The 57671-nt window shown below is 46.2% G+C and carries 46 protein-coding genes and 8 pseudogenes (2 of these 54 cut by a window edge); 21 read left to right on the top strand and 33 right to left on the bottom strand.

The window, feature by feature from the left end; genetic code table 11:
- From tssC to D908_RS11515, 4 genes are all read right to left on the bottom strand, one after another.
- Positions 1-1287, bottom strand: partial view of a type VI secretion system contractile sheath large subunit gene (tssC, locus tag D908_RS11500; protein ID WP_000072257.1) — the 5' portion only. 189 nt of this gene lie to the left of the window's left edge; only the first 1287 of its 1476 coding nucleotides appear in the window; it begins with the start codon at positions 1285-1287; its stop codon lies beyond the left edge, outside the window.
- 42 nt (positions 1288-1329) lie between these two features.
- A complete protein-coding gene (gene tssB, locus D908_RS11505; protein ID WP_000031395.1) occupies positions 1330-1836 on the bottom strand; it encodes a type VI secretion system contractile sheath small subunit in 507 nt (168 codons plus the stop codon).
- Positions 1837-2264: 428 nt separating this feature from the next.
- Positions 2265-3185: an SEL1-like repeat protein gene (locus D908_RS11510; protein ID WP_032467586.1), complete on the bottom strand. Its 921-nt coding sequence runs from the start codon at positions 3183-3185 to the stop codon at positions 2265-2267.
- Positions 3186-3252: 67 nt separating this feature from the next.
- Positions 3253-3537: a type VI secretion system PAAR protein gene (locus D908_RS11515; protein ID WP_000526401.1), complete on the bottom strand. Its 285-nt coding sequence runs from the start codon at positions 3535-3537 to the stop codon at positions 3253-3255.
- A gap of 625 nt (positions 3538-4162) precedes the next feature.
- On the opposite strand from D908_RS11515, the gene D908_RS11520 reads away from it, so the two are divergent.
- A complete protein-coding gene (locus D908_RS11520) occupies positions 4163-5842 on the top strand; it encodes an RluA family pseudouridine synthase (protein ID WP_005524019.1) in 1680 nt (559 codons plus the stop codon).
- A 56-nt stretch (positions 5843-5898) separates the two neighbouring features.
- Here the strand turns inward: D908_RS11520 and D908_RS11525 are convergent, their stop codons facing one another.
- Positions 5899-7677 carry a SulP family inorganic anion transporter gene (locus tag D908_RS11525; RefSeq protein WP_005517762.1) on the bottom strand — a complete coding sequence of 593 codons (1779 nt, stop codon included), beginning with the start codon at positions 7675-7677 and terminating at the stop codon, positions 5899-5901.
- A gap of 173 nt (positions 7678-7850) precedes the next feature.
- Between D908_RS11525 and D908_RS11530 the strand changes: the two genes are divergently transcribed.
- From D908_RS11530 to D908_RS11540, 3 genes are all read left to right on the top strand, one after another.
- Positions 7851-8489 carry an HAD family hydrolase gene (locus D908_RS11530; RefSeq protein ID WP_000395666.1) on the top strand — a complete coding sequence of 213 codons (639 nt, stop codon included), beginning with the start codon at positions 7851-7853 and terminating at the stop codon, positions 8487-8489.
- A gap of 152 nt (positions 8490-8641) precedes the next feature.
- Complete coding sequence (locus tag D908_RS11535; protein ID WP_005524016.1) at positions 8642-10258, top strand: EAL domain-containing protein; 1617 nt, start codon at positions 8642-8644, stop codon at positions 10256-10258.
- A 67-nt stretch (positions 10259-10325) separates the two neighbouring features.
- Positions 10326-10679: a rhodanese-like domain-containing protein gene (locus D908_RS11540; RefSeq protein WP_001171565.1), complete on the top strand. Its 354-nt coding sequence runs from the start codon at positions 10326-10328 to the stop codon at positions 10677-10679.
- A gap of 37 nt (positions 10680-10716) precedes the next feature.
- On the opposite strand, the pseudogene D908_RS11545 reads toward D908_RS11540, so the two are convergent.
- Positions 10717-11759: pseudogene (locus tag D908_RS11545) on the bottom strand (oxidoreductase).
- A 30-nt stretch (positions 11760-11789) separates the two neighbouring features.
- Positions 11790-13097 (bottom strand): nicotinate phosphoribosyltransferase, encoded by a 1308-nt coding sequence (gene pncB / locus D908_RS11550; protein WP_001088540.1) that lies wholly within the window; start codon positions 13095-13097, stop codon positions 11790-11792.
- Positions 13098-13380: 283 nt separating this feature from the next.
- Between pncB and D908_RS11555 the strand changes: the two genes are divergently transcribed.
- Positions 13381-14097 carry an NUDIX hydrolase gene (locus D908_RS11555; protein ID WP_000637380.1) on the top strand — a complete coding sequence of 239 codons (717 nt, stop codon included), beginning with the start codon at positions 13381-13383 and terminating at the stop codon, positions 14095-14097.
- 13 nt (positions 14098-14110) lie between these two features.
- On the opposite strand, the gene D908_RS11560 is transcribed toward D908_RS11555, so the two are convergent.
- The 3 genes and pseudogenes from D908_RS11560 to D908_RS22515 form a co-directional block, all read right to left on the bottom strand.
- A complete protein-coding gene (locus D908_RS11560) occupies positions 14111-15349 on the bottom strand; it encodes a zinc-dependent metalloprotease family protein (RefSeq protein WP_005524011.1) in 1239 nt (412 codons plus the stop codon).
- Between the two features lie 42 nt (positions 15350-15391).
- Positions 15392-16065: pseudogene (locus D908_RS11565) on the bottom strand (hypothetical protein).
- A 288-nt stretch (positions 16066-16353) separates the two neighbouring features.
- Positions 16354-16689, bottom strand: coding sequence for a winged helix-turn-helix transcriptional regulator (locus D908_RS22515; RefSeq protein WP_000382992.1), 336 nt, complete (start codon positions 16687-16689; stop codon positions 16354-16356).
- Between the two features lie 370 nt (positions 16690-17059).
- Here D908_RS22515 and D908_RS11570 point away from each other — a divergent pair, with 370 nt between their 5' ends.
- Entirely contained in the window at positions 17060-17689 is a 630-nt protein-coding gene (locus D908_RS11570; RefSeq protein WP_000706549.1) for an esterase/lipase family protein, read from the top strand.
- 168 nt (positions 17690-17857) lie between these two features.
- Here D908_RS11570 and D908_RS11575 read toward each other — a convergent pair whose 3' ends face one another.
- On the bottom strand, positions 17858-18154 hold the full coding sequence (locus D908_RS11575; protein WP_005520522.1) for a DUF134 domain-containing protein: 297 nt from the start codon (positions 18152-18154) through the stop codon (positions 17858-17860).
- Positions 18155-18280: 126 nt separating this feature from the next.
- Positions 18281-19371, bottom strand: a pseudogene (locus tag D908_RS0119230) (ElyC/SanA/YdcF family protein).
- 302 nt (positions 19372-19673) lie between these two features.
- On the opposite strand from D908_RS0119230, the gene D908_RS11580 reads away from it, so the two are divergent.
- Together D908_RS11580 and D908_RS11585 are read left to right on the top strand one after the other, a co-directional pair.
- On the top strand, positions 19674-20567 hold the full coding sequence (locus D908_RS11580) for a DMT family transporter (protein WP_005524008.1): 894 nt from the start codon (positions 19674-19676) through the stop codon (positions 20565-20567).
- Positions 20568-20831: 264 nt separating this feature from the next.
- Positions 20832-22133 carry a dicarboxylate/amino acid:cation symporter gene (locus D908_RS11585; RefSeq protein WP_005524007.1) on the top strand — a complete coding sequence of 434 codons (1302 nt, stop codon included), beginning with the start codon at positions 20832-20834 and terminating at the stop codon, positions 22131-22133.
- Positions 22134-22261: 128 nt separating this feature from the next.
- Here D908_RS11585 and D908_RS11590 read toward each other — a convergent pair whose 3' ends face one another.
- On the bottom strand, positions 22262-22729 hold the full coding sequence (locus tag D908_RS11590) for a YjiG family protein (RefSeq protein ID WP_000005594.1): 468 nt from the start codon (positions 22727-22729) through the stop codon (positions 22262-22264).
- A pseudogene (locus D908_RS11595) lies at positions 22726-23455 on the bottom strand (nucleoside recognition domain-containing protein). Before D908_RS11595 ends, D908_RS11590 begins: the two are co-directional and overlap by 4 nt.
- 392 nt (positions 23456-23847) lie before the next feature.
- Between D908_RS11595 and nhaD the strand changes: the two are divergent.
- Complete coding sequence (gene nhaD, locus D908_RS11600) at positions 23848-25281, top strand: sodium:proton antiporter NhaD (RefSeq protein WP_005524005.1); 1434 nt, start codon at positions 23848-23850, stop codon at positions 25279-25281.
- Here the strand turns inward: nhaD and D908_RS11605 are convergent.
- Both D908_RS11605 and D908_RS11610 read right to left on the bottom strand, forming a co-directional pair.
- Positions 25278-25955 carry a response regulator gene (locus D908_RS11605; RefSeq protein WP_005524003.1) on the bottom strand — a complete coding sequence of 226 codons (678 nt, stop codon included), beginning with the start codon at positions 25953-25955 and terminating at the stop codon, positions 25278-25280. The genes nhaD and D908_RS11605 overlap by 4 nt on opposite strands.
- A 2-nt stretch (positions 25956-25957) precedes the next feature.
- Positions 25958-27520, bottom strand: coding sequence for an ATP-binding protein (locus tag D908_RS11610; RefSeq protein ID WP_005524001.1), 1563 nt, complete (start codon positions 27518-27520; stop codon positions 25958-25960).
- 269 nt (positions 27521-27789) lie between these two features.
- Here D908_RS11610 and D908_RS0119225 point away from each other — a divergent pair.
- Positions 27790-29195: pseudogene (locus D908_RS0119225) on the top strand (DASS family sodium-coupled anion symporter).
- Positions 29196-29316: 121 nt separating this feature from the next.
- On the opposite strand, the gene D908_RS11615 reads toward D908_RS0119225, so the two are convergent.
- The 3 genes and pseudogenes from D908_RS11615 to D908_RS0119220 form a co-directional block, all read right to left on the bottom strand.
- Positions 29317-29718 carry a hypothetical protein gene (locus D908_RS11615; RefSeq protein WP_000384123.1) on the bottom strand — a complete coding sequence of 134 codons (402 nt, stop codon included), beginning with the start codon at positions 29716-29718 and terminating at the stop codon, positions 29317-29319.
- Between the two features lie 10 nt (positions 29719-29728).
- A complete protein-coding gene (locus D908_RS11620; RefSeq protein ID WP_005523998.1) occupies positions 29729-30202 on the bottom strand; it encodes a methylated-DNA--[protein]-cysteine S-methyltransferase in 474 nt (157 codons plus the stop codon).
- A pseudogene (locus D908_RS0119220) lies at positions 30203-31560 on the bottom strand (DNA-3-methyladenine glycosylase 2 family protein).
- 269 nt (positions 31561-31829) lie between these two features.
- Here D908_RS0119220 and D908_RS11625 point away from each other — a divergent pair.
- A complete protein-coding gene (locus D908_RS11625; protein WP_005523997.1) occupies positions 31830-32273 on the top strand; it encodes a DoxX family protein in 444 nt (147 codons plus the stop codon).
- Between the two features lie 77 nt (positions 32274-32350).
- Here D908_RS11625 and D908_RS11630 read toward each other — a convergent pair whose 3' ends face one another.
- The gene (locus D908_RS11630; RefSeq protein ID WP_000382706.1) at positions 32351-33256 is read right to left on the bottom strand and encodes a LysR family transcriptional regulator; all 906 of its coding nucleotides are present in this window, start codon (positions 33254-33256) and stop codon (positions 32351-32353) included.
- A gap of 150 nt (positions 33257-33406) precedes the next feature.
- Here D908_RS11630 and D908_RS11635 point away from each other — a divergent pair, with 150 nt between their 5' ends.
- The gene (locus tag D908_RS11635) at positions 33407-33766 is read left to right on the top strand and encodes a MaoP family protein (protein ID WP_000004730.1); all 360 of its coding nucleotides are present in this window, start codon (positions 33407-33409) and stop codon (positions 33764-33766) included.
- Positions 33767-33847: 81 nt separating this feature from the next.
- Positions 33848-35839: a flavohemoglobin expression-modulating QEGLA motif protein gene (locus D908_RS11640; protein WP_001133577.1), complete on the top strand. Its 1992-nt coding sequence runs from the start codon at positions 33848-33850 to the stop codon at positions 35837-35839.
- A gap of 73 nt (positions 35840-35912) precedes the next feature.
- On the opposite strand, the gene D908_RS11645 is transcribed toward D908_RS11640, so the two are convergent.
- Positions 35913-36164 carry a DUF3081 domain-containing protein gene (locus D908_RS11645; RefSeq protein ID WP_000787140.1) on the bottom strand — a complete coding sequence of 84 codons (252 nt, stop codon included), beginning with the start codon at positions 36162-36164 and terminating at the stop codon, positions 35913-35915.
- Positions 36165-36540: 376 nt separating this feature from the next.
- Here D908_RS11645 and nagB point away from each other — a divergent pair, with 376 nt between their 5' ends.
- Positions 36541-37341 carry a glucosamine-6-phosphate deaminase gene (gene nagB / locus D908_RS11650; protein ID WP_001237052.1) on the top strand — a complete coding sequence of 267 codons (801 nt, stop codon included), beginning with the start codon at positions 36541-36543 and terminating at the stop codon, positions 37339-37341.
- Positions 37342-37437: 96 nt separating this feature from the next.
- Here nagB and D908_RS11655 read toward each other — a convergent pair whose 3' ends face one another.
- From D908_RS11655 to lamB, 3 genes and pseudogenes are all read right to left on the bottom strand, one after another.
- Entirely contained in the window at positions 37438-38592 is a 1155-nt protein-coding gene (locus D908_RS11655) for a tetratricopeptide repeat protein (protein WP_005523993.1), read from the bottom strand.
- A gap of 152 nt (positions 38593-38744) precedes the next feature.
- A pseudogene (locus D908_RS0119215) lies at positions 38745-39580 on the bottom strand (MalM family protein).
- 195 nt (positions 39581-39775) lie between these two features.
- Positions 39776-40960 (bottom strand): maltoporin LamB, encoded by a 1185-nt coding sequence (gene lamB / locus D908_RS11660; RefSeq protein ID WP_000757920.1) that lies wholly within the window; start codon positions 40958-40960, stop codon positions 39776-39778.
- A 432-nt stretch (positions 40961-41392) separates the two neighbouring features.
- Between lamB and glgX the strand changes: the two genes are divergently transcribed.
- The 4 genes and pseudogenes from glgX (at position 41393) to D908_RS0119210 (ending at position 47223) form a co-directional block, all read left to right on the top strand.
- Positions 41393-43363: a glycogen debranching protein GlgX gene (gene glgX, locus D908_RS11665; RefSeq protein ID WP_005523991.1), complete on the top strand. Its 1971-nt coding sequence runs from the start codon at positions 41393-41395 to the stop codon at positions 43361-43363.
- A gap of 359 nt (positions 43364-43722) precedes the next feature.
- Positions 43723-44937, top strand: coding sequence for an NRAMP family divalent metal transporter (locus D908_RS11670; RefSeq protein WP_005523989.1), 1215 nt, complete (start codon positions 43723-43725; stop codon positions 44935-44937).
- A 74-nt stretch (positions 44938-45011) separates the two neighbouring features.
- Positions 45012-45263, top strand: a complete 252-nt coding sequence (locus D908_RS11675; protein ID WP_001068177.1) for a DUF2999 family protein — start codon at positions 45012-45014, stop codon at positions 45261-45263.
- Positions 45264-45589: 326 nt separating this feature from the next.
- Positions 45590-47223, top strand: a pseudogene (locus tag D908_RS0119210) (methyl-accepting chemotaxis protein).
- An 84-nt stretch (positions 47224-47307) separates the two neighbouring features.
- On the opposite strand, the gene D908_RS11680 reads toward D908_RS0119210, so the two are convergent.
- Both D908_RS11680 and D908_RS11685 read right to left on the bottom strand, forming a co-directional pair.
- On the bottom strand, positions 47308-48690 hold the full coding sequence (locus D908_RS11680) for an ABC transporter substrate-binding protein (RefSeq protein WP_005523987.1): 1383 nt from the start codon (positions 48688-48690) through the stop codon (positions 47308-47310).
- 8 nt (positions 48691-48698) lie between these two features.
- Positions 48699-50678: a HAMP domain-containing methyl-accepting chemotaxis protein gene (locus D908_RS11685; protein WP_005523985.1), complete on the bottom strand. Its 1980-nt coding sequence runs from the start codon at positions 50676-50678 to the stop codon at positions 48699-48701.
- A gap of 261 nt (positions 50679-50939) precedes the next feature.
- On the opposite strand from D908_RS11685, the gene D908_RS11690 reads away from it, so the two are divergent.
- Positions 50940-51188, top strand: coding sequence for a DUF3297 family protein (locus D908_RS11690; RefSeq protein ID WP_001000493.1), 249 nt, complete (start codon positions 50940-50942; stop codon positions 51186-51188).
- A gap of 112 nt (positions 51189-51300) precedes the next feature.
- Here the strand turns inward: D908_RS11690 and D908_RS11695 are convergent, their stop codons facing one another.
- Both D908_RS11695 and grxC read right to left on the bottom strand, forming a co-directional pair.
- Positions 51301-51783 carry a YkgB family protein gene (locus tag D908_RS11695; RefSeq protein WP_005523983.1) on the bottom strand — a complete coding sequence of 161 codons (483 nt, stop codon included), beginning with the start codon at positions 51781-51783 and terminating at the stop codon, positions 51301-51303.
- Positions 51784-51830: 47 nt separating this feature from the next.
- Positions 51831-52085 (bottom strand): glutaredoxin 3, encoded by a 255-nt coding sequence (gene grxC / locus D908_RS11700; protein WP_001124146.1) that lies wholly within the window; start codon positions 52083-52085, stop codon positions 51831-51833.
- Positions 52086-52200: 115 nt separating this feature from the next.
- Between grxC and D908_RS11705 the strand changes: the two genes are divergently transcribed.
- Both D908_RS11705 and D908_RS11710 read left to right on the top strand, forming a co-directional pair.
- The gene (locus tag D908_RS11705) at positions 52201-53052 is read left to right on the top strand and encodes an AraC family transcriptional regulator (RefSeq protein ID WP_005523980.1); all 852 of its coding nucleotides are present in this window, start codon (positions 52201-52203) and stop codon (positions 53050-53052) included.
- A gap of 142 nt (positions 53053-53194) precedes the next feature.
- Positions 53195-53932 carry a hypothetical protein gene (locus D908_RS11710; RefSeq protein ID WP_005523978.1) on the top strand — a complete coding sequence of 246 codons (738 nt, stop codon included), beginning with the start codon at positions 53195-53197 and terminating at the stop codon, positions 53930-53932.
- Here D908_RS11710 and D908_RS11715 read toward each other — a convergent pair.
- From D908_RS11715 to D908_RS0119200, 5 genes are all read right to left on the bottom strand, one after another.
- Positions 53925-55100, bottom strand: coding sequence for an ATP-grasp domain-containing protein (locus tag D908_RS11715; protein ID WP_235047348.1), 1176 nt, complete (start codon positions 55098-55100; stop codon positions 53925-53927). The two genes, D908_RS11710 and D908_RS11715, sit on opposite strands and share 8 nt — an antisense overlap.
- Before the next feature lie 75 nt (positions 55101-55175).
- Positions 55176-56033, bottom strand: coding sequence for a DMT family transporter (locus tag D908_RS11720; RefSeq protein WP_000922390.1), 858 nt, complete (start codon positions 56031-56033; stop codon positions 55176-55178).
- Positions 56026-56205 carry a hypothetical protein gene (locus D908_RS22510; RefSeq protein ID WP_032467572.1) on the bottom strand — a complete coding sequence of 60 codons (180 nt, stop codon included), beginning with the start codon at positions 56203-56205 and terminating at the stop codon, positions 56026-56028. Before D908_RS22510 ends, D908_RS11720 begins: the two co-directional genes overlap by 8 nt.
- Positions 56202-57425, bottom strand: coding sequence for an FAD/NAD(P)-binding protein (locus tag D908_RS11725; protein WP_005523974.1), 1224 nt, complete (start codon positions 57423-57425; stop codon positions 56202-56204). Before D908_RS11725 ends, D908_RS22510 begins: the two co-directional genes overlap by 4 nt.
- Positions 57426-57502: 77 nt before the next feature.
- Positions 57503-57671 carry the final stretch of a LysE family translocator gene (locus tag D908_RS0119200; protein ID WP_235047347.1) on the bottom strand. 320 nt of this gene lie beyond the right edge of the window, so 169 of the gene's 489 nt are visible here — the last part of the coding sequence; its start codon lies beyond the right edge, outside the window; its stop codon occupies positions 57503-57505.

Here is a 57671-nt window from a genome sequence, read left to right as displayed (position 1 = left end):
GTATTGTTTGATCCATGAGTTCAATTCACGCTCGAGATCTTGACGCTCTTTCCAGGCACCAATCTGTTCGCGTTGCAGTACTTTTACGTAATGCGCCAAGCGGTTGATGATCATCATGTACGGAAGTTGAGTACCTAACTTGAAGTTGGTTTCCGCTTCTTTGCCTTCTTTGGTATTAGGGAATACTTTCGGCTTTTGAATCGAGTTGGCAGAGAAAAATGCTGCATTATCAGTGCCTTTACGCATGGTCAGTGCAATAAAGCCTTCTTCAGCTAATTCAAACTCTTTACGATCGGTGATGAGAACTTCTGTTGGGATCTTACTTTGTAATGCGCCCATGGACTCAAATACATGCACAGGCAGATCATCGACTGCACCACCGCTTTGTGGCCCGATGATATTTGGACACCAACGATATTTAGCAAAGCTGTCCGTCAGACGTGTGGCGAAAGCAAACGCGGTATTCCCCCACAGGTAGTGTTCATGTGACGCACTAACGTTTTCTGCATAGTTAAATGAACGAACCGGATTTTCGATTGGGTCATAAGGCACTCGCAACAAGAAGCGAGGTGCGGTTAAACCGATATAACGTGCATCTTCTGACTCACGTAGAGCACGCCATTTGGTGTATTTAGGGCTTTCAAAGGTCGCTTTGAGATCTTTAATATTTGGTAGCTCTTCAAAAGAGTCAATACCAAAAAACTCAGGCCCCACACCAGAAATGAATGGTGCATGAGCCATTGCGCCTAACGCGCCCATGTACTGAAGTAACTTCATATCCGCATTGGAAGGTGTAAAGGCATAGTTACCAATAATGGCACCTACAGGTTCCCCACCAAATTGGCCGTAACCAGCTGAATATACATGTTTGTAAAGGCCGGATTGTGCAGTTTCTGGTGCAAACTCGAAATCTTCCAATAGCTCGTCTTTGGTAACATGAAGGATTTCGACTTTGTTGTTTTCACGAAAATCAGTGCGATCCACAAACAGTTTCAGACTGCGCCATGACGACTCCATTTGTTGGAACTGCGAATGGTGAAGAATTTCATCCATTTGGGCACTGATTTTTTTGTCTAGTTCAACCAGCATCTGGTCAACTAAAGATTTGTTAACTGGCTCTGCGGAATTTTGGGAACCAATCAAATTTTCGATAAATGCGGCGACACCTTTCTTCGCGATGTCATAACCCTCTTCGCTTGGTGCGATTCGAGTTTGAGCCATGATTTCATCGAGTAGGCTGCCTTGGGCAAGCTGTGGTCTTTCCAAGACCTTTTCAGTATTAGACATCATTAAGTTCCTAATGAGTGATTAATTGATATAGAGATCTGCTTACGCTTGTGGCTCTTCTTGCTCACTGAGCAGATTCAATTCTGCCAACAGCTTTTCTCTCGACTCTTCCGAGTTGAGCAGAGACTGCAAACGCTCACGAAATGCTGGGATGTTACCTAGTGGCCCTTTCAGAGCGACTAACGCTTCACGCAGCTCAATCAATTTTTTCAGTTCAGGAACCTGTGATGCCACAGCATCAGGTGCGAAATCCGCTAAAGATTTGAAATTCAATTCAACAGGAAGCTCCGCATTTTCTTCATCACTCAACCTGTTTTTCACAGTTGCGGTGATTTTTAGCTCACTTTCACGCATCACTGCTTCAAAGTTGTTCTTATCTACCGTTACAGTCGAGCGCTCTTCCAATGGGGTTTGCTCTGCATGCCCTTTGAAATCACCTACGACCAGAGTTTTGAGCGGTAGCTCAACCTCAGCCTGTGAATCTCCCGCTACCGGAATATACTTAATATTAATCCGCTCTTTGGGAGCTACACTTCCTTCTTTAGACATATTACGTCTCCAATACCTATGCCAAACGTTGTCAATGAAACAGCTGTCTGAATTAGGCTTCAAACAACCAAGAATCTTGAACTTTATCCTTTAAGACAGCTAAAGCTGCTCACCTCAAATATGAAATGGGTCAATAACCGCCGTGAAACTGTAAGATGTAATATCCCACACTAAGCCATGTGTTCACGGGGTATTTTTGGTGTATTCGTTAATTATGGATTCTTATACAAACGGGTCGTTAACAGTTTTTTACTGCTAAATGTCAGTTATCTGATCTCAATATCGTTTGCGTTAATTAAATATCCTATAAATTATGAGATGGCATTCTATTCATGTAGACGAAAAAGGTAATATAGAAAAACCTCAAAGCGTGATCTGTTCCCAGAAAATATATTCTGTAGCCATACTTAAATAATATTGCTCTCGAGTTAATTATCCCAGTAAGAATCATGATTGAAAAAAGGTTTATATTTTTCGAGTTGCATCTCGATTTCTGAAGCTATTTCTTTTTCATGCTCATTTAATTTTACTGAAATATCAAGCAGTTGCTTCTGACTATTTTGGTAAACATTTCCAAGGCGATCACTGCCTGCAATCTCTAAATACAGGCCAAAATAAGCTTTCGCTTGCTTAAGATCGGGGGTAACAAATCGATAAAGTTCGCTATTTCCACTCAAGATATTGCCCATTGCCACTAAGGCTGTCAGATCACCATGTTGCACAGCTTGTTGACGCCAGTAATACGCATCTTTATATTTTCCTTTATTTTCAAGAAATTGAATAAAGTTGCGTATTGCGGGGATATAACCCGTTTCAGCCGCTTTGAGGTAGGTTTCACGTATTTCAGTTGATCGGCTTCCCGGCATTGGGTAGCTGCCTTTACCCTGGCTGATCTGTTCAGCCCACAACATCAACCCCGCAGGGTGCTGAAAATCAACTGCAATATTGAGATAGAATTGAGAAAGCTTAGGATCACTTTCTTGGTAGTACAGTGCCAATTCGTATGCAGCCTGACTTGGCTCGCTAGCACCTAATTCAATGACTGCATTAAAGTAACGCTGCTGCCATAAGTCACGTTCTACCGCTCTTAACCAGGCACCATCTTGGTATAGCACACGCATAGCTTGGCGGCTCCCACCTTGTGCCGCGAGTAACAAATAGTATTGGCTTTCCGGTGGTGTACGGATTGTTGTCCTGTAATTAGCGACTTCCATCGCATACAGATAAGCGGCATTAGGCTCACCAAGGTCCGCAGCGTATTTCAAGTACTGACGAGCCGTTAGGTTTTTAAATTGAGCACGCAACAAACGTCCATTTTCAAAGGCTTGCTGAGCAGTTAACTGTTGCATGTCGTAGGAGATTTCATTGCTAAAACTACTAAAAACCGACAGCAAACCTGCTGCACAAATCAGCACTTTACCCGATATTGACACTGCTCGCTCCCTGTAACACTCCACCACAATCCACTGCATCACCCGCTCTCGCAGCGGGCTTACCATCAATCATTACGGTCCCAGAACCAGCAGCAATAGCTCGGCCATGTGGGGGGTGCTTGGGTTTATCATGAGGCGCTAAAGGGTCACCAACTCGGGCGGCCGGAATACCATCATAACGAACAGTACCTGAGCCAGATGTCACAGGTGTAGGAGGAAACCCATCATGATCTGTTCCTATATGCCCAACTACGATTCCATTACCCATATTCTTTCCTCAACTTAAACTTATAAGACTTAAAGCAAAAAATATTCCACCTTTTGTTCGACAAATTGTCTCTACACTCGCAACTATCAGGCAACTTTTTGCCCGATAGTTAACAATACATACCCACTGAGCAATTTTTTGCCTGCTGATAAAGATGTCATGAAAATGTCAATTAAACACAATTTAATATCATCATGCGATATCAATTCCCTTTATATTACTTTTAATAATTAAAAGAATTAATATAGAAATGATATGATGTCTCCAATTTGAGATTTTGGATATTTTTTATTTAAACAATCAACTCTATCTCGAAATTTTCATCGAAAATAAAATTAAATTCAGCCTGTATATTTATTATTTCAAGAATTATTTTCTTAATTAGATTTTAATGTTATTCATAGTAAAAATATTTCAATGAATTCAATTGAATATATCAAGGGTTTCTTCCAGTACAAAATCCGACCAGTATCTGTGAATAAATAAAAATAGTTTTTGTGCTACAAATGCCGCGATTTTTCTGCAACCATTGCAAACAGTAAGTGTTAACGAGCAAAACATCACCTGACAAGAGCTAAGCGAGCGAGTAAGATGCGCGCTTGCTTTACCGACTCTGTTAAATGCTATGTCTGCTCTACCCAACTGCTTTACTCATTTCATATCACCAATCCGTGATATCACATTACCCAAACGTTTTACTTATCCGTTTTGTTATCAACCACACCCATTATGTGAAATCGCGGCGAGTGAACTGCAACAGCATCTGCTCACACAAACCCATTGGTATCATCCTTTTGGTTTGACCGACACTGACCCACAAGCACATGGCAAAATGTTTGGCGTACTGGTGGTGCAACATGCTTCAGGCGAGTTGGGGTATCTATCCGCCTTTTCTGGCCAACTGGCTGAACAAAACGAATTACCTAGGTTTGTTCCCCCTGTTTTTGATCGTTTTGCAGATAAAAGTTTTTTCAGGATCGATGGCGATGAGATTGCTTCAATTAATCAGCAAGTTCGTGAACAAGAAGCAGATCCCGAATTGGTTCGGCTAACGGCCACTATAACCAAGTATCAATCGCAGGCGGAGCAAGCATTAGAGCAACAACGTGTACTGATGGCAGAGCAGCGCCAAAATCGAAAACAGCAAAGAGAGCAAGCTGAGCTCCTGTCCGAACAGGAAAGAGCCGGGCTTTTCGCTACTCTTGCCGAAGAGAGCGTATTTCAGAAACGTCAGTTGCAGTTCATTAAGCAAGAATGGGAACAGCGGATTGCCACTGAAGAGAGCCTATTGAATGCGAAATTGGCAATCATTGAACAGCTTAAGCAAGAACGTAAACAGCGCTCTGCGGCTTTACAGAAAAAGCTTTTTACAGGTTATCGTTTTGCCAATATTGCCGGGGTTGAGAAAAATTTAGTCGAATTGTTTTCGGTGACTAAAAATCCACTACCACCTGCGGGTTCTGGGGAGTGTGCAGCGCCTAAGCTTCTGCACTATGCGTTTCAGCATCAGCTCAAACCTATCGCGTTGGCGGAGTTCTGGTGGGGGCGTTCACCTAAGTCAGAAATCCGGCAACATAAGAAGTTTTATCCCGCTTGCCAAAGCAAATGCCAGCCTATTCTGGCGCATATGCTGCAAGGAATGGAACTAGACGATAACCCATTACTAAACAACCCGGCTGCCGACAAAGAGATATCGATCGTGTATCAAGATGAAGCTATCGTCGTGGTCAATAAACCAGCCGAGTTTCTCTCTGTGCCCGGCGTGCATGTTCATGATTCGGTACTGACACGCTTACAAGCACAATTTAGTGAAGCAGAGGGTGTGTTTGCACTGCATCGGTTGGATATGTCCACCTCGGGACTTTTAGTGTTTGCACTCACGCGACGTGCCAACAAACATCTGCAAAAGCAGTTTATTACCCGTGCTGTGCAAAAACGTTATGTCGCTATGATCGAAGGTACACTTACTGATGCACAAGGTGAAATAGAGTTGCCTTTGTGTGGCGATCTGGATGACAGACCAAGACAAAAGGTGTGTTGGCAACAAGGCAAACCAGCCCTCACTCATTGGGAAACCGTCGCCGTTGAGCAAGGCCGCACGAGAGTTTATCTTTACCCACATACGGGTCGGACTCATCAACTTCGGGTGCATTGTGCTCATCATTTGGGACTTAATTGCCCAATAGTGGGCGATGATTTGTATGGCACACAAGATCAGCGTTTACATTTGCATGCTGAGAAACTCAGCTTCTCTCATCCTTATACGAAGCAGCCGATGACTTTTGAAGTTGCGGCAGATTTTTAAGCGGGAAATTCAGCCGTAAACAGAAAGGGCTCATTAATGAGCCCTTTCGTCAAACGTTAAGCGACTTCCGTCGTTGTGGGTTTTAACAATACACTGATGTCTGGCTCTTTTTGCACAACAGGAACTTGGCCTTCTTCCATCGCACTCAAGTAACAGCCACTGAGTTTAATGGCTAAGTACATGTCCGCACGAAGCACAATCCCACCTTCTGAGGTATTAATCCCCGTTAAATCACACCAGTGGCGCAGGCTACGTTTTCTCCCCGCCAGTATTAAACGGATCCCACGCTTTTTAAGTATGGTATGCAAATCCGCCAGCATCGCCATCACGCTAAGATCCAAGTGGGTGAAGCTAGACACTGCATCAATAATCACACAACCGACTTGGGTACCTTCACGTTCTGTCTGATCTAAGATCCGCCGCTTGAAATACGGTGCATTAAAATAGGTGAGCGGTGAGTTGAAACGGAAAATCACCATACCGGGGATAGGTTTCGCTTTTTCAGAACCATCTAAAGTACGCAGTGTGCCTTCATCATCCAACCCCATCATCTGATCGGTAGGACGCATGACCAATTTGAGGAACTGGAATAGGCCGAGCAAAACTGCCAGTGTGATGCCGGGGATAACGCCAATCACTAAGACAGCGATAAAGGTAATCAATGCGAGATAAAACGCATCTTTGTCGCGCTTTCTTAGGTTCCAGATCCCTTTAAAATCCAATAACGACAAAGAGGCAATCACCAAAACTACTCCCAATGCTGCCACAGGAATGAATTGCAAAGGCTGATAGACAAAGACCGCGACTAAAGCGATGAGCAGAGCTGCGATTACCGACACCAATTGTGATTTACCACCATTCGCATCATTCACCGCCGTGCGCGAATCGGCGCCACTGATAGCAAAACCTTGCGAGAATGCCGCAGCCACGTTTGCGACCCCCAAGGCTCGAAATTCTTTATCGGCATCAATATCGTAACCATTTTTCGCCGCAAAACTGCGTGCAGTCAACATCATGCTCACGAAGCTAACCATAGCCAAGTTCAACGCAGGCATAACCAACTCACGGCTGATCCCTAAATCAAAAGCAGGTGCTTGGAAATCAGGTAATCCACCTTGGATCACACCGACTACTTGTACTCCAACGCTTTCTAAATTCAGTCCCCATACCAACAGTGCTGCAACCATGATGGCAAACATCGCCGCGGGCCACCTTGGTTGAAAACGTTTAACAACGAGATACGTGCCTAAAGTCAGTACGCTCAGTCCCAATGTCTGCCAATGTAGGGAATACAACAACTCAGGCGCTTCCAAAATACGCTCAAGCAAATAGCGTTTTTCATACTTCAAACCCAACACTTTCGCGAACTGGCCCACGATGATGGTCAGTGCAACACCGTTCAAAAGGCCAAGTAAAATCGGACGTGAAAGAAAATCGGCAAAGATACCCAATTTGAGTCGGCTAGCGAGTAAGCACCATAACCCTGTCATTGCGGTCATGGTCATGACGAGTTGCCAATGTTTGGTGGGGTCCCCCGCCGCAAGTGGCGTAACCACAGCCGCAATCACGGCACAAGTTGCGGCATCTGGCCCCACAATCAGTTGGCGAGATGTTCCCATTACGGCGTACACCAACATAGGCAAAACGCAAGAATAGAGCCCGACAATCGCGGGAACCCCGGTCAGTTGCGCATAAGCAATCGCCACTGGTAGTGCTACTGCCACCACAGAAAATGCGGCACGCACATCATCCGTAAACCATCCCCGTTCATAATTTTTAAATTGGTAGAGTCCGGGGAACCACTGCCTTATCCACGCTGATTTCACTTCATTCACCTGTTAGGCAAAAAATTGTCATTGTTTTGCAACACAGTTTAGCGGAAATTGCAGCAACTCTCCCGCTAATTTACTGATTTAAAATGCTCCTGTGCGATACCCACTTTGGGGTTCTCACTCATCCGTAAAGTGTGTGACAATAGCCGCTCATTTTTTTGACGTAGGTAGGAATGATGGAATTTCAAGCTGCCATTTTTGATATGGATGGTCTGCTACTCGATACGGAGCGAGTCTGTATGCGCGTATTTCAAGAAGCATGCGCGGCTTGTGAGGTGCCTTTCTATGAAGAGGTGTACTTATCTGTAATTGGCTGTAATGCCAAAACCATTAATGGCATCTTAAGCCAAGCTTATGGTGATGATTTACCGAGATTACATAACGAGTGGCGCCAACGTTATAACGCCGTTGTGATGCATGAAGCCATTCCTCATAAAGAAGGAGTGGTTGCTTTACTTGAATGGTTAAAAGCACGCTCCATTCCGCTGGCAGTCGCGACCTCAACTCAACAAGAGGTCGCCTTAGTCAAGTTGCAACTGGCGGGTTTAGATACCTATTTCGATATCATCACTACGGGTTGTGAAGTTACCCAAGGCAAACCTCATCCTGAAATTTATCTGCTCGCCGCACAACGTTTGGGGGTTGAACCTGAACTATGCCTTGCGTTTGAAGATTCGAATAACGGCATTAAAGCGGCCATGGCGGCCAAGATGCAAGCCTTCCAGATCCCGGATTTGGTCAAGCCAAGCTCAGAAGTGATAGCGCTGGGGCACCCGATTTGTCGCAGCTTAAATGAAGTGATTGACCTGCTTTAACGCTGGCGAAGTTGCGAACATGTGGCGTGTTATGTGAGGGTTAGCGATATCAACAACAATCTCTTCTATTTCCGACAACACAACGTAATGCATTGCCTTGCATTACGTTGTGTTACATAGTTCAGTCATGTCTGCCACGCTGAATCATCATAATGGCTAAGGAAAAGGCTGTGATCTCAAAAATCCCGACAAGAATTGCGCTAGCGATTTTCTTTGCACCGTTGGCTGTCTTTTTTCTAACCTTGCAACTTTGGGTACCACAAGTTGCTCAATATCTGCTGAATCAGAAATTCGAGCAAATCAATCTGTATCTTGAGCAGCGTAGCCTTGCTTTGGATAGCATGATTACACAGCAAGTACAGGCTCTCTCTTTTACCTGTAACGCTGACGATATACGTCTGATCAATGATCCTCAGTATTACAACCGATTTGTTCGCTTGATCGGCGTTGAAACCGCACAAGGTGAAGGCTGTACAACCATAGGTTATCCCGTTCACTTCCCAAAGCATTCATCCGTTGATGAAAACAAAGCGCCTGATCAAAACATAGCGACAGAAGAAGCTGTGTTGCCTGAAACCATTCAGCCCAACCGATTCCACCTATCCGCCACCCCCAAAAATCAAAACGCAGCAAGCGAATTGTTGATTCAGTACACTGAACCCAGAGGGCATGTGTTTTGGATTATCGATGGGAGCTGGGGGCAAGAGCTGCTTCGCGAACCCTGTACAGATTGCTTTTATCTCCAGTTTCGCTTTCTTGACCCCATGCTCAGTGAGCTTGCTATTCAGCGCGGCAATTCCGATTTAATAGAACAGACCAATCGGTTATCCGTTCATCGCATTACCGGTTCTGCTCCTTTTCATAGTGAGCAAACGTTGCTTGCTGGAGAAACCTTACACAACTTTGCGCGTCAACAAGTCTTCATTTGGGGAATCCCTATCGCTTTACTACTTGGGCTTGTTTTGTCCATCGGTTATCTGATCCTACGTAACTATCGCAATTCGATAGAAGGTTTGATCGAAAAAGGGCTACGTGATGAGGAATTTATCCCTTATTACCAACCGATCGTTGATTTAAGAACGCAAGAAATTGTGGGTTATGAGGTACTGTTACGTTGGCAAAAAGGCCATCAGTTAGTACCTCCCGGCCTGTTTATCTCCGCCGCAGAAAGTTCAGGTTTGGTCGTCAAAATCACCCATCAGCTCATGCAGCAAGTCTATCGGGATCTTACTCATATCCCCGAATCACGTTGGGTCAGTATCAACGTAGTGGCGGATCATCTTGAACAACATCACCTCAGTCGTTTTCTTGAAAAACTACAGTGGCCTTACAGCGAACGCCTCAAATTTGAGCTTACTGAGCGAGTTCCGATCAAAGCGATGACTCAAGCTCAAGAAGAAGTGTTTTACCTATTAAAAAAGGGTTACCAATTTAAAATCGATGATTTCGGCACTGGCTATGGCGGGTTCGCCTACTTGCAAAATCTGCAAATCGCCAGCATCAAAATCGACAAAATGTTTGTCGACACCATAGAGACGAGCGACGTCAAAATCAGTGTGTTGGATTCCATCATCGCGTCAGCCAAACAAGGCAATATTGAGGTGATCGCGGAAGGGGTTGAGCGCCAGAACCAAGTTGATTACTTGGCAGAACGTGGTGTTTATTGGATCCAAGGCTATTTTTACGCCAAGCCAATGCCGTTAGAGCAAGCCTTGGCGTTTGATATTTCACCAGCAGCACCCGCCAATTTGGCTGCCGAAGAACAATAAATCACTTGCTTGATGAGACGATCTCAGAGCAAATTATGAATTGAATATCATAAAGGGAGTTTGAAACATGCAAAAAAACTGGCCTAAAGCGATTCTAGCGCTGCTTACCGCTTGGTTTAGTACCGGAGCGGTAGCGTCTGAACGAGCTGAGATTGCTTGGCAGATGGTGAACGATGGCGCACTGCTAATTGATGTGCGAACAGCTGAAGAGTATGCCCAAGGTCATCTGGACGATGCACTTAATTGGCCATTAAGTGAGGTAGAAACGGCTTTTCAATCCGTAGAGAAAGATAGCCCGATTGTGGTGTATTGCCGCAGTGGTAACCGTTCTGGCATCGCGCAAAAATACCTGGTCGAGCAAGGCTATACCCAAGTGCATAACGGCGGCGGGTACGAAGAAATGCGTCAAGCGGCCAAGTGATGTAGATCTGCTTGTACCGCTGACATGATTGAATCGACTATTGGCGGGGAATAACTATTCGCTGCCCTTTTTCGCTGCTTTCTAAAGCCAATTCAATCAGTTGGATAGAGTGCAGCGCCGATTCAGCAGTAACTGGGTTTGGGGCCCATTTTGAATGGCCTCAACGACTTGTTGGAAGTAGTGCTGATAACCACCCAGCTCAGTTTCTATGCGTTGCTCGCTCTCTTGCTGATACAAAGAACCATACAAATCCGGTGACTCTTGTGCCCATTCTGGCTTATTCGGCAGCATTCCCACTTTCAAGCGATCTTCCTGCGGATCTAACCCATATTTCACGTATTTACCCTGAGTGCCGAGCACTTGGTAACGCACATTAGGCTCAGGGCTATACAAATTCGCGTGCAGGCGCACCACATGCTGTGGGTAATACAATTGCAGATCAAAATAATCTATGGTGGTGGCTTCTGGCCGCATCATACGACAATCCGCCGATAACGACTGCGGAAGACCAAACAAAGCCAAAGCTTGATCAAGTAAGTGCGGCGCTAAATCAAACAAAATGCCGCCCCCTTCCTGCGCCTGTTCACGCCAGCGCTGGCGAACCACAGGGCGATAACGATCAAAATGCGATTCGAACAACTTCACCTCACCGAGTTGCCCTTGCTCAATGAGTTTTTTTACAGTCAGGAAATCACCATCCCAGCGGCGATTATGAAACACGCTCAACACCAGCCCTTTCTGCTTCGCTAGCTCAATAAGCGTTTTGCCTTGTTCGATACGAGTCACAAACGGCTTTTCCACAATCACATGCTTGCCCTGTTCCAAGGCCAGTTTCGCCAGAGAAAAGTGCACATCATTGGGCGCTGTAATGATCACCAAATCCACATCACTTTCACAGATCAGCTGCGGCGCTGTTTCAAAATAAGACACCTGCGGATAATCATCTTGCACTGTTTGCTGCTGACTAGAGCTGATGGCGCCAAGCGTGAGCGAATCTAACGCCTCAATAAACGGTAAATGAAAGGTTTTGGCGGAATATCCGTAACCAATAACGCCAACTTTGAGCGGTGTATTCTGCATAGCAAGCAACCTCTGGTGAATCAGCGGCGATTAGGCCGCTGATATGTAATGGCGTGGTGAACGCTTTTGTTGACGAAGCTCTTGGATCAACGCATCAACATCAAGCTCAATATTAAAACGACGTTTGAGATTAGCGAGGAAGATCGGGTCTTCACACATCGCTTTCTCTGGTTGGTCACTGATCTTCGCCACAGGGCGGCCTTGGCACTCCGCCAATTTAATCACAACGGATAACGGACGATATTCAACACCCGCTGAATTACGCCACTGCCCTAGATCATTGGTTAAAAATGTACCAATACCAAAAGAGATCTTCACTCGTCCGGCAAAATATTCGCACAAATCCAGCGCCTGCTCAAAATTCAGACCATCAGAGAAAATGAACAGTTTACTGGTTGGATCGATGCCAAGCTGTTGATAGTGAGCGATCATCTTGTCACCCCAACGGAACGGGCAACCCGAATCGTGCCGCACACCATCATAAGCGTTCGCCAAATGACGGTTGAAATCATTTAAAAAGGCATCAATGGTTAAGGTATCTGTCGGAGCAATGGCGAGCATACCATCAAAAGCCGCGAGCCAACGCTCCAAAGCGACTTGTTGCGAATCGCGTTCATTCACCAGAGCTTGGTGCCCCATAAACCATTCATGAGCAATGGTGCCGATCGGCTTTAAATCGAATTCACGGGCAAAATGGTAGTTGCTGGTCCCCAGCATCCATTCAGGGATTTCTTGTTTTAAACACGCCAACACATCACGCTGCACTTGGCTAGAGAAACGACGACGCGTCCCCATTTCGGTCAGTGAAAAATTGTTGATCCCACGACGAGCAATCTCCGCTTTTAGTTTGCTTAGCTTCGTTTTTAGCACCTTGAGCGGCAATTCTTCAGGCACATCTGCCCAGCGCTGGCGGCTACGAATTTCAGAAACAATCGCCATCACTAAGGTTTCGTACAAAATGGTATCGCGCCAGCTACCGCGAATACCAATACGCAGCTGCTGTTTGCCCGCATGTTTAATGATCCCCATTTCCACTTGCTCTTGTGGAGCAAAACGGAAATAGCGCAGAGACTGCAAAAAGGTCGGCTTCAGATGTGGTGCATGTTGCATCAGATAGTGAATATCCGCATCCGAAAAACGCAGAGAGCCAAGATGGGCAATCTCTTGGCGAATCTCATCCAGCAATGTACTGACATCTTCATCACTGCGCACAATCAACTCATAGCGCACCGATACATCCGGATAGAAATGGTGTATCGCCTGCATCATATTGATTTTGTAGGCATCGAGGTCGAGCAGACTACGAATGATGTGGGGAGAAAACAGGCGTGAGTTCATGATTGCCTTCCTTCAGTTCACTTCAGACGTTAGTAACATTTTGTTGCTAACTTTTGCAGGCACGATAATCGAGCCACCCACGTTTGTCAACTTTTGTGACAAACCCACAATAAACAGAAGGACTCACCGGTGAATGTTAAATCCCAATACTTTCAGCACTCTATTTCATTCCAGTATCGCGTTATATACACCACCAATTTAAGTTAATCACATTTTGTTATTTACATTTGACCCTTACCTTTCAGTTACCTAGAATAGCCGCATCCCACTTTAGGAAAGTTGTATGATTGTCACCATTGATATGATCTGTCTGCGCCTAGCCCCTACGGGCATTGAGACCTTATTGGTCAAACGCAGCAATCCCAACCGTCCTGACTACGGTCTTTGGGCAATTCCAGGAGGGTGGGTTTTCGATGAGGATATGAGCGCGCAAGGTGGCGAGCCCGCAGATAAAGATTTTGACTCAGCGCGTCGACGCATCTGTCGTCAAAAGATCCATACCTATCCGAATTTCATCAGTGACCCTTTGGTGGACGGCAACCCTAAGCGTGATCCTAGCGGTTGGAGCATCAGTATTTCTCACTATGCTTTGCTTAACCATTCCAACGTCAAGCAAATTGAAGATGCAGGTATGGATCAAAGCCGCGTTGATTGGTTTGCACTTGAAACGATACTGCAAGGGCAGCAACTCTTGGCTTTTGACCATGTGGCACAAATTCAACACGCTTGGAAAAAGCTACGCGCTGCGGTGGAGTACACCTCAGTGGTGTTGTTTTCACTTGAGCAGGAATTTTTGGTTGCTGACATCATTGACGCTTACGCCAAATTTGGGGTGGAAGTGAATCGGATGACGGTGAAACGCCGGCTGATTGATACTGGCGTGATTGTCAGTACAAATAGAATTGCCGCCTCTAGCAAAGGTAAAGGCGGCAAACCTGCGACAGTCTATCGTTTAGCCAGCAATGAAGTGATCTATTTTCAAACTTGTTTGCGTGGCTAGATAGCTCACAAGATTAAGGGAAAGAGAGACGGAAACTATTCAAAGTACCTACTTTCCCTGTTTTATGGTCTTGAATTACTAATCGCCATTCACCTTCAGTCGCCACTGGATCGACGTCATTCAAAGTAAACTTGACCTGATAAGTCTGTCTACGATCATAGTTATTCGCTTTTTTCAGCATCCAATACCCATTGTCTGGTGCATACAGCATGATACTGATGTCACCACGGAACTGATGCGTAATATCGATGTCCACCTCAGCACTTGTCGCCTGCTGAGAAGAAACTTTGATAGGTAAAGTTAGCGTTTGCTTATCCGGCAGAGCCACAGGCCCCTCAACGGTGAAGACTTTATCAGTAGTCGGTGTTGGTTCCGTACTACCCGTGTCACCGCCATCGATAGGCGCAGATACACTATCGTAAATTTGCGAAATTTTTGGCGTAGTTAAGCCAATTGCACGTACCGCATTGGCATAATCTTTCACACCACAAGGCGAACCTTCACACACCAGATCTGGGCTAGAGAACTTGTAGCTACGGCCTACACCAAACAGATGCGGATAAGCCATGATAGTGGCGAATTGGTTTTGTACCCCGTAACCATAAGCATCCACTTCTGTTTTATTTATTAAATGTGGAAGATAGAGCGAACCGTTTCTCTTGTACTGCTCATGGGCATGGTTAAGACCAAAATTGTGCCCTAATTCATGAATAAAGGTCTCTGCACCACATTCATTCAAGTAGCTGTGGCTGTACATTCTCTTCTTCGCTTCCTGAGGAAAATTCCACGTTGATGGAGCCACGATCCATGCCAAGCCGCAGCTGATCGAATAACCATTTGGCCGACGTTCGTAGTCAGGTGAATTATTCACATCAAGGTAACGGAAAACCGCGACCATATCCGCACCAACCTGTTTGCGGTAATTTTCCACATCGGCAAACGCAGGATCGAGTGATTTAAACGGTGAAGCTGCATCCAGCACTTCATCTTGCGATTTTTTCAATCCCTCCTGCGTGTCGTACTGCACTTCTTTGGTTGCCACCAGATTTACATTGATATCCAGTCCACTGTCTTTAAGCACTTTATTCGCCACATTCACGCTGTGTTGCATTTGCGCGATATGCTCTTGCTTGAATCCAGTCGCAGTATCCGGGGTGTATAAGCCTAGAACATCAATTTGAGTCGTAGCCGCCCAAATTGCGGGTGAGCAAAGCCCGACACTCACGGCTAGTGCCAATGACGCCTTTTTCATAGTAACTCCTAGTTTTTGTGTAAATGCGCAATATGCGCGAGGTTAATGAGCACGATCGTGTGATTGAGGATCATGCCCAAAGCCATGGCTCTCTGGGACGCGATAAAGCCAAGCTTGCTCCCACTTCCTTCTATTTTGATTGAGCCTTGGGGATGGCCGATAAAACCCATGATTGAGTTCTGGCCAAAGGTAAAGGTGGCAGGGAAAGTCGCGCCTTGGGTCTCAAAATTTCCAGACCACGTCAGCACGCCTTGATCCTGAATGTGTGATTCTTCGATTGAAACTTGAATGTTCTCGCCATTAGGGAGAAGAAATGTTGCCGTATCTCCCTCCATCAAAGCTCGGAATTGATCGATGTTCTCAAACTCTATGGCTTGGATTTCGGTCACCGCTTGGCTCTTAGGTTTGAGTTCCGCTAACTCGGGAGTCGGATTGATCTGCAGCCAGACTTGCTCAATGTTTTGAGTGCCCGTAATGCGATCATCTTCAACGACCGCTTCCTCGGCTTCGGTATGTTCCGTTTTTTCTACCGCAGCAGGAGGTGGCTCATTGATCGATAGCTCGACGTTTGGTGCAGGTTTAGGTGTGGTGACTCGTACCTGTTTTTCGTCCGGTAAATCGTCCTGTGGTTGCTGGGGCGATGTTGAATAGCGCAATAAAACACCAACACAAAATAGAACAAGAACAGATAAAAATATCAACTTTGAAAGTTTCATTTAATACACCAAGATTATGAATTGCGTATTGGTGTTATAAATAAAAAAGCGGTTGTATAACAATTCCTTTCATGTGATCTTATGCCAAGAATAAAAACTCTATTCTCGATGAATAATAAATCATTGAATGGCGATCAAATTTTATCAATCCATAATCTTTATCTCAATTTTACGATATTTTATCCATGACATAATTTTAATCATTCTCTGACACTATTACTGATGTGTTTTAAGAAAAATAAAAGCCTGCAGATTAAATTGCAGGCTTTATTTAGTCACTTAAAGTTATTATCTTTCATGTTCGACTATTTGGCATATCCATCTATATAATGCGCTCGCGGCCACTTTGCCGGTCTCAGTCAAACCATAGTAAACCGTAACCGGTATGGTTGGTTTCTGTTCACGCCAAACCCATCCGGCCTCTTCTAACATCTTAAGTCTTTGACTCAGCATCTTACCTGATATGCCAGTTAATGCTGATTGTAGTTCACCAAAACGCACTTGCTCATACGATTCAAGGTGCCAAAGTATATGTGCCACCCATTTTGTTGAAATTCTGTCTAGCTGTTCTAAAGCGATCAAGTCATTAAGGGGTATTCTTTGCGGCTTTATATTTACGTCCACGAATATTCTCTATTTGTTGTTGTGTTTGTTCAGCCATCATAACATTTGAATAGATTCATTCAACGTATTAGCTCATAAATAATATGCTTACTAATTGTAAGTAAGTTTATTATTTTATCGTTTTTATTCGATCTGTAATTTAGAAAATATGGCTTAAAAGTTCAGCTCTCTTACTGCTTTCCATCACGCAGAAAAATGAAACAAGTTTGCAACAAAAAGCACTTTTAAAACGCATTTTCAGCTAGAAACTTGTTCTATTTTTTCGAAAAACAAAATCCAGATAATCTTATGCTTCTTTTTCTGGCCTTTTTATTCCTTACAAAGCATGGTTAGATAATAAGCATCTTTGTCGTTGAGGAAGTCATTACTCATGAAGATCGTTATTCTGCATGGTCTATACATGCATGGCTTAGTCATGCAGCCTCTCGCCCAGCGGCTGAATAAGCTTGGATATCAAACACAAGTCATCAGCTACAACACGGTAGCGATTGATGATGAGAAGGTGTTCCAAGCCATTGACCAAGCGCTTAGTCCCCGTCAAGTTAACGTATTGGTTGGTCATAGCTTAGGTGGCTTGATGATCAAACGCTATTTACGCTCTCGCCGCCCTCCTCTGAGTTTAATTTCTCATGTCGTGGCCTTGGGATCACCACTCAAAGGGGCTTCGATTGTGGGCAAAATTCAACAAATGGGATTTGGCGCTATTTTAGGTAACGCACCTCTGTATGGATTGGAACTGCACCAAGATACGTGGGAACTTCCACAATTACTCGGCAGCATAGCCGGAACCTTGCCGTTAGGATTTCGGCCAATTTTACTCGGTGGATCGCGACTGTGTGATGGAACCGTGACTGTAGCGGAAACTCAAATTTCCGGTATGGCCGATCATCTCCAACTTCGCCAGAGCCACACAGGTTTGGTGTACAGCCACAAAGTGGCTCATCAAATTGATCATTTCATTCGCCACGGTAAGTTTCACCATAAAAAAATCCCCGAATGAAATGATAAGTTTCAGTCGGGGTAGCCAGGTGAATAAGAGCTTGGCAAAAGAACCACTCTCAACGCATGGATAGAAGAAGAAAGTGGTTGGTCACAGCGGTTCTGTAACACGTAAGTTACCATTCACCTTGCGGGTATGCAGGTTGCTTGTCTCGATTAGTTTAATAGCCTAATCCGATGAAATTTTTTCCTGCGCTTGAATATGGAGTGCTTTCTGATTCAGTAAGCAGTCCACCACTTTAAATCGTGCGGCTTTGACCAAATTGGCCAATGTTTGCCGAGAAACTTGCATTTGCAGAGCCGCTTGCTGCTGCTGTAGCCCAAGCTGATCAACCAATCTCAATGCTTCGAGTTCATCAGGTGCTAGCTCAACACTGTCGAGTTGACTCATGGGAACACCATTGGGTTTAAAACAAGATGCGGGGGGATGACAGCCAATTCGGCGCGGAATTTTAGGACGAGCCACGAGAAAGATTCCTTATGCAATTCACCTCGGTATTGAAAAGCAAATACCCTTGGAATTCAACCAACAAAACGCTACACAAACAAAGAGGCCGCTTAGCGCGGCCTCAGATTTATCTCATTAGCAAAACTAGCGAGATTCTAATGGGTAAGAGCGGTAGCTCCACATACCGTAAGTACGCAGCGCGTCACGGTAGATGCCTAACAACTCACCGCTGGATGCTTTTTCAAGTTCATTTAGTGGCTTGTCAGGATACGAAACCGTATCGAATGTGATGCCTTTCGGGCCAGTTTGCCAGCTCGCCACTTCAAATAAAGTTTGTCCACGGCGAACATGACTTGCCGAACTAATGATGGTCGCGTGCTTGATACCATGGCGAGCCAAAGCGTAACTGCTAAATAACGCGTTATCGACCGTGCTGGTAGCGTAGTTTTCTTCAATAATACGTGTTGCGCTAACACCACGTTCAATCAGCCAATCCGCCATCAATTTCCCTTCGGTTTTATGATTTTGCGGCACACCACCGGTCAAAATAATCATGGCTTCTGGGTTAGCTTTTGCCATCGCAAGAGTGGTTTCTAAACGCTTAACCAAAATTTCGTGCATTGAGCCATCAGGATTCAGCGCGTAGCCCAATGTCACAATCGCTCCATCTTGCCCTAATTTTTGGGTTGCTTCGGCTTTCAAAGGTGTTGCCACAATGCGATCTACCGTTTCAAGAATACGTTGCAGATCCACAGCTCGACCAGCATTTAAGGACTTCACTGCTTTAAAGTGTTTCTGGTAAGCCGCATCATTCCCTTTAAATTTTTGCCACACCGCTAAATAGGTATGCACATCAACGTCATCAGGAGCAACACTGAGTGCTTGGTTAAACAGCTCAATCGCTTGGTCAACATTCTTGTTGTAGATCTGTGCATTCGCAGCGGAAATTAACAAATCGGTTCGATAAGGCTCCAGTTGATAAGCCTCGAGCAGGCGCTGAGTAACAATTTCCATATTGCTAGGCATTTTGGCCGTAAACCCAGCATGTGAAACTCGTGCTGGAGACTTAAATGCGGTTAATGCATCTTCCAGAAGTTGATCCACAACTTGGCGTTGAGTAACAAACTGGCTGTATTCAACGCTAGGCTTAGCCGCATTCTCTTTCGCAACGACCGAGTAAGGCAGCTTAATGCCATAACACCACTGATGGCAAGGGTGAGGAGTGTTTTTTTCATTATGATAGTTCCTTATTTAGAGCAGCAAAAAAATTAATCTATGAATAAATGGACGATCAAACCGTGACTTATTTCGCATAGTAAAAATTCCTTACTGATAAACGAGCCCAATAGTGGCGCGCCTCTCATTTTCTTGTTGAATTAACGACACTGTGCCCCAGCTTTGAACACGTGACAGACGCGACTGAACAATTTTCACCATTAGACTCATGGCCATTTCCGGAACTCTAATCAATTTCTCGATTGCATAATTTCTCTTTGTGGTTGAGATTAAGCGCTCTGGATAAGAAGAAGGGATACTTATGTCGCTGGTGCATCTACTGCAACTTTTATGTTTGGCTGCTATTTGGGGTGGCTCCTTTCTGTTTATGCGAATAGCCGCGCACAGTTTTGGCCCTGCCTATTTGATTGAGGCTCGCGTTGCATTTGCGGCCTTAAGTCTTTTACTCATTGCTCAATTACTGAAAAAATCCCTTCTGATTCGCCGGCATTGGCGTCATTTCTTGATCTTGGGATTAATCAATACAGCCGTTCCTTTTCTCCTTTTCGCTTACGCCGCCTTAACTCTCAATGTATCGACGCTTTCCATACTGAACTCAACCGCGCCCATCTGGGGAGCCGTGATCGGTTTTTTCTGGCATGGCACGCCACTCACTCGCAAAGCACTCGCTGGGCTTTTACTGGGAGTAACAGGTGTTGCAGTGATTGTTGGATGGGATGTCGCAGCCATCGGCCCAGAGGCTTCACTGCCAATTATTTGTGCGGCCTTGGCGGCAGGAAGCTACGGCTTAGCCACCAATTACACTAAGCAAGCTCCACAAGTCAGTGCATTTGAGAATGCCCACGGCAGCATGTGGGCGGCGTGCATATGGGTTGCTCCACTTATGTTGTTTGTTCCATTACGCCAATGGCCTTCCAGCATAGAATGGAGTGCCGTTATTGCTCTTGGTGTCATTTGTACTGGGTTGGCTTATTTAATTTATTTCCGTTTAGTCAAAGAGATCGGGGCGGCTTCTACGCTTTCTGTCACCTTCTTGATCCCTGTGTTTGGCATTCTTTGGGGATATTGGATTTTGGATGAGCCCGTTGGTCTGAATACCTTAATCGGCACAGTATTGGTGTTGACGGGAACTATGTTGGTCACTGGGTTCTCATTACGTCGAATTCTGCCTTCAGGATTTTCGCCAACGCAGTGAAACCAAATCCATAGACCATTTTCATACAGTAAGAATCGCTATTTTTGTTGCATATGCAAAGTTATATGTTGTAATTGATATCAAAGGCAAAATTTAAAGCTAAAAACTTGTTAACAAATGCGACATTTTTGAGTCATTTAAGTGATGAAGATCACAATGAAATGGTGAATTTTGCATTTTGTTTTCGGATTTCAGAACACGCCTGCTAACCTCCCGCTCGCTTTGGAATGATGTCAAAGCGAATAACTATAAGGAGTGTTCTGGATGAATACCAAAAAACCGTTATCGCTAACCGCTAAGGTCATCCTTGGTATGGTAGCCGGTATTTTGACTGGATTTGCGATTCGCGCCCTGTTTGCAGGAAATGGATTTGTAGACGCATATATCGTTAATGGATTGTTTGACGTTGGCGGAAAGATATTTATCGCCAGCTTGAAAATGTTGGTAGTGCCGCTGGTGTTTGTTTCACTGGTGTGTGGTACCAGTTCACTGAAAGATCTCTCAACACTTGGACGAATGGGCAGTAAAACCTTAGGTTTTTATCTCGCCACAACGGCCATTGCCATTACCCTCGCCCTCACCATGGGTAGCCTGTTTAAACCGGGCGCAGGCGCAGATTTAACTGCCGCCAGCAACTTTACCTCTGCTGAAGCACCTTCACTGGGCAAAGTGATCGTGGATATGTTCCCGACTAACCCAATCAGTGCGATGGCGCAAGGCAATACCTTGCAGATCATTATCTTTGCTGTGTTGTTTGGCGTTGCCATCAGTGCCGCTGGAAAACCGGGTGAACGGATTGCTCAGGTATTCAGCGATCTTAACGAAGTGATCATGAAGCTGGTCGCGATGTTGATGAACTTAGCCCCATACGGCGTATTTTTCCTGATGGCGAAACTGTTCACAGGGCTTGGCCTTGGCGCGATTTTGAATTTGGCAGAATACTTTGTCGTGCTGGCAGGTACTTTGTTGCTGCATGCCTTTATCACCTATGGTTTGATGCTGAAAACCTTTGCTGGCCTAAACCCACTGGTGTTCTTCCGTAAAATGGAGGATGCCATCATGTTTGCGTTTTCGACCGCGTCATCCAACGCCACGATTCCAGTGACGATGGAAACGGTGAAAAACCGCCTAGGTGTGGATAACAAAGTTGCCTCTTTCACTGTGCCGCTGGGCGCAACCGTGAACATGGATGGCACTGCCATCATGCAAGGTGTAGCGACCGCGTTTATCGCACAAGCTTTTAATATTGATCTCACTATGACCGATTACCTAATGGTGATCCTAACAGCCACACTGGCTTCAGTGGGTACTGCCGGGGTTCCGGGGGTGGGCTTAGTCATGCTGGCGATGGTACTCAACCAAGTAGGCCTGCCAGTGGAAGGCATTGCGCTGATTATGGGTGTCGATCGTTTATTGGATATGATCCGCACGGCGGTCAATATCACGGGTGATGCGTGTGTGTCATGCATCGTCGCGAAATCAGAAAACGCTTTTGATGCAACACGTTTTGCCGATCCGAAAGCCGGTGAAAAAGAAGAAGCGGTACACTTATCGCAAGCTCTGTAAGCTCATCAACTTCTTTTGATGTCACATAGTAAAAAGGCCTCTCACAATGCGAGGCCTTTTCTATTTTTAGCGATAATATTTATACCCAAACTACTTAGTGTTGCAGCTTCAAGTAAGAAAAGGATCGATTATAGAAACAGGTTCATCACCCACATAGCACCAAAGGCATTCAATACTGAGATACCAATCATCACTGGGATGTAACGGCCTTCAGTACCAATTGGGCCAAGGATTCGGCCGATGTACTGCACTTGTGAACCCATCAAATAGATCGCAGGAGCCAAAATCGCAATGTGTGTACCGTTCAAAATACCTTGGTCGAACAGCGTGATCACCACACCCACTGCGCCACCCATCGACATCCACGCACCGATCAGTACCGCTGCCGCTTCACCCGGCAATCCAAAAATCGCCATCACAGGTGAAAATACTGTACCCATCAGCTCCAAAGCACCCGTAATTTGCAGTGCTTTGATGATCACAAACGCCATCAACACATTCGGTACGGTTGAAGTCGTGGCAATCACCCAACCTTTCTTCGCACCTTCGACGAAGATATCGGTCACCATTGGCTTTTTCGCTTTTACTTCACTCATTTTGCCGCTTCCTCTTGTTGTGCTTCTGGGTTCGATGATTCTTTACCTTCGGTCAGGTTCAAGTAGATGCGGAAAAGGTTGGCACCCACGATTTTGAAGATAAACATCACCGCGACCGCAAGGCCGATAGAAGACGTCACTGCGGAAGAGCCATCGGCCAATGTGAGGGTAAACAGCACCGCGCCAGAAGAGAAAAAGTTTACGATGGTCGCCCCCGCTGAGAATTGGAACATGGTGAAGACGTCAGCTTCACGCTTTGTCATGTGCCCTTCGTCTTTGAGCTGACGAGTCATCGCCGCGCCGGCATCCGTACTTTGCAAAGAAGCAATCAACGCCAAACCTGTGTTACCCGGAATACCCATGATAGGACGCAGTAACGGGGTCAAAAGTTTACGTGCAGCATCAAGCGCACCATAGTGCTCAAGCACATTGATCATCCCCAGTGCAAACATCACGGTTGGGATCAGAGTAAGAGCAAACAAAAAACCATCACGCGCACCGCTACCACCTTGGCCGCGTAAAGAAGTGGTCGCCACTTGCAGACCATCCGCGGTTTCGCTCACATTGTAAGCGACCTTACCAAAGGCACCGTTTAGGGTGGTGAAATCAAACACCCCATACCATTGGTTAGACTGTAGTAAACCAGAGAAAAAGACCACGGCGAATGCTAACGCGACATAGCACCCCCCAAGTCACTTTTCGCTCCAGCGTTGTCGGTTGACTCATAATTACCTCTATGAAATTGGAAACAGGTTGAGGCGATGGTGAACTTATTTCGTGCTAGAGGTGATGATCGAAGTCAATGAGAGGATGAAACTAATCTCACGATGAAAAATAAAATATTATTTTGTGAAATGGCGCATGAAAAGCATAGTTGATTAATTCATATCGCGAAGAAACACCTAAAAACCGCTTCACCCTGTCAATTGAACACAACAATTTTGTAGCGTGATAAGTATCACATTCACAGAAGATGTGATTAATAAACAACCATTTCGAAGCTAGGTCACAACTTCAGATTCAGCATGGAGGTAATCTTTTCAAGAACTTTCCCCCATCACCACCCAAAAATTGGAAGCATCAGCTTCAAAAAAGTGGGTATCAAAAGGAGCTTTGTTATGACGGGTCGGATAGCGCTACTTAGTCTTTTTCTTTTTTCGCCACTCAGTTTAGCTTCAACATCAACCGAACAGCTTTTAGATTTGACCCACTCCAATATTGGCTATGCCGCGCTGATCATTTTTGCGATCGCCTATACCTTGGTGATGCTTGAAGAGTATCTCCAACTACGTAAGTCCAAACCCGTTTTGCTTGCCGCAGGGGTGATTTGGGCGATGATAGGTTACGTTTATCAGCAAACCGGCTCGACAGAAATTGCTCGGCAGGCACTGGAACATAACTTACTCGAGTACGCCGAATTGTTACTGTTCTTATTAGTGGCGATGACGTACATCAGTGCGATGGAAGAGCGGCGTTTATTTGATGCGCTCAAAGCGTGGATGATTAACAAAGGCTTCAATTTTCACACTCTGTTTTGGATCACAGGCTGGCTCGCCTTCTTTATTTCACCGATTGCCGACAACCTAACCACGGCTTTATTGATGTGTGCGGTGGTATTGAAAGTCGGTGGAGATAACCAGCGTTTCGTCAGCTTAGCCTGTATCAATATCGTCATTGCTGCTAATGCGGGTGGTGCATTCAGCCCGTTTGGTGACATCACCACATTAATGGTTTGGCAGGCAGGACATGTCAGTTTCCTTGAGTTTATGGACCTGTTTATCCCTTCATTGGCGAACTATCTGGTTCCCGCGTTTATCATGTCGCTGTTTATTCCCAACCAAACCCCCACCAGCTTACAAGAAGAAGTGGAACTCAAACGCGGAGCAAAACGTATTGTATTGCTGTTTATATTCACCATTATTTCGGCAGTCAGCTTCCATGCCTTGTTCCACTTCCCACCGGTGATCGGCATGATGATGGGGCTCGCCTACTTGCAGTTTTTTGGCTACTTCCTACGCAAAACCTTGGCCAGTTCACTAGCCAAGAAAACAGCGATCGCGATGGCCAAAAAAGATGAGGCGGCACTCAAGCGCATCGGTTCGGTCGTTCCGTTTGATGTGTTCAGGAGTATTTCCCACGCCGAATGGGATACCTTGCTGTTTTTCTACGGCGTGGTGATGTGTGTCGGCGGTTTGAGCTTGCTTGGCTATCTGGGCTTGGTATCAGAAATCATCTATACCGAATGGAACCCTATCTGGGCCAACGTGTTGGTTGGGTTACTGTCTTCGGTAGTCGATAACATTCCCGTGATGTTTGCCGTTTTATCCATGCAGCCCGAGATGTCTGTCGGCAACTGGCTATTAGTAACACTCACTGCGGGTGTGGGCGGTAGCTTACTTTCGATTGGCTCTGCTGCTGGCGTTGCACTGATGGGAGCCGCTCACGGCAAATACACCTTCCTAAGCCATTTGAAATGGACACCCGTGATCTTGCTTGGGTATGTGGTCAGCATTGTGTTGCACCTGCTGATCAACAGCCATTTATTCACTTAACGGGTGATTTCATCTAAACGGGGGCGGCGATACACTCGGGTTGGCCGCCCCACTTTACCATGTTCAAGGTAAGCAATGATTTCACCAGCATCGACTGCGCTATCTAAGTAACGCCGTGCCGTGCTTTTACTGATCCCAAGCCTCAAAGCCATCGAATCCGCTGTATGCTCAACATGAGCATGGGAAAAATGCTCCAACATCTGCTCTAACGTAAAATCATCAATCGCTGAACTGGCTTTGCCTCGTTGTGGATGAAACAGCTCATCCAAATCCTGCTGCCTAACCGCTTTAGGTAGTGGCTCGGGGTGATGTAGGCGATAAAAGCGCTGCAAACTTTCGGCCAATCGTCGGTAATCTACGGGTTTCACTAAATAATCAAATGCACCGAAGCGATACGCTTGCTGGGCGGTTTCAACATCACAAGCCGCCGTCACTAAAACACATTCCGGTCTCGGTTGGACATCAATCAATGCTCTCACCAGATCGATGCCTAAACCGTCCGGCAAATAGTTATCCACTAAAACCAAATCCGGCTTCGCCCATTCAATCATTTTCTGTGCATCCGCCAAGGTGGAGACAATAGCAAGCACCTTAAACCGCCCATCTTGTTGTACAAACTGTGCATGTAATCCGCCAATCTGAGGGTCATCTTCTACGATGATCACACTGAGCATATTCACTCCTTAGGTAGATAAATGCTGAAGGTGGTTTCGTGCTCGTCACTATCCAGCTCTATGTGCCCTTGAGCACGACTAACCAGCGATTGCACCAGATACAATCCAAGTCCACGCTCACCTTCGCCTTGTTTGGTTGTCACTCCTGGGCGGCATAACTCGGTTAAAGCTTGGGTAACCATGGGGCCATTATTGCTGACTCGTAAACAAAGCTCGTGCTCATTTTGGTGTAAAAACACCCGCACCCAAGGTTCCGTTCGTCCACGCACCGCATCTAAACTGTTATCGATTAAATTACCCACTAAGGTACAAAAAGACTCTTCGCTGATGCACAACGAAGCCACACTTTCTACCGCACGGTAATCCAGCGGAATATGCCACTCCTGCGCTTTACTCCATTTGCCCATTAAGATCGCCGTAAGCTGTGGCCAAGCATGAAGATGGCGTAAAGCATCCATCTGTACTTGATTGAGGTTACTCTGCTGCAAAACATACTGCAGTGCTTGATCATAATGCTGCAACTGCAGCAGTCCCGCTAAAGTTGACAGCTTATTACGATACTCATGGCGAGCAATTCTGACACTTTCAACATATTGATCGACTTGTTGCAGCCGATCTGCCAGCGCTTGTAATTCGCTGTGTGCCCGTAAACTGTACACTGCCCCAGCAGAGCCGTTTTTCCCCCACAGCGGCACGCAACCCACCACTAAGGAACGCCCATTTAAGCTCGCCAGTTGGTCAATGTACTTGTCACTTTTTGCCTGAGTCGTCACCCCTTGCAACCACTGTGCAATGAGGCCAAGTTGATGCGGCGCAGCCCCAATCAGTTGCTTGGCTGAGTCGTTGATGAGGTAGATTTCCCCTTGTTGATTCATCGCAATCAAGCCCTCGTGAGTGGCTTGGATCACGCCTTCGTAAGTCATTAGTGACTGGGCTAATTGCCAAGGTTCGCGATCTTGCATTTGCCGACGTACTAACCGCGCAAAAGCGGTGGAAATCAGCGTGGCGAGCAGCAAAGTTATGCCCCCCACCATCAGTAACGGCTGCAATTTCTCACTTTGCCAAACCGCTACCGTATCCAGCAGGTAACCTACTTTGATCATTCCAATGATGTCGCCATTTGTTGCACGAATTGGCGAGATGTAACGCAGCGATGGTCCCATCGAACCAACACTGTAAGAAAGGTAAGCTTTTCCTTCCTCTAAAGCCGGGCGAATATCATCCCCCACCACAGGTAAACCAATGCGTGAGGCGATGGGGTGCGCAAGGCGAATCCCCGCTTGATCACTCACGGTGATGAAATCTGCATCAGTGACACTTTGTAATGACTCTACAAGATAACTCACCTGCTCAGTATCACGTGCAGCGACGGCCTCGATCAGCTCGGGAAAGGTTGCCAACTGCGCCGCTTGTACCTGAGCCCTCAGCGCAATCTGATGAGTCATCAAACGTTGGATTTTATCGGCACTGAACCACCACCACACGGCAGCCCCTGCTACAAAGGCAACACAGAGCAATACCGTTAATTGTTGAGTGAAGGTTCGGGGGATCATTCGGCTTGGCATTACAGTCATCCTTTACGCAATTAGGCCAAGCATACGGTAATGCACTCCAAGGCAAAGGCGCGAAAACATAAAAATATGATCAAGATCGAACGGATGAATTTTATGAATTTAATGTTTTTAACCGCTTTAATCTCAGGTGGCTTACAAAACCGCTTTGCACTCACCCCCATAGCTTAAAACGCATCTTATCAGGAATAATAAAACTTGATTTGACTCAGCATTTCTTACACCGCCACGGCTAAGTTAGTAAAAAAACATTGGAGGTGTATATGTTCTCATCAAGCAACCTAAAGCTACTCGCCTTAATCGTATTTGGTGGGTTACTGTGGTTTATGCCAGTTCCCGAAGGCCTTGAACCCAAAGCATGGCAAATGATGATCGTGTTTATTACCACGGTACTCAGTTTGATCCTTGCTCCCTTACCCTTGGTGCCATGGCATTAATGGGGCTGTGTGCCACTGTATTACTGGGCATTTTGCCCATTAAAGCCGCCCTCGCGGGTTTTTCAGATCCAACCATCTGGATGATTGCCGCCGCGTTCTTTATTTCGCGTGGTTTCATTAGTACCGGTTTTGGTCGCCGAGTCGGTTATTGGTTTATCTCTAAGTTAGGTCACAACTCATTGGGGTTGGCTTATGGTTTAGTGTTGACTGACTTACTGTTCGCGCCTGCCACTCCCAGTACTACAGCACGTTGTGGTGGTATCATCGCGCCACTGTTTCGCTCCGTTGCGGCAGCCTACGACTCAGATCCAGAAAAAGGCACACAAAATCGCATTGGTTCATTTTTAGTACAGTGTATTTTCCAGTGTAATGCGATCACTTGTGCCATGTTCCTAACCTCAATGGCCGGCAACCCTCTCGCAGCTAAATTTGCAGCAGAACAAGGGATCACGATCACTTGGGGTGGCTGGGCGTTAGCTGCCATTGTCCCCGGATTAGTCTGCCTGTTCGTCATTCCGCTGGCCATGTACACCTTCTTTCCACCTGAGCTCAAAAAGACGCCAGAAATGCGTGCTTTGGCGAAAAAGAACCTGACGGATATGGGCAAAATGAGCCGTGATGAATGGATGGTGTGCATCACCTTCCTTGGCATGGTTACACTTTGGGTTTTAGGGCCAACGCTGGGCATTCACGCCACAGTAACGGCTCTCATGGGTATGTTGTTCCTGCTTATTACCAAAGCAATTACTTGGGATGCGGTTCTGGGTGAAAAAGAAGCGTGGCATACCATCACTTGGTTTGCGGTACTGGTGATGATGGCAAGCGAACTCAACAAGCTCGGCTTTATTAAATGGTTCGGCGGTATGATTGGCGCGTCACTCGCGGGTTACGGTTGGATCGCCACTTTAGGTATCTTGCTTCTGGTGTATTTCTATAGCCACTACTTAATGGCCAGTGCAATGGCACACATTAGTGCCATGTACTCCGCTTTCCTCGCGATTGCGATTGCGGCAGGCGCACCAGCCATGTTGGCAGCGATTGTGCTTGGTATCTTCAGTAACCTTTACATGTCGACCACTCACTATTCTTCTGGCCCTGCTCCTATCTTGTTTGGTGCCGGTTTCCACAGCCTAAAACAGTGGTGGAAGATTGGTTTCGTGTTCACTCTGATCGTCATCCCGATTTTCTTCTTCATCGGTGGTGCATGGTGGAAAGTGATCGGTCTGTGGTAACGCCGACCTAACTGAACTCGTTGCCGTTGCATTCAATACCGCAGCGGCTTCGAGTCAAAAGTGCAATAGATAGGTGAATGTAGGGATTTGTCTATCACGCCTAAGCCCGCGTTTAGCGGGCTTATTTTATTTCAGTTGGCTTAAAGCCTTGCGGTTCAGCATTGAGCTTGACCCAGTTGTTACTCAGATGAAACATGGCACAGGCATTACAGGTCAAGACTTCTCCACCACCATGAATGGTCATGAACAAGTCATCTCGCTTTTCTTTGGAACTGTTACGGATCTGGATCCGTAATGTTTTCCCTTCCACGCTAAAAGGGCGCTCCCACTTTTGATCCGAAGAATGGATGTAGACGATGCCCTGCCGGAATTCCAAAATATCCTTATTGTGGGGGTTATCGTACAGACCATTGAACGCTAGGGTCTCCCGATTCACGAAATTCTCCAATTCTTCTTGGAAACAGCCGCCTAATAGCAATACAGCCATGATGAGAATAATGCGTTTCGATGTGACCCAATCCATATGGTTATCCTTACTCTCGCTGCTCCAACTCGAGCAAAAAGGCTTTGCGTTCTAAACCACCTGCATATCCGGTAAGTTTACCATTTTTCCCCACCACACGATGGCAAGGAACAATGACCGAAATAGGGTTTTTGCCATTAGCAAGCCCAACCGCCCTCACTGCCTTAGGGTTACCTATCGCCTCAGCCAGTTGCTGATAACTCCAAATTTCCCCATAAGGAATACTGCATAGCGCGTGCCAAACTGATTGCTGAAATGCTGTACCGCGCGCCGCGAGTGGCAAATCAAACTGAGTACGTTGGCCTGCAAAATACTCGTCCAACTGCTGTATCGCTTTGTTAAGTATAGGACATTCTGTTGCATAGTCGCCCAAATGCTCAGGTTGAGTCGTTTGAGTAGCAAACCACACCCCAAGTAAACCCTGTTGATCGGCTTGCAGAGTCATTCTGCCCAACGGCGATTCATAGTAAGTAAAGTTTTTCATTTAATGGCTCCAACAATGAAAAGTGGCATAGCTGCCCCACGGGGCAACAGACTCCGCGGTCAGCAAGGGGAACTGAGCCAGTGCTTTTTTGACCACCAGATCACCCGTTAAAAATCGATCGCTTTGCGATTCACCACGTAACTGAGCGTAGTCGACAGTCCATGGACCAATGCCACTCAGCTGTAACCACTCCGAGGGCGGATCCATCGGATGCAGCAACACATACTCAGCCAACCGCTTTAATGTCTCTTTACGTCTTTGAGGCATACGTAAAAAACTTAAATCGTGCGCATTCACCTGCTCCGGAGTCGGGAAATAGCGTTCCGAACCTTCAGAAGCAGTAAGCTGCGATGCCAACAAATTCAATTGCCCAATGGCCGCTTTTACCGAAACTTGTTGACCTAACACAGCGCGAACGCCCGCTTCCCAAGCATTCCACACTCCTGGAATGCGGATCCCAGAGCGAATCACCAACCCGGCGCAACTTGCGCCAACTGTGCCTCAATCGTGATCAGGTCGGCATCCAGATCAAACATTCGTCTTAACCGAGCAACCAAATGGCGCAAATCACTTAAGCGTTCCATTTCAAACTCAATCTGTAAGTGGGACTCCCCCATGCTTGCCTTAAACCAACCCTTTCCTTCACCGAGTACAAAATGACGCTGATAACTTTGTTCATCGACCAATTCCATGCCCTCAATTGCTCTCAGGCGATAGAAATCCAGCATGTGCGCCCAGTCAAATGGCCCGCGAAAAGCCAACGTGAGTTGATTACGAGAGGGTAAGTCCGTTCGATCACGTCGCACTTGCGTTGGAGTCAAACGGAAAAGCTTTTGAAACGCATCATTGAAGCGACGAGTACTTTGAAAACCACTGGCATAAGCCACTTCCGTAATGGAAATTTGGCTCGAATGCAGAAGCTGCTTGGCGAACATCAATTGCTGGATCTGGGCATACTGCTTGGGTGGTAGTCCTAAATGGCGTTGAAACAACTGACGCAAATAGCGATCACTGATGCCTAACCGAGCGGCTAACTCATCCAGATTGCCTTGCAGTTCCCCTTGCTCAATCAACTTCAAAGCACGTAAAAAAGTAGTTTCTGCCCCTTTCCAAGCCCATGAATTGGGTGCGCTCTCCGGTCGGCAACGCAAACATGGGCGATAGCCCGCCGAAACAGCCTGAGCTTGAGTGGTGAAATACTCCACATTTTCTTCTTTGGGTAAATTTGCCGGACAAATCGGACGACAAAAAATCCCGGTTGTTTTCACCGCCACAAAAAAGCGGCCATCAAAACGTGGATCTCGGCTCATCCGCGCACGCTGGTACTCTTCCGTAGTGTATTCATTCAGCGATGTCATTTCGCTCTCTCCTGCGCTTGTTTACCGTTAGTCTACGGACTTCTGATCCCTACGCTAGCCATTTTCGGAACTGAATATTGAGATTAACCGGAAAAGTTCATTCGATATTTTCGAACAAGAACATCATTCAGTGCAGATTTTATTAGCAAGCTGCATTACATACACTCCTCTCCATCGAACACACAGACCATTTTTATCATTCAAAAATTTCAACCCAAACTACTGAAGTTACGTCGAGTGGGATGGGAATCAACCGACAGGATTTGATCATGCGTACATTATTGAAAACCACTCTCACTTCACCAAGTTCTTGGGCACCTTTAGCACTGCGTCTTCCTCTGGCCATTATTTTTATGGCTCACGGTGCGCAGAAATTGTTTGGTTGGTTTGGTGGCTATGGTTTAGAAGGCACTGGTCAATGGATGGCTTCTATTGGTTTAGAACCGGGCGTTGCAATGGCTTTTTTAGCCGGCAGCGGCGAATTTTTCGGTGGCTTGGCGATTTTACTTGGCGTTCTGACCCGCCCAGCCGCTTTAGTATTATCTGTCACTATGTTGGTGGCGATTTTTAGTGTGCATTTCAGCAGCGGTTTGTTTTTGGCGAACGGTGGTTACGAGTTTGGTTTAGCGCTGCTGGCTGGTTCAATGTCATTACTGATTTCCGGAGCGGGACGTCTGAGTGTAGATAATCTGCTCGCCAAACGCTGGTCGTAACCCATAGCTGGATTGATTACACCTCAAAGGGGAATCGTTTCTAACGATTCCCCTTTGTTTTCAATACTCAACGGCTATCAGCCTTCAACACTATGGTTTAAAACCGCGTCTACTTTTCCCAAATTACGAACAGTTGTCATTGGATCGAGAGATTTCATCAATTTTTCGACTTGGACAATCGCCTCAATTGATGAGCTGTTTTTACGATAGCTCAAATAAAGCGGTCGCTGCCATTCATTGACCTCAGACACTCGATACAGTTCTCCCGATTCAAGCAACGGCAACGCCATGGTTTCCGGTAAGTAAGCACTTCCCCCTTTCTCAAGAATAAAATCGAGAGCAATTCTTGCTGTCGACGTTCTTAAAAACGGAGCGGGAGCTTTGGGGTGGCGATCCGCATGCTCAGAAGCAAAGCGTGATCCCCAGTCCACATAGACATAACGATTTTCAAAGACGCTTTCGGCATCATCGGGTCGGGTGGAAACCAAAACCAAAACCAGATCGGCCACTTTTTTACACTGCAGCTCTTCCGCTTTGATCGGATCCAGTGCAAATGCCATATCTAAAGTGCGCTCAAGTAAGCCACGATTCAATTGTTCGCGACCCATTACTTCCGCCAGAAAACCATAGCCTTCAAACGTATCCGTAATTCGGCTTAAACAGTGCTGTAAATACGCATCCCAAATGTTGGGAGTACCGCCCAAGGTAAGCTGCAATGCCTTACCGCTTTCCAGCGACAATTCAAATTTGGCTTGCTGGAGCGTTGCAACCATGACCTCGGCGTACCCCACTAAACGCTCACCCGCGGAGGTCAATTTGATGTTATTCCGATCACGGGTAAACAGTTGAGCATCGAAATGATTTTCCAGCTGTTTGATGCGCGCACTCACCGCCGCCTGAGTTAAATACAGATTTTCAGCAGCACGACCAAAGTGACGGACTTTGGCTAATTCAAGAAAGGTGCGAAAGACTTTTACGTCCATATAGTTTCCTCTGATGTTACCCATGAAGATTAACAAGTAAGAAGTATTATGACGATAAAAAATTTTTGTTTTTCTTTTCCGAAGATTACGCCTAACTTTCGCCGTAACCCACGGTTACACGGTGGTTGAACATATTCACACGAGGTTGACATGTCTGAGACAGCATTTCGTCAAGGAAAAAAACGTTTTTTCGATACTAAGAAGTTCCCAAGAGGCTTTGCTAAATCTGGAGACTTTACTCTAGCAGAAGAGAATATCCTAACTCTGTATGGTGACACTATGCTCGGTTTGGAGAGTGGTGAGCTACCCCCCGAAAATGCTGAAGAAGAGCATTTCTTGAAAGTGCTAGAAAATCCAGAGTTGGCAGAAAGCAAGCTAGAAAAAGCTTGGTTGAAATACACCCGTTTAGCTCGTGGTCGCAAGCGTTTCCATACCTTGAATGGCCGCAACAAGCCTGATGGCGTTGAAGATTACACCGACGACGAGCCAAGCTTGACTGAGGAAGATTAATTCCTCCCTCGGGCTACATCATCAGTTTGTAGCCCATCCAGCATGGATGGACGAGAATTTGCGTCCCTTTTTGGGGGTAAGATGCCCAACCCAGTTTCCAACGTTTATTCTCTTGAAGAGATGCTATCGCTGATCCAGCGAGAACAACCTTTCGCAGGAGAACTCGAATCCGCTGGCTGCTTCATTAAGATAGAAAACTATCTACCAGTAGTGTGTACCGCTATCCATGCTGGAAGCCGTCTACGCGACGATCTGCTTAAACAGTGCCAGCTCAGCAAGACCGAGCGCAATCTCGAAGAAGCGCCATATACCGATCAGTTCATCGCATCACAGCCCATTACTTTATGTGGCCTCGATTCCCGTTTCGAGTACGACCTAAACCGCGCCAAAACCCTCAGCACCCGCTATAAGTCGGCTTGGAATCGTCCGTTAAGCGATAAGCAGCGCACTGAAAGCCATCGCAAACATAGCGAATTTTATCAGCTCTACGAAGCGTTGATCCGCAAACTCGAAGCCATGCACGGCATGGTCATTGTGTTCGATATGTATGCCTACAACTATAAGCAGCTTGGCGATAAGCCATCGCCGGTATTTAACGTGGGCACGGCGCAAATCGACATGCAACGCTGGGGCTCGGTAGTGAAGCGCTTTTGCGCTGAACTGAGTAAAATCCAGCTACCGCACATTGAAAACAAAACCGAAATCAACGCTGTGTTCGAAGGCCGTGGTTATCTGATCGCTCATACCAACGCCCATTTTGACCGTACTTTGGTGCTACCAACTGAAGTGAAAAAAGTCTTTATGGAAGAAGATACGGGCACGGTTTACCCCTTGGTATTGAACGCGCTGTGCAGCGGTCTCAAAGGTGCTCTCAGTCAAACCAGTGCTTACTTTCAGCGTCGCCATAACCGCCGCCGGATCAGCAAAGCGAAAATGCTTGGTTCATCCATCGAGCCTGCGATTTTGACCATTGATGATGCACTGTCCAAACTGACTCGCAAAGTTGAAACGCTCAAGTACGTCAACCCAACCAATATCAATATTGAGCAGAAACGCTTTGAATCGGCCCCGAGTCGCTATAAACCGGAATTTCGCTACAAGCAGTTGCCGATCAACGCCAATGAATTTAAGCAGCATCTTTATCAACTGCCAGTTGATACGATTTCCGATCCTGACTTAAAACAGCTCTATAGCTCTATGGTCGATAAGCTGAGCGAAAAGATCGACCTGCTCACGAGCATTGGTCAAGAATCTTTTCTTTATAACTCGCTGCGCTTTTATGGACGTCCCAATCGCACGGCGATAGAAAACGCCAAGTTCCTGCTCTACGCCAAAACCTTGCCCGAAGAAAAAGGACAAGTGTATAACGCTGACCAAGCGGCAGAAATCATGCTGAAAAAAGCGCAGGAATGGGGTATGCACTGCCATATCACCCCGACTGCGTCGCTGGCAGCACGCGCTATGGTGAGTGGCAAAAAACCACCAACCTTGTATCTGAACAGCAAAGTGATGTATTCGCATGCCGAAATACAGCGCCTCATTCAACATGAAATTGGCGTACACCTAGCCACTACCTTTAATGGTCGCATGCAGCCTTTACGAGTATTTTCGATTGGTTTACCCGGAGCCACCGAATCACAAGAAGGCTTGGCCATTTTGGCAGAATATAAGGCAGGTTATATGTCGCATGAGCGACTCAAAACCTTGGCCACTCGGGTGTTGGCTGTCGATTCCATGCTCAAAGAGCACAATTTCTACCAAACCTTCAGCTATCTCACTGAAGAGTATGGTGTGGATCGAGAAAGTGCTTTTGTCACGACAACGCGGGTTTATCGCGGCGGCGGGTTCACCAAGGATCACCTTTACCTAGAGGGCTTTATTAACACCTTGCAGCAAGCACAAAAACGCAGCTTAGATAACCTGCTGGTTGGCAAATGCAGCTATCAGTATCTCGATTTGATCGACGAGCTGGTTGAGCGCGGCTGGTTGATCAAGCCACAATTTCGATTTGATGATTTAGGCAGTGAGCCAGAGCCGACTCTTAAATATTTGATTGAGTCACTACGCCACTAATTGGCCCAAATACCGGATCTTTCTCCTAAAGCCCTGATGCCGAGAAACGCTCAGGGCTTTGTTTTCCGGCCTTTTACTTGGCTAACATACTGAGTTTTTTCAAGAAACTATCACGCAGGTGTTCTTGCTCGTATTCCAAGTGGTAGGTGTTATGGAAACCGACTTTCAGCTCAACCCCATTACCACGCATAAATACGTTATAACCGTCATAGTCGGCATAGGCTTCTATACCTTCATAGATCTTACCAAACTCAGTCGGCGAGCCGTTTTCCATTACCTTCTCGTACGCTGACAACACTTTGCTCGGTTCCAGTTCATTTTTCATGATCTTGTCCCTCAATATCTGCCCATGTTAAGTATCGTCAGTAAGACCTCTGCTTGCCAGTTTGTAGTCTGCGTTAGCTCAAAGATCTACTTAATTTTGTCCATAAATTTTTTGTCACTTTGCGTGTTCAACCTAAGAAAAAGATGTCGACAAAACAAACAGCCTTGCAGATTATGCAGTCAGTTATGCGCCTATTCGCGACCAAGCACTATCAAGACTATAATTTTTTGACCTAAAACAATGGCAGTTCGATATCACTTATTTTATAATGCAAATTAACATGTACCCAAACTACTTGATGTAGCCAAAAAAGTGCTGCAGCTTAAAGTAGGAAGGGGATAGCAAAACATCATAAATGCAAATCTAGGGGCAATACATGAGACTTATCCCACTGAAGGCGGCAGCGCAAGTTGGTAAATGGGCTGCAGCACACATTGTTAAACGCATCAACGAGTTTCAACCGACGGCTGAGCGTCCATTTGTTCTTGGTCTGCCAACAGGTGGCACACCACTAACAACATACAAAGCGCTGATCGAAATGCACAAAGCTGGTGAAGTAAGCTTCAAACACGTTGTGACTTTCAACATGGATGAGTACGTGGGTCTGCCAGCCGATCACCCAGAATCATACCGTTCATTCATGTACAACAACTTCTTCAACCACATTGATATTCAAGAACAGAACATCAATTTGCTGAACGGCAACACTGAAGATCACGAAGCAGAATGCAAACGCTACGAAGACAAAATCAAGTCTTACGGTAAGATCAACCTGTTCATGGGCGGCGTAGGTATTGATGGCCACATCGCGTTCAACGAGCCTGCATCTTCTCTGTCTTCACGTACCCGTATTAAGACTCTGACGGAAGATACTCGTATCGCGAACTCACGTTTCTTCGATGGCGATATCAATCAAGTGCCTAAATACGCGCTGACTATCGGTGTTGGCACTCTGTTAGATGCACAAGAAATCATGATCCTAGTAACTGGTCACAACAAAGCCCAGGCACTGCAAGCAGCAGTAGAAGGCAGCGTAAACCACCTATGGACGGTTTCTGCACTGCAACTGCATCCTAAGTCAGTGATCGTGTGTGATGAGCCATCAACTCAAGAATTGAAAGTGAAAACTGTTAAATATTTCACTGAACTCGAAGCGAAAAACATCGTAGGTTTCTAATCAACGCTGGTTTTCCAACTTGCAAAAACGCCCTGAGATTCAGGGCGTTTTTATTGGTGCATTTACTGGTGTGGGGGTAGTTCGTAAGCGAGAAAATTACAGCGTTCTTTTATCCATCATGCTTTGCGAAAAATCTAAGCGCTCACCCTGCCCTTCTTGCGGTACATCACCAAGTTCATTATGCGAACCTAATTCGATTAAAGAGTCTATTTCTTGTTCCGCAATCGGATCCATCACTTCACCTTTTGTCGGGATTGGAATCTGGCGTTTGTACAACTTATTGAGCGCTCGAATCATCGAATGCTTGGTCACCGTGCCCGTAGTCAGTTTGCGTTGTAGCGGTTTAGCTAATGCTTGCAGGCCAACAATGGATTCAACGCCCATTCTTCCGCCAATCATGTCACGCAAGTTTTTCGCCTGTTCATACCCCATTGATGCCGAAAGAAACAGCCAAATATACGCAATTGCATTGCCATGAGCGCTGCGATCAATCCAAGCTTCCCCAGCATGGTACATGGCTTCCGGATGGCCTTTTTCAGAAGCCCGCTCTAACCAGTAGCAAGCCATTGGAAAATCACTGGTGCCACCAATGCCATGCAGCAAGTTTAGCCCTAAGCGCATCATGCCTTCCGCACTGCCCATGTTAGCGGCTTTGCTGTACCAAAAGGTCGAATCCGCAGGAGTTGGCGCAATGTTATCTTTCGAGACACACCAACTACCCATAAAGAGAATGGCATCAATAAAATTAGCTTCTGCCGCTTCTTGAATGAAACCAATCCCTTTAGACACATTGACTTCAATTCCGCGACCATACAACCAAGCCATGCCCGTTTCGAATTTGGAGGCCATATCCCCTTCCACGCCACGCACACAAGTTTGCCAAAATTTGGCTTTCTCTTTCGCAATCACATCTTCACGGATGCGCTGACAGACTCGCACAATGCCATACATAGCGGGAATGTTGTCGAGATGAGCGGCTTTTTCATACCAAAACAGCGCTTCTTTTAAGCTGCTGCGTTCGGCTTCTTTGGCTAAAAAGAGAATGGTTGGAATGTGACCGGATTCAGCTTTAAACAAACGCTCTTTGCGTTCTTGCTCTCGGTTGCGTTCCAAGGCTTTGCGATACGCCTCTTCTCTGGCTTTGCGTTCTGCTTCCAGTCGCTTACGTCTTACGGATAGCACAATCATCCAGACAAAAGCCAGAATCAGTGTTAACCCTGTAGCGCCAATCGCAATTCCAATAATATTCATAGTTTCTCTAACTGGGTGACCGCCTTTGCCACGACACGTTGTGCCGAGCAAAAATAAAAGATGTGTTGAATTGTACTTTACATCTAACTTAGAAACTATGTGCGATAAAAAATGGGTGGAGATCCTCCACCCATTTTTGTTTGTCGATGTGGTTATTTGCGAGCGTTAACCGCTTTGATAAACACCTCTTGTGCTCCTTCAATACCGAGGGCCTTTGCTTCATCTAACAAGCTGAGCGCTTTGGGTAAATCGTTCGCGGCCACTGCGCGTTCAATCGATGAGAAATAGTAGGTTTGAGTATCAGGTTGAACTTGAAGCTGCGTTTTTGCGGCGTCAGTTGACGTCGCAGTTGGGCGATCTTCACTGCGTACAAAAGAAAGGAAGGATGGGCCAGACACATCCAACTCAATCGTACCCGTTAATATATGGGGTACCGGAATGTCTTTCACTTCAGGCAGATAGTTACCACGCGCCTCAGCATCAATTCTGGCTGGATGCGCAACATAAGTCACCTCTTGTAAATCTTGCTGTTGGGTGTAAACCAAAACAAACAGGGATTTGTAGCCTTGAGGTGGGTAGAAATCCAATTCAGCGACTAAGCGATTGCCCAAATGCAAACGTGGTTTACGGTACTCAAACACCACATCTTCGTAAGACTCCACACTTGGCCTTGCGCATCAACAATCATCACATGTGGGTAAAATACCGAGTCACCGATTTCACTGGTAATGGTGAGAGTCATTTGCCCGCGATCGGCCGGAATTTCAAACAATGCAACCGGGCTGCTGATCTGTGAGTTACGCAAATACTGCGTCTCCGCGGTCAGAGCCACCTTGGTTGTGCTAGGTAATTTCACTTTGGTCGCTTGTAATTGACCAACCTGCTGAACTTCTTGCCCAGCGTTAGGTTGTGCTTGCTCAATCACTGTCGTGCTCTGACAACCAGCTAAAGCAATACATCCCCCTAGTAATAAGGCTCTCAACACCATAACGACTCCTTTTTATCATTTTTTTAAAGATTCTCACCAAACCCATTTGCGAGAAACCACAACGCAGCAAATATGTGCGGTATACCCAAACTACTTGGTGTGGCAATGAGTAAGCGTATGAACCTTGAAAAAAATAGCCGATCAACATCGGCTATTTGGCTTATGGACAATAGATATTAAGAGCAAGTGGGTTGATTACCACCAAGCTTCAACTTGGATACCCATAACGAAGTCTGAATCACCTTTGCTGCCAAAAGTTGTACCTTCGTGGTCAGTCAGGTATGAGCCGTAAACACGCAGTTCAGGACGAGCCCAGAAGCTGTTACCCATTGCCCATGCTTGAGCTACGGTGAACTTGCTGTATTCAAAGTCTTCGCCTTTGTCGTTGTCGCCGCTGTTGTAACCTGCTTCAAACACAGTACGCATAGTGTCGTTCCACTTGTACATTGGGCGTACAACAACAGAGTATTGATCGATATCCGCTTTCGCTGTGCCGATGTCAGAACCTGACAGGTAAGCCAATTGGTGGCCCATTTCCCACGCTTCGCCTAGGTTAACCACACCCCAGTTCAACAGACGGAAGCCGTTAGCATCGTTGTTGTCAGCAGAACCACGACCATAATAAGCACCTGCACCCCAGAAGTTAGCCATTTGAGCGCCGTAACCTGCTGTACCGTATTGGAATACAGTTTGGTTAAAACCATTGCTCAGACCTTGGTGCAGAATCGCAGTACCCATTACGCCATCGTCAGCGGCTTCAGTTTTGTTGTCTTTTTCGGTTGCGAAGTTGTATGCCACAGCCAGCTCAAGTGTCGCATTTTCCCACAGACCGATGTTCGCTAGACGAGCATCAAAAATGTAGCCAGAAGAGTTAGTTGTTTCACCATCTTGGAGCAGAGCAACAGACAGCTTTTGGTTACCGATAGAAAGGTTTTCGATACCACCACCGGTGCCAGAAGTGTTCAGGAAGTAGAAGTCCGTGATGTGGATATCTTTACGTTGGTAGTAACGCTTACCAGCCCATAGAACCGCTTCTTTGTCAGAAGCCAGCAGACCTTTCGCTTGCACGTTGAATTGGGCTACGTTGATTGCGTTGCTATCTTCCCAACCCGCTTTACCTTCATCACCTTTTGCCAACATGGAGTCGATTTTCCATGTTTGATCGCCGGTTTTCAGCTCTTCAGAAAAACCGAATTCATAGTAGTTGTCGTTTTCGTTACCGAGGCGACCAATACCATTTTTTTGAAAAGCGATATCCGCATCACCATTACCACTGATCCCAGTACCAGCACGGAAGTAGCCATTGAAATCGACAGCGAAAGCAGAACCAGCTGCGAGCGTTGCAGCCACTGCGGCAGCAATTACACTTACTTTTTTCATCGTTAACTCCATTTAGGGTTTTTATTTTAGATTCTTCACACTCTTTTCTGTCGAGCCCCCAAAGGCAGAAAGTTGGCAGCATAAAAAGAGAGGTAAGATGGGAACGAATCCCCAGTTGTTTCAACTGTGGTGAGCTTACGTGAGGAGGAATAAAGGCACTTCCTCCACCCTACTTTTATTTAAGGGGGAGGAGAAAGGATGAGAAAAATTACAGTATGCTGTTTTTAAAGCTTAGATCACGTTATTTGGGGGGAGTAGGTTACCCACTTTCTAAATAACCCAATACAAAGTGTTTTCACGATCACTTTTCAGCCCTAAATCGTTCATAAAAATGAAATAAAATTACAAAGAAATATTTGTGACCATGCGCTTGACCTGAGGCTAGCAAAGCCTTTTACTTAAAGCAGTGGTGCGCTAAAACAACGATTAAAAATGAAAATGAACCTGTCAACGCCTTTCCCATTAGGGGCAACACTCGATACTGAGGGTTGTAACTTCGCCATTTATTCGCCAGCCAATAAACATATTTTATTGGCTCTGTTTCACGCTGATGGCAGTTATGAAACTCATCAGCTTGAGCAGGAATACGCGGGAATTAAACACACTTATCTTTCTGGTATTCGTGCCGGACAGAAATACGGTTTTTTAATTCAGCTCGATGACGAGTTGCATTATATTTCTGATCCCTACGCTCGTGCCTTAGAAGGCCCGTTACACTACGAGCCTCCGTTTGACAGCCATAAAAGTTTTGATCTTCCCAAATGTGTAGTCACGGATATTCAATTTGACTGGCAAAATGTGGCTAAACCCAACATCGCGCGCGATGAAATGGTGCTGTTTGAAACCCATGTCAAAGGCTTAACTCAATTAAATCCACAAGTTGATAGCGCACTGCGTGGTAAATATTTAGGCTTGGTGAGCGAGCCGATGCTCAATTTTTATCGCCAGCAGAACATCAATACGCTGCAGTTGTTACCGATTGCCGCTTGTATGCATGAACCGCATTTGCTGGAGAGTGGCAAAGTTAATTACTGGGGCTATAACCCCTATGTGTTTATGGCACCAGATCCTCGTTATGCAAGTAAAGATGCAGTTAACGAGCTGAAAACCACCATTCGCGAACTTCATCGCAACGGAATTCAAGTCATTCTGGATGTGGTTTATAACCATACCGCCGAAGGTGGAGCAAACGGCGCTGTCTTTAACCTTAAAGCTCTCGATCCAAACTACTACCTACATCATGGCGAGAACTACGCCAATTACACCGGGTGTGGCAATACGGTCGATCTCTCGTATCAAGCTGCGCTGAATCTGGTAATGGATACCCTACGCTGCTGGGTGACGGAATATCACATTGACGGTTTCCGTTTTGATTTGGCTGCCACACTCGGCCGTCGAGGGGATGAATTCAGCAAAGAAGCCGCTTTTTTCAAAGCGGTCGCGCAGGATCCTGTGCTGCGTGAAATGAAATTGATCGCCGAGCCTTGGGATATTGGCCCGAATGGCTACCAAGTAGGAAATTTCCCTTTTGGTTGGAACGAAACCAACGACAAACTTCGCGATATTACGCGCAGCTTCTGGCGTGGCGATCTCGGTTTTTTGAAAGAGTTTGCAACCCGTCTTATGGGCTCACGTGACTTGTACAGTGCCGCCAACTGGCCTTACAAGCTCACCGTCAATTACATCACTTATCATGATGGTTTCACCTTACAAGATTTGGTGTCCTACAAGCACAAACATAACGAAGCGAATGGCGAACAAAACCGCGATGGCCACGGTGACAACCGCTCAGACAACTACGGGTTTGAAGGTGATACCGACAGTATTGTGATCCGCGCTACCCGCGAGCGGCAAAAACGCAACTTTATGGCCAGCTTGCTGTTTGCTTTTGGCATTCCACATATTGTCACTGCCGATGTTCTTTCCCATACCCAAAAGGGCAACAATAACGCTTACTGTCAGGATAACGACATCAGTTGGTTGAACTGGGAGAGTAACGAAACCAAACAAGACTTTCGTGAATGGCTGGCTGGTATGGTTGCGGCTCGGCAAACCTACATGGTGCCTTTTATTCGCGCTTTCAGCGGTGAGAATCGCAACAATAACCGTATTGCGTGGCGTCGGGTGGACGGCAAGCCGATGGAAATGGATGATTGGAACCGCCTTTCTTCTGTCGCACTACATATCGGGATTGGTAGTGATGGTCCTGAAATGCTGTATTTGATCAACCAAACCAGCGCCCCAGCACGATTTACACTGCCGAACGAATGCCAACAAGATTGGTGTTTGATCTGTGATACCAATATGCGCCATGCTCAACCCGGTCATGCGGAAGGGGAAATATTGCAGCTCCCGGTATCTATGTCGATTTTGTACTACCAGCCGAAGAAAAAACACGCTTGAGAATCACATAGACAAGCGTAAACGAAGATACCTCTCTGAAAAGTGGCAACGTTAGCGTGCCACTTTTCCAATGAATCAAGTGCTTACAACCATCACCAAACAGTGTGAAATGACAGGACAAAGCACTGTCGCCATCGGTATTATTGCCAACGGAAAAAGATAACCGAGTAACAACCTCACTAAATTTATTGATTTTAGTGATTGACATCACCTGCCTTACTCTCTAGTATTTGCGCCCAGCAAAAACGAAGCCGCAAAGGCTCGACTTTTCAAGAGCTTAACGGCTCCCGCCAGCTGATCCCGGTCAGTTGTCTTTCCTTTTTTTATAAATAGAGAGACAACAAAAATCGAGATTCGGCATGACCACCAAAGCACACACTCAGCTCAAGACTGATTGGCAATCCAAGGCCATCTTCAGCGTCGCTTTCCTAATGGCTACGACTTCCGTTGGCCCGGGTTTTTTAACGCAAACCGCAGTATTTACCAACATCTACAAAGTCGACATGGCATTCCCGGTGTTCGCTTCTATCTTCATCACCTTTGGTATCGTCATGAACCTATGGCGCATTGTGGGTGTCTCGGGTCTGCGTATCCAAGACATTGCCAACAAGATTGCTCCGGGAGCGGGTTACTTTATCGGTGTACTGTTGGCACTGGGCGCAGTGGCGTTCAACTTCGGTAACGTAAGTGGTGCCGCGCTGGGTATCAATGTCCTAACTGGCGTGGATACCACTTGGGGAGCCTTGTTTACTGGCGTAGTGGGCTGTTTACTCTTTGTTGTCCATAACGCGTCAAAGCGCATGGATCAGATGGCGCGCTATCTAGGTCTGTTCATGATTGTCTTGATTGCCTATGTAGCCATGACTAGCCTGCCTCCAATGGGCGACACCCTAGCGGCGGCAGTCATGCCAATGGATATGGGAAGCCTGCTGCTACCAACCTTAACCATCGTTGGTGGTGCCGTGGGTGGCTACTACACGGGCGCTCAACGTCTGGTTGATGTGGGGCTTCAAGGTGACAACAACGTTGAACACATCAAGAAAGCCGCTTGGGCAGGCATTTCAATCGCTGTGGTGATTCGTATCTTGCTGTTTATGGCGGTATTCGGTGTGATTGCGACAGGCGCGGTACTGGATAATGCAAACCCAGCAGCAGACGCATTCCGTCAGGGTGCGGGGGAAATCGGTTATTTCATTTTTGGTTTGGTGCTGTTTGTTGCCTCGATCACTTCTGTTGTCGGCAACTCTTACATGGCCATTTCACTCATAAAAACTCTATTCCCAGTGGTTGCCCGCAATGAGAAAGCATGGTGTGTCGGCTTTATTATCCTGACCAGCGTTGGCACAGTGATGATGAACATGCCAATCCTTCTGCTGATGTTGGCAGGTCTGGTTAACAGTATTATCCTACCCGTGGTGCTTGGTTTCGTTCTGGCGGCAACGCGTCGCAAAAATATTGTCGGTGACTACAAGCATCCGGTTTACCTGACCGCAATTGGTGCACTGATTGTGGTGGTGATGGCCGTGTCTAGCTTCAGCAATATCCAAAACTTTATCGGAAAATTCATCGGTTAATTTTTCCGGGGTCGCGAATTTGGCAGTTTTTCTGTATTTTTGCGACCTAAACAAAGACGAATAGAGGAAATCGAATGAACCCCATTCTCGCCATGTTGAAAGAAAACAATATCAGTAACGAGCAGATCAACGAGCTGTTTCAAACCCTGACGCAAAACCCTCTAGCAGCCATGGCCACTTTGGCACAATTAGGTCTTCCACAAGACAAATTGCAAATGCTGCTTGGACAAGTGATGCAAAATCCAGCGCTGATCAAACAGGCGGTTGAAGAACTCGGGCTAGACTTCGCTAAAGTTGAAGAAGCTAAAGCTAAGCTTCAACAATAAGCCCACACTCCCGCAATGAAAGGCTATTGGGCTGCATTTCTACGCTCAATAGCCTTATCAGACCCTCAATTGAACCTCAAAACCTGCCCGTTCAAACCGCTATAAAAGCGATCTAGACCTCATTTTTATAGACATTTGTCATGTTAACGACATAAAAATGCGATAAAAATCCCATATTTTCATATTACTAATGCAATTGGTGATATACTCCGCACCTACTTCATAGTCAGTGTTATCTAAGCCTGCACTGGCGAATCGCAACTTGGACTGCGCATTCAACATAAGGAAGTGACCAACCCGCTTTACAAAGAGGTCACGTACTCTCTATGTCTTTCTTCAAAAATTTAGCGATAGGCAAAAAAATCGCAGTCGCATTTGCTGTGATTGCCTTGATCAACTTAGCTTTTGGTGGCTACCTCTACCGTTCACTCAATAGCATTAAAAGCGATGTACTGAACCTGACTGACGATACCTTGCCTTCAATGATGCTGGTCAACGGTATTAAGTACGACATGTCATCCGTACGCCGAGCGCAAATTAGCCTACTTGCATCAACGGATGAAGCAGAAATCGCCGACGATATCCGTTGGATGAACGATCATTACAAACAGATCGAAAAAGATTTGGATCGTTATGAGCGCAGCATCTGGACCGATCATGAACGTGGCATTTTCATGCCCGTGAAAAACCTGTGGCAAGAGTACCTACGCCAGCTTGGTTCGTTTAATACCGATATTCAGCAAAAAGACCTCATTAAGGCGCAGCAAGATCTGCAACGTTCTTTGCCAACCTTCGAAAAGCTGGAAATTGCCATTGATGATCTGCTCAAACTCAACCTTTCTTACGTTGATGGTAACCGCAGTGAACTCACTTCTCTGATCGACATCATCAGCCAATTTTCGGTGAGCAGCATTATCGCGTTACTGGCCTTTATGTGTCTGACCACTTGGCTCTTAACCAACCTAATTTGTCGCCCGCTACAACAAGTGGTTGCTCAAGCCAATGCGATTGCTGAAGGCAATTTGGCGCACCGCTTAGATCGCGAAACCATTGGTCGTGATGAATTGGGAGAGCTGGCTGACGCATGCAGCAAAATGCAAAACAACCTGCGCCTGATGGTCGAAGAAATCATTACGGGGGCTACCCAATTGGCACACGCGTTGATGAAGTAAGTGCAGTTTCTGAGCAAACCTCACAAGGCATGCAGATCCAGCAAGAAGAAGTGATGCAAATTGCCACCGCGATGACGGAAATGAAATCGACCGTTGAGGAAGTGGCGCGTAATACTGAAATCGCTTCGGATTCTTCACGTGAAAGCAGCCAGCACGCAGACGTAGGCTCGCAGCAAATGCGTGCGGTGAATGATTCGATTCAACAAGTGAACCAAGAAGTCAGCCGTACTGAGCAGCGCGTACTTGAGCTGGAAAGCCAAGCACAGCAAATCAACATGGTGGTGGATGTGATCAGCAGTATTGCAGAGCAAACCAACTTGCTGGCACTGAACGCGGCAATTGAAGCGGCGCGTGCTGGTGAACAAGGTCGCGGCTTTGCGGTGGTGGCAGATGAAGTTCGCTCACTGGCGGGCAAAACCCAGCAATCAACCGGTGATATCGTCGAAATCATTCAGAACTTGCAGGTTTGTGCACAAAAAGCTCGCGAAACAACCAGCAACAGCCGAGAACTGATTAGCCACTGTGTTCAACAAAGCCAAGAAACACAGCAAGCCATCGAACAAATTCGCTATCAAAGTAGCCAAATTGCAGATATGACGATTCAAATCGCCAGCGCGTGTGGCGAGCAAGATTCGGTGAGCGAAGAGCTGAGCCGCAATATCGAGCGAATCAACGATTCAGCCAAAGAGGTGGCGCAAGGCTCCTCCAGCGCAGCGCAATCTTGTGCAGAACTGAGCCAGCTAGCAAGCCAGTTGCAACACACAGTACAGCGCTTCCGTTTGCAATAGGCCGCGAGAAGCATGACTCAGTTGAAAGAAAAGGGCGATCTCAAGATCGCCCTTAATTTTTTCTCGCCTCTGATTTTTGACGAATTATTCCGCTGAAGCTGAAGCGTCTCCGACTGCCTCATCTGGCACAGATAACACGATTTCTGCTGTATTGTTTGGCGCACTCACGCCATTCGTACTGACGGCTGCGGGCAACGGTGCTGCACATTGGCAATCTTGGCTTTTGGCTTTACGGTTTTGATGCGGGGCATACCAACCTTGTAAGCCTTGTTCCAGACGCTCTGCGGCCGCTTTCGGTGCCATTTTGCCCAGTAAAACGGCTTGGGACACTTCAGCCAATTCATCACCCAATTTGGGCTGACCACGCGAAAGAATTTGCGTGGCAACGCGAATCGTAGAATCACATTGATCGCGCCACTCCATCATTTCTCGCGCAGCCGGATTGGTGACATCAAAGAAATGGTTCGAGAGTGAGAAAAAGCCCGGTAACGAGTTGGTGTACAACTCAGCAAATTCAGGTGTCGTCAGCCACTGTAAAAACGCCATCGCCGCTTGCGGGTTTTTACTGGCCGGGTTCATGCCCATGCCGATATCGGTATGGTCAGCAAAAAAGCAACCATCACCTTGTTTAGCCACAGGCGGTCGCATAACCCCAAAATCGACCTTATCGGTAAATGGAGCAATCTCCCATGAGCCTGCAACATACAGCGCCGCTTTGCCTGAGGTAAACAGTTCATTGCTGGTGCCATAATCTCGGCTTTCACCGCCAGCACCAAGGTAAGCTCGCCAACGCGCCAACTCCTCAAACACTTTGACGTATTGCGGGTCATCCAATCGTTCATGACCATTGATCAGAGCTAAACGTCCATCTTCCCCCTTCCAATAGTTCGGCCCGATGTTCTGGAAACCTAGCTCAGAAGCCACCCAGCTTTCCGAACCACTCATCGATAAGGGTACATACCGACCATCAGCTTTAACCTTGTCGAGCGCCGCAAAAAACTGGTCACGCGTTTTCGGCACACTCAAACCTAACTCATTAAAAATTTTCTTGTTGTAGAAAAAGCCATGAATGACGGATGCCATAGGTACACAAAAGGTTTGTGCGCCAGAATCCGTTTGCCAAGGTGCTTGCGCAAAGCTGGGGAAGTTTTCCATCCCTGCCATTTCGGTTAGCTCTGCCAAATGCCCAGCCTTAAAGAGTGCCAGCGAATCATCAAATGGGCGGCAAGTGATTAAATCCCCCGCCTTACCGGCCTTTAGGTTCTCCCACAATGTGGGGGTATAACTCACATTGGGTATAGGATGGAATTTGACTTTAATGCCCGGATTCGCCGTTTCAAAAGCAGGAATGATTTTCTGCTCCCACAGCGCTTTATCGTCCGCACGCCAGCTTTCAATCACCAGTTCGCTGGCCATTAATTGGCTACACAATAGGAGATTCAGAGCTCCAATCCACTTGTTCGTCATAAGCCCTCCTAGACTTTGAAATGCGCGATGAGTTGTTGCTGTTTCGCGGCAAGATCTGCTAACACTTCACTGCTGTTGGCAGATTCACGCGCTTCTCGTTCGGTTTCATGCGCGACTTCGGCAATCCCGGTGACGTGATGAGCAACACTTTGACTTACCAAAATCTGCTCCTGCGCAGCATGCGCCACCTGATCAGCCATTTCTTTAATTGCCGTCATGCGATCCGCAATGGATTGCAAAGCCACATCCATTTCTCGAGTCTGTTCAACGCACACTTGCGTCTGGCCTTGGCTACGCCCCATCACTTCCACCACCTGCTTGCTGGATTGCTGCAAGTTCTCAATCATGTGTTGAATTTCTTCGGTCGAAGTTTGAGTTCGAGTGGCGAGCGCTCGGACTTCATCGGCTACCACTGCAAAGCCGCGTCCTGCATCTCCCGCACGCGCGGCCTCAATCGCCGCATTCAATGCCAGCAAATTGGTTTGCTCCGCAATACCTCGAATGACATCCAAAATACTGCCGATGTTATTACTGAATTCCCCTAATTTGTGGGTAATGCCGACCGCCTCTTCCATATCCGTAGCCAGTTGCTCAGTGATACGACGAGTGGAAGCCACTTTTTGGCGTCCCTCTTTCGCTTCAGCATCAGCGCGATCCACTTCATCCTTCGCCCCATCGGTCGACCTTGCTACCTCATTCGCACTGACTTCAAGCTCAGTAATCGCGGCGGCGACCTGATCAGTCTGACTTTTTTGCTCTTGTACTCGCGCCATTGTGCGCTCACTGATTTCTGCAGAACGGCTGGCTTCGTCCACCAGATGACGCGAACCAGCATTAATCTGCGAAAGCAGTTCGCCCGTTTTATCCGCCAAAATATCGATGGAACGTGAAAGCGCCCCAAATTCACAACGCGTTTGGTAGTTGATACGACGCGTCATATCCCCTTGAGCCATATAAGCCAACTCGTGATTGATCTTTTGCAATGGCTTTTGGATGCTGCGCGTGGTGGTAAAACCAATCACTAACGCCACCGCGGCAGAAATAGCGGATACCATAATGATCAAGACATTAGCGCTGCTTACCGCTCCATCGGCTTGAATACGGCTTTGCTGTGCAATGTCTCCCGCATACTTCGCCATTTCATCCAGCTTTGCCAAGCTGTTGGAAAGGCTGGCATCGACTTGATGGTTCTGGATAATCAACGCATTTTCCAGTTGCTGCGCTTTGCGCATGGTTGCCAGCAACCCTTTCTGTCCTAGCGCGAGTTCTTGTAAGCGATTGAGGTTCGCCACATAGCGCGCTTTCACATCTTCCGCAACCAGCACTCGTTCAAGGCGTTTTCGGGCAATTTCTATATCTTTACTGAGTACTTTTTCCAGTTCATTCAAGTCGGTTTTTGCATCCGCACGGCGGATGTTCTTCAAATCCCGCGCGATACCGGAGGTGATAAGCTCAGCTTTATTACGCATAGAACGCTGACCGGAGCTTTGTTGCAGCAGCAAATCCGCTGCCCACTGGTAGGTATCTTCAAGTCGGATAAAAGCAATTTCCAATTCACGGCGCTGCACCAGCGTATTCACCCACTCACCATGCTGAGTCAACACCTTATCCGCCTCGTTATAAAACTGATTGGTGACCCGCAATACTTCTTGGAACTGGCTTTGACTTTCGCCAGAGCTAGTCAATTTATCCATTTCCTGACTGAGTTGCCGAAAACGCGCTTGTTGAGATTTGAATTGACTTGAGAACTGTGGCAATTCGTTGACATCTTCGCTGGTACGAAACTCCAGCACCCAACGGTTGCTCTCCTGTAAGGCTTCTTTCAACCCTGCGACAGCCATCACTAATGGTGTTGCACGATCCGTTACTTCTGATAACCCATCATTAATGCCACGGATTTTAAAGGTGCTAATCACACCCAAAAGAATCAACAATAGGAGCATCAGCACGAACCCGGCGATGATTCGCTGCACAATAGATAAACCCATGAATTTATCCTCATTGTTCAATGAAAAGATAAAATAAACATAGACAGGATCCGTCAATGCCGCGAGTTAAGCATCACGATTTGTGAACTTGATGATCGCCGCTGCGCCATGGCCATTGGCAAGCCATCGATGAAAATCGCGCGTATTTCAGTCAGCGAAGAAGAGGAGATGGTGCAAAAGTGTGGCTCCGACGGACATCACTTGAACCGCACACTGGCTCTGTCTACAATGGCGCACTTTTATCGATTCAGGTCACACACAATGAACGACACAACAACAAAACCCGCTTTACCCGATCGCCTTTCGGGCAACTCTCGCAGCCCATTCTTCGTTAAAGAGTGCTTTGAACACCAAATCGGCATTCGTTTTAACGGTAAAGAGCGTACCGATGTAGAAGAGTACTGCATCAGCGAAGGCTGGATTAAAATCCCGTCACCAAAAGCGAAAGATCGCTACGGCAACCCAATGCTGATCCAATTGAAAGGCACAGTAGAAGCTTATTACGTGTAAGTATTCACTTTGAGGCTAAGCTTGCTGTGGCAGCCTTCCTCTCTGAAAATGCCAATAAAAATCCGCCCTCTAGAAGGCGGATTTTTTATGTGTTCCTTATTTACGAACGTGATTACTCATCACGCAGCAGTGCTTTGGCAAGCAGTGATACCGCAGCAGAGAGCAACACAATATCTTTTAGCAAGAATTGCCCCGGTACAACTGAGATCGCCGGGAAGCCACCTAAGCTCGGTTCTGTAATTGGAGCACTCAACAAGAAGCTACTGGTTACCGCAAACGTGAGTGTGGCACTGGCTGCACCCAATACGGCAATGATGCGATGTACTGGAGCGAATAGCAGAGCAAGCGCTGTCGCCACTTCAACAAAACCAATCAGGTTTGATGCACCTTGTAAACTAAACACACTGTACAACCAACTGGTTAGAGGACTTGAGGCGACAAGCCCCTCAATCGCACCTGCTTCATAGCTGGTAAATTTCATCGCACCGATCCAAGCCAGCACAATCACGATGGAGAAACGTACGGCGTTATCTGCCACTTTATCCAGCGAATATACCCAAGCTGGGTGATGTTGAGCGTTGTGTAGTGTTTTCATGATTTCTTCCTTTAACAATCTGATTTATCTATTCATTTTACGTTTGTTTAACGAGCTAACGTCTTCTTAAACTGGCCGTTTTTAATCGCGATCACTAAGTCGTCATAACCGCCGATATGTACATCACCCACAAAAATTTGCGGTACGGTTTTGCGTTGGCTGCGGTTAAGCATTTCGTTAAACAAAGCCTGACTATCACTGACTTCGATTTCGCGATAGCTCAACCCCATGCTGTTCAAAGTTTGTTTTGCGGCTTTGCAATAGGGGCAGTAGCTTTTGGTGTAAATTTCAATCTTCGGCATGGTGGTGACCTCGTTGTGTTGTGTATGGTGCTACTTTAAGGCTTGCGCTCAGTACTATCTATGCACAATAATCTTGAATTAATACATCGATCGTACATTCTAAGAGAGGATTCAAATGGAAGTGATGAGCGACATTCTCCGCGCGATACGGGTATCTGGCAGTGTCTATTTTTGCAGTCAGGTCGAAGCACCTTGGACAAAAAACTTTCATGATGCCGAACAAGCCAACTTTCACATGATTCGACGAGGCACGTGTTGGGCAAATGTGGATGGCTATATTGAACGATTAGAAACGGGGGATTTGATTTTTCTTGGCCCGGGCCAAGAACATATACTTTCCAGCCAGTCTCCGGTGAAAGGGAAGCCCGATTTTGAAGAGTCAACTCTGCTGTTGTGTGGATCATTCAGCTTCACGCGCACGGCGACTACACCACTATTGAGTGTGTTTCCCCGCGTTACGATAGTGCGAGACAAGGACTTTGCTAAATACCCTTGGCTGCGCAGCACTTTTGATCAGTTAAGTGCGGAATACCTATCGCAAGGCCCCGGTTCTGAGTTGATTGTGAATAAACTGACCGAGATCATTTTGGTTGAGCTGATCCGAATTAACTTTGGCCGTGAACAAAACAGTCCATTCTTAGAGGCATTGAACGACAAACGTATTGCTCGCGCACTACAACTGTTGCATGCTCACCCTCAGCAGAGTTGGACACTCGAATCGCTCGCTAACCAAATTGGCATGTCACGCGCCGCTTTTGCGAACCGTTTTTCCGCTTTGGTTGGCCGCCCGATGTTTGAGTATTTGACTCACCTTCGGATGCAAAAAGCGCAGGAATTGCTGCAAGAATCTCTGCTGCCTATTGATGACATTGCCGAACAAGTCGGCTATGAATCAGAGCGCGCTTTTACCCTAACCTTTAAAAAGCACACGGGCACAACGCCTAAGCGATTTCGCTCGCAAAGCTGACGGCATAGGAATGAACTCGGTAGGCATCAATCAATTAGCCTGTTCACGCAATAGCATCAGGCTAGGTTGCGTGATATCTTTTTGATTCAAAGAGCAAAAACTAAAAAACGCTGTTGGTGGCAGAAGGAAGCAAGGGATCACAATGAGTCAAATCACATTCAAAAACATAGAAACCGCGAAAAGTGTCACGCTTGATTCTCATCTCTGCACACTAAAATCGTCTGGACGAGAGGTTTTTATCCAAGATGCGGCGATCTCGGTTCTCCTTCACCACCTTTTCACTCTTCAAGCGCCATTAATCAGCTACAGCGATATAGGTAATATTGTCAGAGATCAGAAATCCACCTTCCATATGGAAGATAGCCCAGACAGTATTATCGCCAACAAATACGTGTTCAAAGCACGTGCCGTTTTAAAGAGTGTCATGATCGAAGATTTTATCGTGACCGTGCGTGGACGAGGGTACAAAGTTTCCAACAAATGGCTGCCGCTTGTCGAAGCGCAAACCGATGATAAAAGTAAAAACGCTTTTCTAGTAGAAATCACCGCCATTATTGAAGCCTGTATTGCCTACAGCGAATCCGCCGATATTACGCAAGACAAAAGTGGGTTATCGTTTATCAAGCCAGATCAAGAGGTTGTGATGGAACATTTTCGAAGAATGAACGATTGCTATCATGCTTTCCTCCGCCGTTATTCTGCGCCGGGCAACAGTATTGAATTGTTCGAACTCAGAGAGAAAATCACCAAAGTGCTTCTTTACGCGATCTATTGGCGAGTCGGAGATAGCCTGACCGATGAAAAATTTCGGTCAGACTATAAAAATGAACTCAAGCTAATCCTAAGGCAAATTAACCAAGCGGTAGCCCTGCTCAGTTAACAGCATAATGCACGGGTTTAAATTTACTCATCTGTTCAAACGCCTGATCGACAGTTGATTTATCATTTCCACAACAGGTAACGTGAGCACAGAAATCGAGGTTAGAAAAACAACCTTGGTGAATTTCACCAACCGAAGCCTGATTGAAAAAACGCATACTCAGTTGATCATGCGTTGGAGGGGCATTGAGCCGCTCAACGCGCCCCGTACCTTTGGGATACACCAAATAGAACGCATGTTGTTGTCTGGAAAAGTGAAACACAGCAGGTACTGAATGTGTTTGAATCATAATATCCAGATTGAGCAGGTTAACTCCCGTCGCTTTCTCATACATGGTCGTCACCAACATACCGGGTGGCCTCGCCCCGACTTCCAAAAAAACCAAGTCCTGAGTGCTATTCTGCCGCACGAATATTTCCATGTGATAAACACCATCTCTCGCCTTCAGCACAGATAAGGCATTTTCGGCAAACTCGATGAGTCGCTGCCGCAAAATACTCTCAACATCCATAACCCTTCCGCCAAGCGGTGAACCAGATTGAAAATCTATCGTGGGACATAGATATTCCGTACATTCCGAGAAGAGGCTTTCACCTTGCCAAATCGCGATATCACAATGATACAAATCACCCTCAATATACTCTTCCACTTCGTATTCGTTGAAAGCACATCCAACCTGCGATCTCATCTCGATGAAATCGCCTTCAGTGCGAACGATATAAATGTTATTTGAACCAGCCGAACGCTTGGGTTTCACCACAAAAGGTGAACCAAGAACCGATTCTATAGAACGATAGCCTTGTTCATCATCCAACGTTTCCAAAAAGCGTGGTGTGGTGATGTGTTGTGCAGATAACCATTGTTTCATAGTCACCTTATCTCGAAACCGTTCAAGTTCACTGTCATTGAAAGAGTTGTGACGCAGTGCATGTGTAAGCTCGACATTACCTTCATCAAAACAGATGAAATCGATATCGGGGTACGAGGCTTGAATCAAACCCACAACATGAGCAATCTCTTGATTATCGTATTCGACGATCACGCCATCATTTGCCGTAATGGATACTGGAAATTGACGAGAAAAAACCGCCGCAATATGCGAAGGCAATTTGTCTAGCTCTTGAGCTGAAGCGATGACAATAAGGTCATAACTATTGAAAAGAGGCATTGAAAAATCAACCTGAGTTAACTGCCTCGTTGAGAGAAATATCATAGCTTTGGTCATTTTATTTCATCCTTGAAATTATGCGGTTTTCAGAGTGGCCTGATAAAGCATTGTCAACGCAATCAGGAGAGTTAAGCCAATTTCTAAAACAGAGAAGCGTTGGTTTTCTACCAAGCTCATAAACAGCAGGCAAAGAATGGGCGTCAACGGGGTAAATTGTGCTGTCACTTTGGCACCAAGTTTCTTAATCGATTTTTGCATCAAGAACAAAGGCACAATGCTGCCTGTCACCGCAATTAAACACAGTAATGCCAAGTCGTTGAAGGCTAGACCTTGCTGACCAATAACAAACAAGCTGTAAAGGCCACATAAAATGATGACAAAAAAGAATCGGACTGAGAGGATTTGCGAGGCAGAGATTCCTGTTTCTTTGTGTAAATTCGCACTTTCTCTCATGTAAAAAGCACCAAAAAGCGTTGAAATGAGTGTTAACCCCAAGCCAACCACGGTGTCTTGAGGGGCCGCATCTGAAATCAAAAACGACACAGCAATCGCAAGCACCATCGCTACGATATTCACGGAGATCTCAAGGTGGCTTATCGCTTTTCGGTTATGAAGCATATTGAAAAACGACAGCCCTGAGAAAAACACCATGATGTAGGCGATTGGGCTAATGTAAAGCACGACATAAAACGCCAATACCGTATTGATTAATGTCGACAAATTGATTTTTAAAACCAACTTCTTTTGGCTAACCAGAACCCCCCATATCACCTGGCGGCTTTGCACATTGATAATAAAAAAGAACACGGCAGCTAACCCGTAGGTAATAAAGGTCGACACAATGGGGTCCACACTTTTCACCACTTTTGACATAAAGACAAAAGACAGTGAAAAGAAAATGCAGAACGCAATGATTTCTTTATATTTAAGCATAATGACTCAACAACCCCATTTTCGTTTGGCGATCAGACATCGCGATATGAGAAACAATTTTTTCCGCTTGAATAACGGAAGAGCGCACGTAATTGATGATGGGAACTTCTCCGGTTGCGGGTCCACCAATCACGTACAGCGGAACCACATTATTGTCGGAACGAACTTTCATTGTGCTGGCATCAAGCTAAGCCCACCCGATTTATTTCGGCGTACTGAGAATGCAGAAAGGGCTCCAATTAATTCATCGTTCAATGGCTTATGAGAGATGCCTGATGCATTAATCACCAAGTCGTAGGGTTCAATAACACCTACGTTGTTCCCACACACTTTATTGTCTTGAATGCAAAGATATTCAGCCAAATTCTTCTGGATAATGTGGAGCCTGCCCGATGTTGTGGCTTTGAGTACAATCTCGGCATTTTTAAGAGGGAAAGAAGATACATAGTGCTTGATGAAATAGTGAAACTGTGTAGAAAGTTCGAGCTGACGTGTCGTGGGCATCAAAGGGATCTGCTCATTAAACTCCTCAATAAACTGACCCACAATGTCTTCCCAATCATTCTGATTTGATTTGCAGTTAGCAATATCTCGCCCAAGCTTTTCAACAACGTTCGCTTCTCGATAATAAGAGGGGGCACTCAAACGACTCAGAATATTTAAATCTAAAAGGCTAGGTTTTTTAATCAGTAATGAGTCCCGCACCGAAGGCAATTCACCGGAGCGCGATACCATCGTCATGTTCGCATCGGGATAGTGATTGTGAATAGCAACCGCGACATCAATGGCCGACAGCTTTGAACCAAGGATCAAGACGTTACTGTGATTATTCACACGTGATAGAAAATGGCGCTCTGGGTAAGGCGTTGCAATGAAGTTTTCACACTCTTGTTCAATCTCATTTGGGATAGACGTGCGAATACCTGTTGCAAGGATCACGGCATCAAATACAAAGTCGATGTCGTATTGATTCGTGACTATCATCCTCTCATTTTTATACGCTAGCGCTTTCACTTCCGAGCGTTCCACCAACGTAGAGCATCCAAATGACGCCGCGTAGTCTTTCGATTGTTGAAAGCGATCTAGGCAGTATTCACTGAAATAAAATCGGCTGATGAAATCAGAACAAGTGACGTTAAGTTCTGGCTTCTTATCCCGAAGCCATTTGAAATAATCCAGTTTGTCATCAGCGTACAAAGAGGTAACGCCGACACTGGTGTTGGTTAAAGACGAGGCCAAATCCGTATGAAAACTGAAACTTTTTCCAACCCCTTGAGGGTCGAAAAGCGTAATCGATGAAAGTTCTGTGTGTTGCTCTTTTACCAGTTGTAGATACGCAGACAGCCCGCTAGGCCCCGCGCCGATAATGGCGATATTTTTAATTTTCGTCATGGTTTTCCATTCCGTGGATAGGGTGAATGTTACGCTCAACGTGTAACGCTGTTTCTTAGGCGCTTAAACATCTGCGACTAACCAATGGAATAAGTGGCAATCATATACAGCCCCATCATGAGCATGAATGCTCCTAGAACGCGGTCGATAAGATAGACCTTACTATCAAACTTCACCCGAACACTTGGAATGGTAACAATGAAAATAAAGGCCAAATACCACGCCATTTGCACTGCAATAATCGAG

The organism is Vibrio mimicus CAIM 602 (assembly GCF_000338875.1).
Classification (GTDB): Bacteria; Pseudomonadota; Gammaproteobacteria; order Enterobacterales; family Vibrionaceae; genus Vibrio; species Vibrio mimicus.
Note: the sequence above shows the minus strand (reverse complement) of the source record. Positions and strands in the feature narration are given on the sequence as shown.

What these genes read in the sequence shown, in the direction of transcription:
- D908_RS11705 (WP_005523980.1), top strand. Translation starts at nt 52,201, where the DNA reads ATGGAAGTGATGAGCGACATTCTCCGCGCGATACGGGTATCTGGCAGT.
- nagB (WP_001237052.1), top strand. Translation starts at nt 36,541, where the DNA reads ATGAGACTTATCCCACTGAAGGCGGCAGCGCAAGTTGGTAAATGGGCT.
- D908_RS11685 (WP_005523985.1), bottom strand. Translation starts at nt 50,678, where the DNA reads ATGGGTTTATCTATTGTGCAGCGAATCATCGCCGGGTTCGTGCTGATG.
- D908_RS11670 (WP_005523989.1), top strand. Translation starts at nt 43,723, where the DNA reads ATGACCACCAAAGCACACACTCAGCTCAAGACTGATTGGCAATCCAAG.
- tssB (WP_000031395.1), bottom strand. Translation starts at nt 1,836, where the DNA reads ATGTCTAAAGAAGGAAGTGTAGCTCCCAAAGAGCGGATTAATATTAAG.
- D908_RS11640 (WP_001133577.1), top strand. Translation starts at nt 33,848, where the DNA reads ATGCCCAACCCAGTTTCCAACGTTTATTCTCTTGAAGAGATGCTATCG.
- D908_RS11630 (WP_000382706.1), bottom strand. Translation starts at nt 33,256, where the DNA reads ATGGACGTAAAAGTCTTTCGCACCTTTCTTGAATTAGCCAAAGTCCGT.
- nhaD (WP_005524005.1), top strand. Translation starts at nt 23,848, where the DNA reads ATGACGGGTCGGATAGCGCTACTTAGTCTTTTTCTTTTTTCGCCACTC.
- D908_RS11715 (WP_235047348.1), bottom strand. Translation starts at nt 55,100, where the DNA reads ATGCCTCTTTTCAATAGTTATGACCTTATTGTCATCGCTTCAGCTCAA.
- D908_RS11585 (WP_005524007.1), top strand. Translation starts at nt 20,832, where the DNA reads ATGAATACCAAAAAACCGTTATCGCTAACCGCTAAGGTCATCCTTGGT.
- D908_RS11520 (WP_005524019.1), top strand. Translation starts at nt 4,163, where the DNA reads ATGTCTGCTCTACCCAACTGCTTTACTCATTTCATATCACCAATCCGT.
- D908_RS11720 (WP_000922390.1), bottom strand. Translation starts at nt 56,033, where the DNA reads ATGCTTAAATATAAAGAAATCATTGCGTTCTGCATTTTCTTTTCACTG.
- D908_RS11680 (WP_005523987.1), bottom strand. Translation starts at nt 48,690, where the DNA reads ATGACGAACAAGTGGATTGGAGCTCTGAATCTCCTATTGTGTAGCCAA.
- D908_RS11625 (WP_005523997.1), top strand. Translation starts at nt 31,830, where the DNA reads ATGCGTACATTATTGAAAACCACTCTCACTTCACCAAGTTCTTGGGCA.
- D908_RS11530 (WP_000395666.1), top strand. Translation starts at nt 7,851, where the DNA reads ATGGAATTTCAAGCTGCCATTTTTGATATGGATGGTCTGCTACTCGAT.
- D908_RS11675 (WP_001068177.1), top strand. Translation starts at nt 45,012, where the DNA reads ATGAACCCCATTCTCGCCATGTTGAAAGAAAACAATATCAGTAACGAG.
- lamB (WP_000757920.1), bottom strand. Translation starts at nt 40,960, where the DNA reads ATGAAAAAAGTAAGTGTAATTGCTGCCGCAGTGGCTGCAACGCTCGCA.
- D908_RS11560 (WP_005524011.1), bottom strand. Translation starts at nt 15,349, where the DNA reads ATGAAAAAGGCGTCATTGGCACTAGCCGTGAGTGTCGGGCTTTGCTCA.
- D908_RS11620 (WP_005523998.1), bottom strand. Translation starts at nt 30,202, where the DNA reads ATGAAAAACTTTACTTACTATGAATCGCCGTTGGGCAGAATGACTCTG.
- D908_RS11695 (WP_005523983.1), bottom strand. Translation starts at nt 51,783, where the DNA reads ATGAAAACACTACACAACGCTCAACATCACCCAGCTTGGGTATATTCG.
- D908_RS11610 (WP_005524001.1), bottom strand. Translation starts at nt 27,520, where the DNA reads ATGCCAAGCCGAATGATCCCCCGAACCTTCACTCAACAATTAACGGTA.
- D908_RS11605 (WP_005524003.1), bottom strand. Translation starts at nt 25,955, where the DNA reads ATGCTCAGTGTGATCATCGTAGAAGATGACCCTCAGATTGGCGGATTA.
- pncB (WP_001088540.1), bottom strand. Translation starts at nt 13,097, where the DNA reads ATGAACTCACGCCTGTTTTCTCCCCACATCATTCGTAGTCTGCTCGAC.
- D908_RS11510 (WP_032467586.1), bottom strand. Translation starts at nt 3,185, where the DNA reads ATGCAACAGTTAACTGCTCAGCAAGCCTTTGAAAATGGACGTTTGTTG.
- D908_RS11580 (WP_005524008.1), top strand. Translation starts at nt 19,674, where the DNA reads ATGTCGCTGGTGCATCTACTGCAACTTTTATGTTTGGCTGCTATTTGG.
- D908_RS11635 (WP_000004730.1), top strand. Translation starts at nt 33,407, where the DNA reads ATGTCTGAGACAGCATTTCGTCAAGGAAAAAAACGTTTTTTCGATACT.
- glgX (WP_005523991.1), top strand. Translation starts at nt 41,393, where the DNA reads ATGAAAATGAACCTGTCAACGCCTTTCCCATTAGGGGCAACACTCGAT.
- D908_RS11590 (WP_000005594.1), bottom strand. Translation starts at nt 22,729, where the DNA reads ATGAGTGAAGTAAAAGCGAAAAAGCCAATGGTGACCGATATCTTCGTC.
- D908_RS11535 (WP_005524016.1), top strand. Translation starts at nt 8,642, where the DNA reads ATGGCTAAGGAAAAGGCTGTGATCTCAAAAATCCCGACAAGAATTGCG.
- D908_RS11655 (WP_005523993.1), bottom strand. Translation starts at nt 38,592, where the DNA reads ATGAATATTATTGGAATTGCGATTGGCGCTACAGGGTTAACACTGATT.
- D908_RS11570 (WP_000706549.1), top strand. Translation starts at nt 17,060, where the DNA reads ATGAAGATCGTTATTCTGCATGGTCTATACATGCATGGCTTAGTCATG.
- D908_RS22510 (WP_032467572.1), bottom strand. Translation starts at nt 56,205, where the DNA reads ATGAAAGTTCGTTCCGACAATAATGTGGTTCCGCTGTACGTGATTGGT.
- D908_RS11615 (WP_000384123.1), bottom strand. Translation starts at nt 29,718, where the DNA reads ATGGATTGGGTCACATCGAAACGCATTATTCTCATCATGGCTGTATTG.
- D908_RS11645 (WP_000787140.1), bottom strand. Translation starts at nt 36,164, where the DNA reads ATGAAAAATGAACTGGAACCGAGCAAAGTGTTGTCAGCGTACGAGAAG.
- D908_RS11515 (WP_000526401.1), bottom strand. Translation starts at nt 3,537, where the DNA reads ATGGGTAATGGAATCGTAGTTGGGCATATAGGAACAGATCATGATGGG.
- D908_RS11540 (WP_001171565.1), top strand. Translation starts at nt 10,326, where the DNA reads ATGCAAAAAAACTGGCCTAAAGCGATTCTAGCGCTGCTTACCGCTTGG.
- grxC (WP_001124146.1), bottom strand. Translation starts at nt 52,085, where the DNA reads ATGCCGAAGATTGAAATTTACACCAAAAGCTACTGCCCCTATTGCAAA.
- D908_RS11690 (WP_001000493.1), top strand. Translation starts at nt 50,940, where the DNA reads ATGAACGACACAACAACAAAACCCGCTTTACCCGATCGCCTTTCGGGC.
- D908_RS11710 (WP_005523978.1), top strand. Translation starts at nt 53,195, where the DNA reads ATGAGTCAAATCACATTCAAAAACATAGAAACCGCGAAAAGTGTCACG.
- D908_RS11555 (WP_000637380.1), top strand. Translation starts at nt 13,381, where the DNA reads ATGATTGTCACCATTGATATGATCTGTCTGCGCCTAGCCCCTACGGGC.
- D908_RS11725 (WP_005523974.1), bottom strand. Translation starts at nt 57,425, where the DNA reads ATGACGAAAATTAAAAATATCGCCATTATCGGCGCGGGGCCTAGCGGG.